The following is a 49,686-nucleotide window of genomic DNA, read 5'->3' as shown; positions in this document are numbered from 1 at the left end:
CACTGAACCAAACCCCGGAATGGGATTTCGTCACCGTGACAGACATACAGCACCTAAATTGGCACTAACAATCCATCGACACACTATCGAGTTCTCAAAGAACACACCCGCAACCAACTTCGACATACGCATTCGATGCCATCCTGGAAGGGATATTTATGTTGTATACCTTAGAAGTTCTGCGACCCGACTCTGTCTGGCGCAGGTCTCCCAACCTACCAGCTTCGAAACTCTCCTGCAACACGCTGGTAACCAGCTTGCGGCGCTCGGGTTTCTCAACCTCGGTCCACCCGCGCTTGAACGCTCCACTCGAAGGTGGATCTGATTCTCACTTGGGCGGTCTGCGTTGTTCCTTCAGGAAAAGAACTTCCTGTCGGTGTTAGGGCCGCTCCGGACTCTCGCTCTCCGGCGCCTCACTCGCTGACTTGAAGAAAGTTACGCGGTTGTCAGCAGCGCGTCAAATCGGCTGGTCAGAGCGTTTTGCGTCCGAGCAATCCATCCCGGCCCCGCAAAAAACTCATCCGATCTTGGCGCCGGCCAGATTCTTCTTGCCCCGTCGGACCACCAGCCATGCGCCGTGGAGCAGATCGTCGGCGCCCGGAGTCCAGTCGTCGGTGGTGATCTTGATGTTGTTCACGTATGCGCCACCCTCGTTGATGGTCCGTCGCGCAGCCTTGTTGCCTTCGGACAGTCCGCTGGCGACAAGCAGCTCGACAATCGTGGGGGTCGAGCCTGCGTCGAACTCCGCGACGGTGGTCTCTGACAGCGCCGCGGCCAAGGTGCCCTCATCGAGGCTGTCGAGCTCGGCCCGACCGAAGAGCGCCTGGCTGGCGGTCTCCACCGCATCGGTGTTGGCCTGACCGTGCACCAAGGTGGTCATCTCCGCGGCCAACCGCCGTTGCGCTGCCCGCAGATGCGGCGAATCGGCCGTGACCTGCTCGAGTTCTGCGATTTCTTCGCGACCCAGGAAGGTGAACCACTTCAGGTAGCGGATGACGTCGGCATCGGCGGTGTTCAGGAAGTACTGGTACCAGGCGTACGGCGTGGTCATCTCCGGGTCGAGCCACAGGCTTCCGCCACCTGTCGACTTTCCGAACTTCTTGCCATCCGAGGAGGTGACCAGAGGCACCGTCATCGCGTGAACCGCATGTCCATCCACCCGCCGGGTGAGGTCGACACCGGCGATGATGTTGCCCCACTGATCCGATCCGCCGACCTGCAGCGCGCAGCCGTACTGCCGGTGCAGCTGCAAATAGTCGTTGGCCTGCAACAACATATAGCTGAACTCGGTGTAACTCATACCGTCGGACTCGAGACGGCGACGGACCGTCTCACGGGCGAGCATCACGTTGACCGAGAAGTGTTTGCCCAGATCACGAAGGAAGTCGACGGCGGTCAGTTTGCCGGTCCAGTCCAGGTTGTTGACGACGATGGCGCCTTGCGGTGATTCATCGAAGTCGACAAAACGCTCGAGCTGGCCCTTGATCCGACGGGCTGACTCGGCGACGGTCTCGGCGGATTGCATGGTCCGCTCCCCCACGTCGCGGGGATCACCGATCAATCCGGTGGCTCCGCCTGCCAGCACGATCGGGCGGTGACCTGCGCGTTGGAACCTCTTCAATGTCAGGAGCGGCACCAGGTGCCCGGCATGCAGGCTCGGCGCGGTGGGATCGAAGCCGGCGTAGAGGGTGGTCAGCTCGGACAGCACTTTCCCCAACTCGTCGAGGTCCGTGCTCTGGGCGATGAGCCCACGCCAAGTCAGTTCTTCCAGGATGTCTGCCGGTGCGAGATTTGCTGCGGTCACGTAGTCGATCCTCCCCCATCGGCGGCCGGTACCGACAGTCGGAGGGGTGTGGCCCGCCGGTACTTGGACACCGCGGGGCTGCGTTCATCCCAGAGTCGCCACGGGTGATCCTGTGCGGTGCTCACCCCGACCCGAGGTCCGTGTCCGACAGCTGATGCCGGGATGCGTGGTCCGCGGAACAAGCGCACCGGCGAGTCGGCGGTGCAGACCGCCGCACCGTTGAAGCTCCGATCGATTGCCATCGCAGACCCGACATTGCCTGGGCCACAGGCCAATTGATTGTCGTTGCGCGCCGTTGGCCGACGAGTGCGGGCGAGCGCAGCACCTGAGACGATCTCCCCCGCGCGCATCAGCACACCACCGCACTGCCCGACGGGGCCATACGAGATGTTGCCGCACCAGTGGATGCCATACGAGCGATAGACGTACAGGTGCCCGGCATCGCCGAACATCACGACGTTGCGATCCGTCCGACCCCGATAACCGTGCGACGCCGGATCCGGGTATCGACTGCCGGGTGGTCCGCCGTAGGCCTCGACCTCGACGATGCGCATCCGGACCGTCCCGCCGGGACCGTCGACCTCCAGGTAGGACCCGAGCAGGCGGCGTGCGGCCTGCACCGGTGTGGCATCGGCCAACCGGCGGGCATCAAACAGGATCGGCGCGGACAACCGATCAGTCGGCGACGGAGCCGGTTGTTGCCGTTGCGCGCGAGAGCAGTTGCTCATGCTCATCCTCATCGACGTCACGGGCATCGTCGATCAGCAATGCGGGTATTCCGTCATCGATCCGATAGGCCCGGCGCAGGCGTGGGTTGTACATCTGCTCGTTGCCGATGACCAGCAACGGACCGTGATCTTGTGGGCAGGCCAGCAAGGTCAACAACAAGGGACTCAATCCGGCTTCGTGTGACACGGCGTCAACGGTACCCGGCACCCGGTTCCCACCCGCGTTCGTGGGCGATCGCCTTGGTGAGTCTGCGGTATCTGCCGCCCTCGTCGCGGTACCAGACCGACGCGCCGGCCGCCGGTATGCCTGCGGCCCGGAGCACCGAAGCCTGCGGTCGATACGAAGAGGTCAGATCGATGTGGTCGAGGATCGAGATGATGTGCGGACGGTGCGCAGGCGTCAGACCGGCTAGAGCCAGTCGTAGGGCCGACCCGGTCGGCGAACCGGTCCCGTCCTGTTTCGACACCGCAGCGATCGCGATCTCGTCACCCGGTTCCCCCACCTTGTAGACGACCGCATGTTTGACCTGGACCAGACGAGACAGTCCGTCAACGATCGGTTGCGGGTAGATGTATCCATCGGTCGAATCGACCACCGCACTGGTGTGACCCATGAACCAGAAGTCTCCGTCGGCGTCGCGGGAGAACATGTGCTCCGAGAGCTGCCACCGGTCGCCAACCGCGAACACATCACGGAACACTGTGGCGCCGAACTCGTACTGCTGCTGGGCTTTTGACAACATCACACCGACCTCGTCGACCCGGGCCTCGCGAACGAAGCCGTTGTCGTCGGTGATCAGGCGCCCCTCGGCCAGATCGAATGCGGCGATCGCGACATCGTTGACACCTGGTACCGGACGGCCGGACGAGCCCACCTTGGTGCCCGTCACATTCGCCAAGATCGCCGACCCGTCGCCGGTCGCGAAGAACTCGAGCACGCGAGCCCGGGGGAACTTCTCGTTCACGTCCTCCCACAGTCCCGCAGACATACCCGAACCCATGAACAACCGGATCGTGTTGTGGTCGGTGATCGCGAAGTCGTCGGCCCCGATGATGTCCTGGAGCATCGACCACGTGTACGAGACCACCGTGATCCCGTACCGAGAGATCTCTGCGGCAAACGTGTCGGGGTCGAGACCGGCGGACAGTGCGATTCTCGCACCGCCGACGACGGTGCCACCAAGAGCCGTCAGCAGTCCGGACGCATGATGCAACGGTGTCAGGCAATACACGGTGTCGTTACCGCTGAGCGCGGCCGCCGAGGCGGCACCAAACGCCGACAACGCCCACCGATGGTTGGTCACCGGCCACTTCTCGAGGTTTTCGCCATTCTTGCTGAACAGCACAAACGCGAGATCGCCTGCCCGCCCGGGATCGGGCCGATACCAGGAGGGCACCTCCACCGATTCCGGATCGATCTGCTCCATGTCGATGATGCGTTCGCCATCGGCCTGCGCGAGTGTCCGTTCATCACCACCACCGAGGACCAGTACCCGATCGGCAACCGCAGCCACCTGCTGGAGGTTGGCCGGATCGGTGATGACCAGGGAGCAATCCCCCAGCTGCAAAGACAATTTCAGTTCCGAACCCGCCGACACCATGACCGCGACCGCACCGAGTCGGGACAATGCGGCAATGGCCACCAGTGCGCTCGGACGGGTCTGCATCCGCACACCGACATGTTCGCCCGGTCGGACCCCACACGAGATGAGACCGCGCACCACATTGTCGATCCGATCGTTGACCTGCCGATGACTCAGAACGCGGTCCTCGAACAGGAACAATTCTTGTTTGCCGTTGCGGCGCGCATTCTCGTTCATCAACTTGCCGAGCGAAATGGTTGTGCGGGACTGGATCTGACCGAGCCTCACCAGTCGGGGCAGCACCCGCAACGATTCGCGGCGCACCGCATCGGCGGTCCGGCCGACCGATCTGGCCGCGCCGACGATGTCGCGACCGGTGTCGGCACCCACCCCGGCGGCCGACCCCAGTCCGTGGGCAACCCGCGACGAGAAGCTGACACCGGTTCCACCGCCCTGGTCGACATCGTCGCGCATCTTCTCGATGGTTTCCGGCTGCTCCCCCGATCCGTCGATCCAGCGGACCCATTCCCCGGTGCCCGGCCATGTCCGCGAGCCCGCGGTCGATCCGACGACCAACCCGAAATGCCCTACCGGTAAGGATGATTCAAAGACCTGTGCCATCGGCGAGGCCCGCAGGATGCCCCGCACCGCCACCGGTTGCCCGATGTCGTCAGCCTCTCCCAGGAACGCCAGCACCGGACAGGTGATCTCGGCGAGCGTGACCACCTGATCGTTGATCACGAATCCACCGCCGACGAGCCGGTTGTGCACCACGAACTGGCGCAGCACGTCTGCCACCGCGGGTCCGGACCACGCCACCCAGCCGTCGACCTCGATGAAGCGTCGCGAATCCTCGCGTGGCAGCAGCGCTTCCCTGTCGTGGAGCTGGCGCAGGAAATCGATCCGGCTGCGCGCCGCCTTCACCGGGTCGACGAGCTGAAAGCCGGTGCGGGCCAGCCATCCCGGGATCGCGATGCGGTTGAACACGTTGTCGGCGAGGAATTGCGCCCCGGGTGTCACCAGTGCCGCGGGCAGCCCCAGGGGAAGTGCACCCAGCACATCCACAGGACTGCCGTAGGTGACGATGCTTGCGATGCCCTTGGAACGGCGGTAGGCCGCAGCCTGGTAGCAGAACATGCCGCCCTGGGAGTACCCGGCGAGGTGCACGTCCTTGCCGGTCACCGCGCGCACCCGGTCGATGATCTCGTCGATGGACACGATGTGGTCGGCGAGGGTGCGGCGCATGCCGCCTGCGACCTTGTCCGGCGAACCGAAGTCGACCACCCAGGGGTCGAGTCCGGCCCGGTGCAGGATGCTCACCGCCCCGTTGTCGGTGGTGACGTCATAGACGTTCGCCGACACCATCATCGGCGGTACGAGCACCACAGGCGGACCCGCGGCCACCTCGTCCGGGAAGTACCGACGCAGCCGGTACATCGGGACCGTCTCCTCCACGCGGAACGGAGCGGGCCGGGTCCCGGTCTCGAGACCGCCGTACCGGATGACCTCGAGCCCGTTCTGCGCCGTGGCCACAACACGATCAAGGGATTCCTTGATATTGGGAACGCCTCGCACAAACCCCCCTCAGAACCACACCGAAAAATAGGTGACTGCTATCACATATTACCCGGCGTCATCGCCTGCCACCCACAGACATACATCCCGGCGCCCAGTCTCCCTGGGTCAGAAGTCGCGGTGCTCCGTAGCCTTGGCCACCAGTCGCTGCAACTGCTCCGCCACCCGGACACCGGCCGTCCCACCGAGTGCATCACGGGAAGCGATCGATCCCGCCACCGTCAGCACCTCGCGGACATCGGGTGTCAGCGCCGGATTGATCGCGGCGAACTGCTCATCGGTCAGATCAGCAAGTCCGACACCACGTTCCTCGGCCGCCCGCACGCAGGCACCGGCCACCTCGTGGGCGACCCGGAACGGCACGCCGGCCCGGACGAGCCACTCCGCGATGTCGGTCGCGAGGGTGAATCCGGCCGGAGCGAGTTCCGCCATGCGCTCTTCGTGGAATGTCAGCGTGCCCACCAGACCTGCGATCGCAGGCAACAACAACTGGAGTTGGGCAACCGAGTCGAAGACCGGTTCCTTGTCCTCTTGCAGGTCGCGGTTGTACGCGAGCGGCTGCGCCTTGAGGGTGGCCAGCAATCCGGTGAGATTGCCGATCATCCGGCCGGACTTGCCGCGCGTGAGCTCAGAGACGTCCGGGTTCTTCTTCTGCGGCATGATCGAGCTACCGGTCGACCATTCGTCAGCGAGCGTGATGTAGCCGAATTCCGGTGTGCTCCACAGGATCACCTCTTCGGCCATCCGCGACAGATCGACACCGATGAGCGCGAACACGAAGGCCGCCTCGGCAGCGAAGTCACGCGAAGACGTGGCATCGATGGAGTTCTCGGCAGCGCTGTCGAATCCGAGGTCCTCGGCGATCGCGGCCGGATCAAGTCCCAGCGACGACCCTGCCAACGCACCCGAACCGTACGGCGAGACCGCAGCACGCTTGTCGAAGTCCTTGAGGCGCTCGACATCTCGCAGGAGCGGATGCGCGTGGGCCAACAGATGATGGGACAACAAGACCGGCTGTGCAGCCTGCAGATGTGTCTTACCCGGCATCACCGCGTCGGGATGCGCCTTCGCCTGGGCGACCAGTGCATCGACCACGTCGAGCACGCCGGTGGCGACCTGACGGACCGCGTCCCGCAACCACATGCGGAACAGCGTTGCCACCTGGTCGTTGCGCGAACGACCGGCACGCAGCCGTCCGCCGACCTCGGGACCGACACGCTCGATCAGGCCGCGCTCGAGGGCTCCATGGACGTCTTCATCGGACTCGGCCGGACCGAACGCGCCGGAACGCACATCATCGGCCAGCCGCGTCAGACCGTCCTGCATGGTGGCCAGGTCGTCGTCCGACAGCAGTCCGGCCTTGTGCAGGATCCGGGCATGCGCCTGCGACGCCCGGACGTCGTACGGAGCCAGTACCCAATCGAAGTGGGTCGACTTGCTCAGGGCCGCCATGGCGTCGGCCGGTCCGGATGCGAACCGGCCGCCCCACAGCGAACCCTCGTTGGTCCCGGAACCTGAAGACGGGGTCATCTACAGGCCCAGGTCCCGCTTCGCGGCGATCTTCGAGGACAGCCCGTGCAGGTGAACGAATCCCTTGGCGGCCGACTGATCGAAGGTGTCGCCCTCGTCGTAGGTGGCGAGGTTGAAGTCATACAGCGACTCACCGCTGCGACGTCCGGTGACCGCGATGTGGCCACCGTGCAGGTTGAGCCGGATGTCACCGGAGACGTGCTCCTGGGTGTGATCGACAAACGCTTCGAGCGAAGCCTTCAGCGGCGAGAACCACAGACCGTCGTAGACCAGCTCGGCCCACTTCTGATCGGTGTGGCGCTTGTAACGACCCAGTTCGCGTTCGAGGGTGACGTGCTCGAGTTCCTCGTGCGCACGGATCAGGACCATCGCGCCGGGTGCCTCGTAGATCTCACGGCTCTTGATGCCGACAAGCCGGTCCTCGACGACGTCGAGGCGGCCGACGCCGTGTGCTCCGGCGCGGCGATTGAGTTCGACGATCGCCTCGAGCACGCTGACCGGCCGTCCGTCGATGGCCACCGGGCGACCCTTGTCGAAGCTGATGATGACCTCGTCGGGAGCCTGCCAATGAGTGGTCGGGTCCTCGGTGTACGAGTACACGTCCTTGGTGGGCGCATTCCACAGATCCTCGAGGAAGCCGGTCTCCACTGCACGACCCCACACGTTCTGGTCGATCGAGAACGGAGACTTCTTCGACACGTTGATCGGGATGCCGTTCTCCTCGGCAAACGCGATCGCCTTCTCGCGGGTCCAGGCGTAGTCGCGGACCGGGGCGATGACGTCGAGTTCAGGCGCCAACGACGCGAATCCGACCTCGAACCGGACCTGGTCGTTGCCCTTGCCGGTGCAGCCGTGGGCGACGATCGTGCCGCCGTGATCACGCGCGGCGGTCACCAGGTGCTTGACGATCAGCGGCCGTGAGATCGCCGAGACCAGCGGGTACCGGTCCATGTACAGCGCATTGCTGGTGATGGTCGGAAGGCAGTACTCGTCCGCGAACTCGTCCCGGGCGTCGACCACCACCGACTCGACAGCGCCACAATCGATGGCTCGCTGACGAACCACCTCCATGTCCTCGCCGCCCTGACCGAGGTCGATGGCAACCGCCACGACCTCCTTACCGGTCTCTTTACCGATCCAGCTGATGGCCACCGAGGTGTCCAGGCCGCCCGAGTACGCGAGGATTACGCGCTCCGCCATGAGGGGATCACTCCTTGTTTGTTCGTGATGATGAAGTCTTGGGTGTTCAAAACGTGTGCGTGGTGGTACGCGGCCGCATGTCAGAATCTCATGCCAACGCCTCCAGCATTTCGGCCAGGTCCGCTCCGGTCAAAGGTTCGCGGGCGAGCACGAACAATGTGTCGTCTCCGGCGATGGTCCCGACGACCTCCGGGAGGGTCGCGCGGTCGAGTGCGCTGGCAAGATAGTGCGCCCCACCCGGCGGGGTGCGCAGCACCGCCATGGTGCCGCTCGAGTCGACCGAGACGAGCAGTTCACCGAGCAGACGGGACAGGCGGTCGGTGCCGCCGATGACGCCGCGCACCGGGGATCCGTCCTCCGGCACGACGTAGATCCCCGATCCACCGTCGGCCCCGCGTAACTTCACCGCACCGAGCTCGTCGAGGTCGCGCGACAACGTCGCCTGGGTCGCCTCGATACCCTCGTCTGCCAGCAGGGTCTGCAACTCGGTCTGGCTGTGCACCTGGGCACCGGACAGCAGGGCCACGATCCGGGCATGACGAGCTGCCCGGGTGGTCACTGCTGTTCCAGAAGCCACAAGAGCACCGCTTTCTGTGCGTGCAAACGGTTTTCGGCCTCGTCGTAGACCACACTGCGCGGGCCGTCGAGGACCTCGTCGGTGATCTCTTCTCCGCGGTGAGCCGGCAGGCAGTGCATGACGATGGCCCCGGGATCCGCGAGCGCAACCAGTTCGGCGTTGATCTGGTACGGCCAGAACGGCGCCATCCGGTCTTTGCCGTCGTCCTCCTGGCCCATCGAGGTCCAGGTGTCGGTGACCAGTACATCGGCCCCGGCCGCGGCCTCGCGCGGATCACCGATGACTGCGACGCTGCCACCGGTCAGTTCGGCGCGTTCGGTGGCGTAGCCGACAAACCGCTCGTCGGGGGTGAATCCCTCGGGTGCGCTGATCCGGATGTGCATGCCGGCGGTCGCGCCACCGAGCATCAGCGAGTGGGCCATGTTGTTGGCGCCGTCACCGAGGTACGTCAGGGTCAGCCCAGCAAGGGATCCCTTCTGCTCGGCGATCGTCTGCAGGTCGGCGAGGACCTGGCAGGGATGGAAGTCGTCGGAGAGCGCATTGACGATCGGGATCGTCGCCGCCGACGCCATCTCCTCGAGCCGGTCCTGACCATAGGTGCGCCAGACCACGGCCTCGACGTACCGGGACAGCACCCGGCCGGTGTCGGCGAGGGTCTCATCTCGGCCGAGCTGGGTGGCCTTGCCATCGACGACGACGGCATGACCGCCGAGTTGCGCGATGCCCACCTCGAACGAGAATCGGGTGCGGGTGGAGTTCTTGTCGAAGATGACACCGACACCTTTGGGCCCGGCAAGCGGCTTGTGGGAGAAGGGATCCCGCTTCAGCTCGGCGGCGAGTTCGAGCACGCGCGCCTGCTCGGCGGGCGACAGGTCATCGTCGCGCAGGAAATGGCGCGTCATGACGCGGCTCCTTTCGCGGCGTCGAGTATCCCCGGGAGATCGTTCACGAATCCTGTGGCCTGTTCTTCGGTGAGGATCAGCGGCGGAGCCAGCCGCAACACGTCGGGACCGGGCGCGTTGATGAGGTAGCCGTGATCGCGCGCCACCGCCTCGACGGCCGGAGCGAGGGGCTCGGTCAGCACGATTCCGATCAGCAGGCCCGACCCACGCGAGTGGTCGATCAGCGGGTGATCGAGTTCTTCGATCGACGACGTGATGTGTTTGCCAAGCCGCGCAGCATGATTGGTCAGATCGAGGGTGTCGACCTGTTCGAGCACGGCCAGTGCCGCCGCGGCGCACACCGGGTTACCTCCGAATGTGGTCCCGTGTTGTCCGGGCTGCAGCAGATCGGCAGCAGCGCCGGTGGCCAGGACCGCACCGATCGGCAGACCCCCGCCGAGCCCCTTGGCCAACGTCATCACGTCCGGGGTGACCCCGGACGCCTGATGCGCATAAAACGTTCCGGTACGGGCGATTCCGGTCTGTACCTCATCGAAGATCAGGAGCGCGCCGTGCTCGGCGGTCAACGCCCGGACCGCGGCCAGATAATCCACCGGCGGCACGATCACACCACTCTCCCCCATGATGGGTTCGAGGATGACCGCTGCAGTTTGCGGGCCGATCGCGGCCTTCATTGCCTCGAGGTCGCCATACGGAACGTGGCGCACCCCGGCAGGCATCGGCTCGAACGGCGCCCGCTTGGCGGGCTGACCGGTCATCGCGAGCGCGCCCATGGTCCGGCCGTGAAAGGCCTTCTCGGCAGCGATGATCTCGGGCCGACCGGTCAGGCGCGCGATCTTGAATGCGGCCTCGTTGGCCTCGGCGCCGGAGTTGCAGAAGAACGCCTTGCCCTCAACACCCCACCGGGACAAGAGGGACTCGGCCAGCTTGATGACCGGTTCGGTGACATAGAGATTCGATGTGTGTCCGAGCGTGGAGAGCTGCTCGGTGACCGCATCGATGATCGCCGGATTGCCGTGCCCGAGGATGTTCACCGCGATGCCGCCGAGGAGGTCGAGGTACTCGCGACCATCGACATCGGTCACAACCGCACCCTTACCCGAGCGCAGCGCCACCTTCGGGGTGCCGTAGTTGTTCATCATCGAAGCCGTCCACCGCTCCTGCAGTGCGACGGTCGGATCGGCCTGCTGACTGACATCGGCTTGCTTGGTCATGATTTTTCCTCGATAAGTGGCTGTTCGCCGTAAGCGGCCGGGACGGCATGGTCGATGTCGGGCACGACCATGGTTCCGTTGCCTTCGGTTGTGAAGAGTTCGAGCAGTGTCGAATGCGGTGTGCGGCCGTCGATCACGTGTGCGCGGGGCACTCCCCCGGCCACCGCGCGCAGGCAGGCCTCCATCTTCGGCACCATCCCGGCATCCAGGGTCGGCAGCAATTCGGCCAATGCGGTCGTGTTGATCTCCGACACCAGCGATCCGCGATCGGGCCAGTTCGTGTACAGGCCCTCGACGTCCGTGAGCACGACGAGCTTCTCGGCTCCGAGCGCCTGGGCCAGCGCTGCCGCCGCGGTATCGGCGTTGATGTTGTGAACCACGCCGTCGGCGTCCGGCGCGATCGTCGAGACAACCGGAATACGTCCGGCCGCAATGAGATCCGTGACTGCGCCCGGGTTCACCGTGGTCACGTCGCCGACGAGACCGATGTCCGTCGCCTCGCCGTCGACCATCACGGAACGCCTGGTCGCGGTGAACAGGTGGGCGTCTTCACCCGAGATCCCGACCGCATACGGTCCGTGCGCGTTGATCAGGCCGACAAGTTCTCGACCGACCTGCCCGAACAGGACCATCCGTGCAACGTCCATCACCTCGGGTGTGGTCACCCGGAAGCCACCTTTGAACTCGCCGGTCATCCCGAGCCGGGCGAGCATCGCCGAGATCTGCGGACCGCCGCCGTGCACCACGACGGGATGAATTCCGCAGGTACGCAGGAAGACCATATCTTCGGCAAATGCAGCCTTGAGATCCTCGTCGACCATCGCGTTGCCGCCGTACTTGATGACGACCACCTTGCCCGCGAACCGTTTGAGCCAGGGCAGCGCCTCACCGAGTACGTGCGCTTTGTCCAGCGCACTCAGTTCACCGGCAACCGCAGGTCCAGATCCGCTCTGCTTCGCTTCGTCTCCCGTCTGATCACGGGTCGAGCTCCGCTCCGCTTCGTCTCCCGTCATGACGAATAGGCCGAGTTCTCTTCGACATAGGCGTGGGAGAGGTCGGTGGTCCGGATGAACGCCGTCCCCGAACCGATTCCGAGGTCGACGGTGAGGTCGATGTCGATGCCCGAGAGGTCGGCGTCGCGCGCGCCTTCCACGCCCATGCCGTTCTCGCAGACCGGATAGTCGTTGAACCGCACCGAGATCCGATCGGGATCCAGTTCCACCGGAGCCATGCCGACCGCGGCCAGCACCCGGCCCCAGTTGGGATCCGAACCGAACAGCGCCGTCTTGACCAGGCTGTCGCGGGCGATCGTGCGAGCGGCGGCCAGCGCATCGGCCTCGCTCGCCGCACCGGTCACGGTCACCACAACCCGCTTGGTGACGCCTTCGGCGTCGGCCTGCATCTGTGTGGCCAGGTCATCGCAGACCAGCCGGACGGCCTCGTTGAGGGCGGACTGATCCGGCGTCTTCTCGCTGGCACCCGAACTCAGCAGCAGCACAGTGTCATTGGTGGAACATGAACCATCGACGTCGAGCCGGTCGAACGTCAGCGCGGTGGCAGCCCGCAGCGCTTCGTCCAACTGCGCGGCCGATACCGCGGCGTCGGTGGTGATCACACAGAGCATTGTGGCCAGCGATGGCGCCATCATTCCCGCACCCTTGGCCATACCGCCGACATTCCAGCCATCACTGTGGTGGAAGGCCGCTTGTTTGGGCACGGTGTCGGTGGTCATGATCGCGTATGCGGCATCGGTGCCGCCGGTCAGGCCGCCGCCCATCTCGTGGACGATCTCGGTGACACCGGCGAGCACCTTGTCCATCGGAAGGCGATCGCCGATCAAACCCGTTGAACAGATCGCAACTTCGATGGCACCGGTCTCGGTGCCCCAGTCGCTGATCGCCGCTGCGGTCGCCTCGGCCGTGGCGTGGGCGTCCTGGAATCCTCCCGGACCCGTGCAGGCATTTGCGCCGCCGGAGTTGAGGACGACCGCGCGCAGCCGTCCGGTGCTCAGGACCTGCTGGCTCCACAACACGGGGGCAGCCTTGACCTTGTTGGAGGTGAACACTCCGGCCGCCGCATAGTCGGGGCCTTCGTTGAACACGAGCGCCAGGTCTTCTCGGCCGCTCGCCTTGATGCCGGCTTTGATGCCCGCGGCCCGGAACCCCAGGGGTGCGGTCACACCCTGCAGGTGGGTCATGCGGTGTCCGCCGTCGACCTCGCGCCAGTTCGCGGTCACATCCACCACCTTGCCACCGGTTCCATCGCCCCCGCTTGCGGCCACATCGCCACTGCCCTTGTTCACGGTGCCACTCCCACGGTGCTCAGTCCTTCGGTTTCGCCCCATCCCAGGGCCAGATTCATCGATTGCACGGCACCGCCACCGGTGCCCTTGGTCAAATTGTCGATCGCGCCGACCGCGATCAAGGTGCCGGAACGCTCATCGACCGTGACACTGAGTTGCACCGCGTTCGAGCCGATCACCGAGCCGGTGGCAGGCTGCCGCCCCTCGGGCAACAGGGTCACAAACGGTTCGTCGGCGTATGCCTTTTCGTATACCGCCCGCGCCTGGGCCGTCGTGACCGATGTCGGTGCGGTGCAGGTCGCCAGGATTCCCCGTGCCATCGGCGCCAGCACCGGCGTGAACGAGACGCTGACCGGCGCGTTTGCCACCGCCGACAGGTTCTGGATGATCTCCGGTGTGTGCCGGTGAACACCACCGACGCCGTACGCCCGAGCCGAGCCGATCACCTCGGAGGCGAGCAGGTCGACCTTCGGCGATCGCCCGGCACCCGAAGCGCCACTGACGGCAACGATGGTCACCTGCGGCGCGATGATGCCCGCTGCGACGGCAGGCAGCAGCGCCAGCGTGCTCACGGTCGGATAGCAACCGGGCACCGCGATCCGGGTGGCACCCGAGAGAACATCCCGATTGCCGGGCAGTTCCGGCAGTCCGTAGGGCCAGCTACCGGCGTGGGTCCCGCCGTAGTACCGCTCCCACTCCGCCGGGTCCTGCAGCCGGAAGTCGGCGCCACAATCGATCACGAGGGTCGCGGGCGGCAACGCATCGGCAACGGGTCCGGAGGTTCCGTGCGGCAGGCCAAGGAAGACGATGTCATGCCCGGACAGGATCTCGGTGGTCGTCTCCGACAATTCACGATCCGCCAAGGGCAGCAGATGAGGATGGTGCTCCCCGAGCAACGATCCGGCATTCGATCCGGCCGTCAGGGCACCGATCTGTAACTCTCCGGATGCATATTTGGGATGACCGAGCAGCAGACGAAGAATCTCCCCACCTGCATACCCGCTTGCGCCGGCTACTGCGACTGTCACACTCATATGATTCATTATGCACCCCACCGCAAGTTAATTCATTCGCGGGTCCCCGCGCTTTGCCGCCGGGCCGGTGCGCAGCACGGTAAGACTGAACGGTGACCAGGCCCGCAGCGATCATCGCGCAATCGCTTGTCGTCAAGCGAGGCGGCAATCTTGTCTTGCATGACTTGGACCTCACGGTACCCGCGGGGTCCATCACCGGGCTTCTCGGTCCGTCGGGCTGCGGCAAGACCACCCTGATGCGTGCCATCGTCGGCACCCAGCAGATCGAATCCGGCTCGGTGACGGTCCTCGACCAACCGGCCGGCACCGCTGCGCTGCGACACCTGGTCGGCTACGTGACACAGGCACCCTCGGTCTACACCGACCTGACCGTCGAGCAGAACGTCACGTATTTCGCCGATCTCTACGACAACCGGGCCGGGGTGAGCAGCGCACTCGACGCGGTGGGTCTGACCGAGTTCCGCGCGCGCAAGACGCTGGACCTGTCCGGTGGCCAACTCAGTCGCGTCTCGATTGCCTGTGCACTTGTCGGTTCTCCGACGCTGCTCATCCTCGACGAACCCACCGTCGGCCTCGATCCGGTGTTACGCAAAGACCTGTGGGATCGATTTCATGCACTGGCCGAAGCAGGTGCAACCTTGCTGGTTTCGAGTCATGTGATGGACGAGGCCGACCGCTGCGACAACCTGATCCTGATGCGCGAAGGACGAATACTCGCCGAACTGACGCCTGCCCAGCTCCGAGAACGCACCGGGCAGACCAATCTCGAAACGGCATTCCTGCAGCTGATCACCAAGGAAGCCGGCTGATGCGCTGGCGTCGGTTCGCGGCCACCACGCGACGCATACTCCGGCAGCTACTCGACGACCGTCGCACCGTCGCACTGATCCTCGTGGTGCCGTGCATCCTGATGGTGTTGCTGTACTTCATGTTCGAGGATCAGCCCGGCCGCATCCCGGGGACCTCACGTTTCGACGAGATCGGAATCATCATGCTCGGCATCCTGCCGTTCGTGCTGATGTTCGTCACGACGTCGATCGCCATGGTCCGGGAGCGAACGTCCGGCACCCTCGAACGCCTACTCACCACACCGCTGGGCAAACTCGACCTCCTCGCCGGATACGGCGCCGCGTTCTCGGTCGCCGCCGCGGCGCAGGCAATTCTCGCGAGTGCGGTGGCCTTCTGGATCCTCGACCTCGACATCGCAGGCCAGGCCGTCTGGGTGGTGGTGATCGCCGTCCTGGTTGCAATACTCGGTGTGGCATTGGGACTGTTCTTCTCCGCATTCGCCCGCACCGAGTTCCAGGCGGTGCAGTTCATCCCGGTCGTGGTGATACCCCAGCTCCTGCTGTGCGGACTGTTCGTGCCACGCAATCAGATGGCCGACTGGCTGGACTGGATCAGCGGGATACTCCCGGTCACCTACGCCGTCGACGCACTGCAACAGGTCGCCGCACACCCCGACCCTACCGGCCAGATGTGGCGTGACCTGGTTGTCGTGCTGGCCTTTTCGGTCGTCGCGCTATGTCTGGGTGCGGCCACCCTGCGTCGCACCACGCCCTGACGCGCACCGCTCACTCCGAAATACTGAGCGCGAGAACGAAATCAACCCTGTCGTGCAGTGTCGCGAGACTTCGATCGGTCAGCTTCTCGACTCGCTGCAACCGATAGCGCAGGGTGTTGACATGGATGTGCAGCCGTTCGGCGCTGCGGCTCCACGAGCCCGATTCCTCGAGAAACACTCCGAGCGTGGGCAGCAGGTCGGTCCGGTGGCGTTCGTCGTGATCGGCGACCACCCCGATCAGACGTTGTCGAAAGACCCGCTTGATCTCGTCCGGGACCGAAGCCACCAGCAGTAGATGCGACGACAACGAATTGTTGTCGGCAAACCTGATCGGCCCGCCACCCTGGGTCGCGTATCGGTGCGTGTATTCGGCCTCGCTCATCGATACGCGCGCACCTTCGGGCAGTTGGCCGGGTGTACCCGTACCGATCGCCACATACCCACGATCCAGGAGCGGGCTCAGCCGCTGCGCAATCGAACGAACTTGCGCGGAAAGGATATTGGCTGCATCCGCCGTCAACTCAGGGGCAACGCCGACAAACATCAGGTATGCCTCTGACGACAGTTTCACCGGAGCGGTGGACAGCGGCATCTCGTCGTGCAGTTCCTCGAGGATGACACCGGCGAGTTCCGTCCCGTAGCGGGTGTCGCGAGAACTCACCACGATGCAGCTCACCGGCACGTCGTCCTCGAAGCCCAGGCTCCGGAATTGGCCGGCGGCGCCCGCGGAATCGTGCCGGTGCAGGCGGGCGAGCGCCTCCCGAACCATGCGTTCCTCGAGCCGCCGCGACTCATACCTGGTCGACCGGTCCATGGCCAGCAATGCGCAGACCTCCTCGACCGCGGTCGACATCCACGGAGCCTGCGTGCGGTGATCACTCGCAATGGCCACATATGCGACCGCCGGACGCCTGGCCACCGGCGACTGCACCGCGAAGAACGAGACGTCGCCCTCGTCGATCCGCTGCGCCGAGGGGAATGCCCATTCGCTCAACGCCTTTCGGAACGCGACGGCCAGGCCTTCGGACCCCGTTCCGGTGAGCCCGCCTGCGACCATCCGGCCCGTCGCGGTCACCACGGCACAATCGACCCCCAAAGCCCGGCGAAGCGAACCGACCAGACCGCTTGCCCCTTCACCGGCGGCGAGGTCGGCGACCAGGTCTCGGTGGAGCGTCAGCTTTCCCGCCGCGCCTGCCAGCGCACGCATCACGGTTTCGGTCAGGAAGCGGAACGACACCGCACCCTCCACCGCGAACAGTGCCAGTCCGGTCTCCCGGCACGCCCGAATCAGCGCAGGCGGAACCTCACCGATTGCCGCCAGACCCACCACCAGTGCGGCTGCATGACCACCGGTCAACGCCCCGACAAAGGTATCCGCATCAACCGGCTCCCGGTACCACAAACCACTGGTCAGCACGAGCTCCCCGCCGTAGAGGAACGCCAATGGATCGCCGAGGTCGGTGGTGTAGACCCCGTGCACCTGAGGATCGCCATCACCGGGCACGACCTCGATGAAGTCGAGACCGGGAATCGTTGCCATATCCGACAAGAGCACCGCGCAACCCCTTTCGTCGCCGACATGTGATCAGCACCTCAGCCGAAGCGAACCAGTTGTTACGCCTAGGAAACCACTTTAAATCAGCTTGGAGGTTCCTACGACTCGAAGCCGGTTTTGGCCTGCCTTCTTCGGCGGATCATCCATGTCGAGGTGCTCGCCAGTGGACTTGACTGTTGACACAGCCCCACAAGTGACACAGCCCCACGAGCCGGAAGTCGTTCCACCCAAGTCCCCATCAGATTCACCAGAGGAGAATTCATGAACGCTCGGAGCCCGGAATCGGGTTTTCGCGCAACCGGTATCGACCTCGCAGGAGTGTCGAAGCGGTTCACGATGAAGCGGCAGCAGGTGACCGCGCTCGACAACGTGAGCCTGCAGACCGACCGCGGCAGTTTCGTCTCCCTGCTCGGACCCTCTGGCTGTGGCAAGTCGACCATCCTGCGCCTGCTCGCCGATCTCGAAGAGCCCACCACCGGATCGATCCTCGTCGACGGCCGGACACCGAATGAGCTTCGTAGCGAACATATTCTGGGCGTGGCGTTCCAGGATTCGGCACTACTGCCCTGGCGCAGCGTCGAAGCCAACATCCGGGTCCCACTCGAAGCCGCGGGAAAGCCCGTGTCCCACAGTGATGTCACCGATCTGATCAAGCTGGTAGGACTGGATGGATTCGAAGGCGCCAAACCCGGCCAGCTCTCCGGCGGTATGCGCCAGCGGGTGTCGATCGCTCGCGCGCTCATCCTCAAACCCATGGTTCTGTTGCTCGACGAACCGTTCGGTGCGCTCGACGACATGACCCGACAACGTCTCAACACCGAGCTCATGCGCATCTGGACCGAACGGCCGTCCACCGCACTGATGGTCACCCACGGCATCTCCGAGGCGATCTACCTCTCTGATCGGGTAGCCGTGATGTCGGCACGCCCGGGCCGGATTCAACAGGTGATCGACGTCGATCTGCCACGCCCCCGGACGCCGGAGATCATGCGGAGTCCGGAGTTCAGGCGCTACGTCGAGCAGGCCTCCGATCTACTGTTCGCCCCACCGACCGAGTCGGTTGTCCGATGACCACAGCAGTGGCCCTCACCGCCGACCTGATGCGTCGCCTGCCCAAAGCCGAAGTCCACGTGCACCTCGAGGGCTGCTTCGACATCGCCGACCTCGTCCAGAGCGCACACACACTCGGCGTCGAGCTGCCCGGCCCGGCCGCAACACTTTTCGACACCTCGACCCATCACGTCGAACGCGATCCACAGGGCGCAGCCGTCAAGGGCATGGGTGTGGGGACCTTTCTCCAGTTCCTGGACTGGGAAGGATCACTCGTCCGTACCCATGACCACCTCGCGAGCGCCGCGTACCGCGCGTGCGCACGTGAAAGCGCTTCGGGTGTCCAATACGCCGACATCATCGTCAACCCGACACATTGGGGCAGTTGGCAAGGACGCCTCACCGACTTCACCAGGGCCATCGCCGAGGGTTTCGACGAAGCCGCCCGAGACGGCCTGTGCGAGGCCAACCTCTGTGTGTCCCTGTTGCGTCAGCAATCCGGCGAGTCCGCGCTCGAGGTGGTCGAAGAGATGATCAGCGCGCGCGTTCCACGAGTTGTCGCACTCTCGATCGACGGCGACGAAACCCATGCCGGCGACACCAATGCGAAATTCGCGCCCGCCTTCACCCTCGCCCGCGATGCCGGATTCCGGCGCACGGTGCACACCGGTGAATCCAGCGGCCCGGAAAGCGTCTGGGGTGCACTGGATCTGCTCCATGCCGAGCGGATCGACCACGGCGTCCGCTCCATCGAGGATCCGCGGCTGGTCGAGGTCCTCGCCGAACGTGAGATCCCGCTGGGGATGTGCCCTCGCTCCAACGTCGAAGGATTGAAGATCTACCCGTCACTGGACGTGCATCCCATCGAGCCACTGCGACTGGCCGGGGTCAAGGTCTCGATCAACACCGACGACCCGGCGCCGATGAGCGTTCGCATCGAGGACGACTACGTCGACTGCGCCCGCACATTCGGGTGGGATCTCGACACAGTGAAATCCATTGCCGCGACGTCGATTCAGGCCTGCTTCGCATCCGATGAGATCAAGTCCCGCATGCTCGCCGACCTCGACGCTTTCGAAGGCTGAGGCCCCCGATGTCAACAACACTGACCGCGCCGTCCCCGCCGCGCCTGAATCTGACCGCCGTCGTGGCCAAAGTGAACATGCTCGCCCTCGGCAGCGTCGTCGGCCTGGTTCTCGTGTGGCAGCTGCTCGCAAAGACTGCCTTCAGCGATGTCTACGCCATCGCCGCACCCCTCGACATCCTGGCCACCGCGATCGACGACTTCGGCTTTGTCTGGCCGAACCTGCTCACCACCGCCGGAGAGGCGGGCTGGGGATGGCTGCTCGGCAACGCCGTGGCAGTGACGCTGGCCGGACTGTCTTTACTCCTGCCGTGGACCCAAGCCGTGGTGATGAGGGTCGGCGTGGTCGCGTATTGCCTTCCCATCGTGGCAATTTCACCGATCCTGGTTGCGGTGACCAGCCGGTACATGTCCGTCGTCCTCATCTCTGCCCAAGGTGTCTTCTTCACCACGCTGGTCGGGGCCGTCCTCGGACTGCACAGCGCCTCGGCCACCCGGGTCGACGTCATCCGGGCCGCGGGCGGTGGGCGCGGAAAAGTCTTGCGGATGGTTCAGATCCGATCGGCAGTGCCCGCCCTGTTCGCCGCGCTCCGCGTTGCCGCACCGCTGGCCGTTCTGGGTGCGATGATCGGCGAATACCTCGGTGCGGACAAGGGTCTCGGCGTCGCCATGGTCTATTCGCAGCAGTCACTCAACGTCGACCGCACCTGGGCCCTCGCCCTGTACGCCGCCCTGCTGGCTGCAGGCGCCTACGGCCTCACCGTGCTCGCAGAGAAGCTCGTCTACACCTGGCGCGATCAGGAGACCGTGTCCGACATCTCGGTGGCCTCCGCACCGCAGGTGACCAAAGCCCGAAACGTGGTGGGTGTCGTATCGCAGTTCGCGGTGACCTTGCTGCTGGTCTTGGGTGGCTGGTATTTGATCGCCCGCTCGGTCGACCCATATTTCGGGAAGACGCCGGTCGATGTCTGGAACTACCTGACCTCCGGACGAGACCTGTCCGACATGTGGGCGGCGTTGCGTCTGACCATCGTCCACACGGTTGTCGGTTTCGCCAGCGGCCTGGGTCTGGCCCTGATCGGAGCCGTTGTGGTCGTCTTGTCCCGCACCGCCGAGTCGATCATCATGCCGATCGCCATGTCGATCCGCACCGTCCCGCTCGTCGCCATGACCCCGCTGATCGCACTGATCTTCGGCCGTGGGTTCATCACCTTGATCGTCGTGTCCGGAGTCGTGACCTTCTTTCCCGCACTGGTGACGATCGTCGGCGGTATCCGGTCCGTCCCGCCCAGCGCCCGTGAGGTGGTGACGGTCTCCGGTGGCGGCCCTGTAAAGGTCCTGTGGATAGTCCAGCTACCCGCCGCCCTACCGTCATTCTTTGCCGCGGCACGGGTCACCGCACCACTGGCCATGACCGGTGCGCTCCTGTGCGAATGGCTTGCCACCGGGGACGGTGCCGGCTTCATGATGCTCAGAGCCGGTGTCACGGGCAATTATTCACTGATGTGGTCGCTGGTCGCCCTCGTCACCCTGTCCGCTGCAGCACTCTATGGCATCGCAGCACTCGCCGAAAGCGCCATCAATCGCGTTCGAAGCTGACCGCTCCCGGCACGTAGCAGCCTGTACCCCAACCCCGCTTTCCCGTGCAATATGCGGTCACCCATTTCGCAACCAGGAGTTCCCCATGCCGATTTCACCCTTGTCCACACCGATCAGCCGCCGGTCACTCTTCCGCGGGGGCTTCGGTATCGGCGCCATCGCCCTCGTCGGCGTCCCGATCCTCAGTGCCTGCGGTTCGGATTCCGCATCGTCGGACGACGGCAGCGTCTCGGCTCAAACCCAGTGGGTACCAACGGTCGAACAGGCCGGCACCTATGTCGCGGCCACCAACGGCTACTACACGTCGCGAGGCATCAACGTCAATGTTCTCGCGGGCGGACCCAACACTGCCGTCGACACGGTGGTGGTCTCGGGTAAAGCGGCACTCGGCAACGGGAATGCGGACGCGGTGGCCGAGATGATCAGCAACGGCGCGGACGTCAAGATCATCGGAACCCGCTTCCAGCGCAGCCCATTCTGTGTGTACTCCCTCCAGGACAAGGCTCTGACCGACCCGAAGCAGATGATCGGAAAGAAGATCGGTGTCGCGGCGCAGAACGAGGCTCCATTCCGAGTCCTGTGCGCCATCAACAACATCGACGTCGACGACCTGAACATCGTGCCCGTGCAGTTCGATCCGGCGCCGGTGGCGAACGGTGAGGTCGACGCACAGGTCGGGTTCCTCATCGACCAACCGGCCACGCTGCGCGCACAGGGTCTGGACGTGAACACGATGTTGTTCTCGGACTTCGGTTACAACGTCTTTTCGAGCGTCTGGTTCGCCACGACGGAGACCATCGAGAACCGGCCCGACATGCTCCTGTCCTTCCTCGGCGGTGAGAGGCAGGGCTGGCAGGAAAACCTCAAGGACCCAGCGCTCGGCGCCCGGCTCGCGGTCGAGGTGTACGGCAAGAATACCGGTCTGGACCTCGCCCAGCAGACCCTCGCTTCGGAGAGCATCGAAGCGCTGATGGTCACCCCGGAGGTTCCCGCGTCCGACCTCCTGACGATGACCGACGCCCAGATCGCCAGCAACATCGCCACACTCAAGTCCGCAGGCATCGACATCTCCGCCGATCAGCTGTTCGACACCAGCATCGTTGCCCGGCTGTGAGTTGCGACCGCCGCCCCGACCGAGTGACCACCGGCTTCGAGCGCATCCAGCACGCACCAGCACACGAGAACATGAGGAGCCCGGCATGATCCAGCAGGCCGACATCGCCATCACCGGAACAACCGTCATCATGCCGGACGGTCTGGATCCACTGCCCAACCACACGGTTCTGGTGGCCGACGGGCTCATCCAGGGTCTGGTGCCGCCATCGACACCCGTGCAGGCGGCGCGGGTGATCGACGGGACACACTCGGTAGTGCTGCCCGGGATGGTCAACGCGCACACCCACATCGCGTCAAATATGTTGTTGCGCGGCCTGCTCGAGGACACCGAACTGTTCGCCTGGCTCGACACCATGTGGCGCCTGAAGCAGAACTTTGACCACGAGACCCTCTACTGGGCGTCGATGTGTGGTCTGGTCGAGATGGCCAAGGCCGGAATCACCTGTTTCAACGAGCATTTCGATGCCTATGCGGTGACCCCGCAGGCACGGGCATTGCGAGAGGTGGGCCTGCGGGCCACGCTCGGATACGGGTTCGCCGACGGCGGCGTCTACCGCGATGTCGGTCCCTGGTCGTGGGCTGCGGTTGAGGACTTCGACGCCGCGACCGCACCGGTGGAGGGTCTCATCGACGATCGTGTCCGGCTGGCGCTCTCCCCCCATGCGCCGTATTCCTGCAGTGGTCCACTCTGGCAAGCGGTTCGGGACCTCGCCGACGAGCGGTCGCTGCCGATCCACACCCACATCGCCGAAGGACTCAACGAGAGTGCCTACATGGCCTCGACGTACGGGCGCACCACAGTCGAATGGCTCGACGACCTCGGGTTCCTCGGACCCGACATCACCGCCGCGCACTGTACACAACTGACCGCAGGCGACATCGCACTGTTCGCCGAACACGGCGTCAAAGTGGCCCACTGTCCTTGCTGCAACGCAAAGCTAGTGTCCGGAACCATGAATCTGAAAGGGCTGTGGTCGGCCGGGATCACAGTCGGTCTCGGCACCGACGGTCCGGCGAGCCACAACACCCTGGACATGTTCCAAGAAATGAAGTTCGCCGCCGTCACCCACAAACAGAGCACCGCCGATCCCACGTTCCTGACCACCCGCGAGGTGCTCGACATGGCCACCGGCCAGTCGGCGATCGCGATGCACCGACCCGAATTGGGGGCAATCCGGATCGGGGCGCCTGCCGATCTGGTTGTTGTCGATCTCGACCGACCGCACGTGGCACCCGTCTACGACGTCGAGGCCGCGCTGGTCTACAGCACGCGCGCCGACGACGTCACCCACACGATCGTCGGGGGCAAGTTCGTCGTCGACAACGGTGAGGTCGTCGGGGTCGATGAAGCACAGGTGGTCGCGAAGTTCCGAGAAAGCGCACTGCGCCTACGTGATCGATCACAACCGACCGGCTGAGACCCGTCGCCATACTGAACTCCAGATCCGTGCTCTCGTCGGTGGTGTAATCCCAATAACCGACGCTTCCAAGAAAACGACCCCGTGGTCTCCAAGGACGCAACCGCATCGTCGCTGTCATGACATCTGACAGAAGCACTCACACGCCCGTGGTGAAACGCGCGACGCTGGCCGTCGTCTGCGTGACCACCGCGATGCTCATGTTGGACATCGCGGTGGTGAACACTGCGCTGCCCTCCATCGCCGTTGATCTCGACGCCGGCCTCGGCGCCCTGCAGTGGGTGGTGGACGCCTACACGCTGGCGCTGGCCACCGTTGTGCTCAGCGCCGGGTCGTGGGGTGATCGCCGTGGTCGACGCCACGTGTTCGTGATCGGCCTGGTGATGTTCACACTCGCCTCGGTGGCGTGCGCGGCCGCTCCGACGATCCTCACCCTCGACATCGCGCGGGCAATCCAGGGCCTCGGCGGCGCAATGCTTTTCGCCTGCTCACTGGCCCTGCTCGCCGACGTGTTCGCGCCGGGCAAGGAACGTGCCGGCGCCTTGGCCGCATACGGCGCGACCATCGGTGGCGCGTTTGCGCTCGGACCACTGGTCGGTGGCATCCTCACAGAATGGCTCGACTGGCGCGCCATCTTCTTCGTGAATCTCCCCATCGGGATCATCACGCTCGTCGCCACCCTCAAATGGGTTCCGGAGTCACGCGATCCCAACTATCGACGCCTCGACATCGGCGGGCAGGTCCTCGCCTCGATCGCGCTGGCCGCACTGGTCCTCGGGCTGCTCCGGGGCAACGAACACGGCTGGACCGAGACCATCACGGCATTGTCCTTTGTGGTCGCCGCAGTCGCCGGAACCGCGTTTGTGGCGGTCGAGATGCGGGTCACCCAACCGATGTTGCCGCTGGGGATGTTCCGCAACCGGGCGTTCACTGGCGCCCAGATCGCGGCGTTCGCGATCTCGGTGTCGTTGTTCTCCGTGTTCCTCTACACGACGATCTACCTGCAGAGCGTGCTCGGCCTCTCCCCGATCGAGGCGGGGCTGGTCTATCTGCCCGCGACTGTGGCCATGTTCATCGTCGCCGGTGCGACCGCGCAGATCGGCGAGCGGGTACCCGACTGGCTCATGTTGTCCGGGTCGCTGATGCTGGTCGGTATCGGCTTGGCGATGGCCACCGTCGTTGACGTCGACAGCTCAGGCCTGGCGATCCTGCCGGGCATGATCGTGGCGATGATCGGTGCGGGCATCTTCAACCCGGTGATGAGCAGACTGGTACTCGATTCAAGTGCCGCAGAGCATTCCGGCCTCGCGGCAGGCATCAACGACGCGTTTCGGCAGACCGGTATCGCAGTCGGTGTGGCCGCGCTCGGCGCACTGCTACCCGCGGAGTCGGTGTTTTCCGCCGATCCCCACGACTTCGTGTCCGGGCTCGACAAAGCTCTCTGGGTATCGGCCGCGATCGCGGCGTCGGGTGCGGTCATCGCAGCGTGGACCCTACGGAGCGAACGTACCTCAGCACCAGCAGACGTGGCGAAAGACCGGTCGGCACAACCAGATCCGGTCTGAACCCGGCCCGGCGATCATCCCCTCCACTGATCGCCGACCGTCGACGTCGCCCTCATCGGGGCGACGTCGACGACGTCGATCGGTAAAGCGTTGTCAGCCCCGCATCATGGCGCCGACAGTCAACGTGGCGTGAGCCAGCGCGGCGTCGCGACCTGCGGTGGCCTCGTCCTCGGTCAGAGTGCGATCGTCCGCGCGGAAACGCAGCGAGAACGTGAGGGACTTCTTGCCCTCACCCACCTGCTCGCCGGTGAAGACATCGAACAGCGCGATGCTCTCGAGCAACTCTCCCGCTCCGGCCTGCAACGCAACACGGACGTCTTCGGCGGCCACATCGGCGTCGACGACCACAGCGAGATCCTGCAGGACCGGCGGGTATGGCGAAATCCGCGGCGAGACAAGGTTATTGTTCACCGGGATGGCGTCGAGGTCGATCTCCAGAGCCAGCGACCGCGGGGGAAGGTGCAGCTTCTCCAGCAACGCCGGATGCAGTTCGCCGGCCCAACCGACCACGGCGCCATCGGCGAGGATCTCGCCGCAACGACCGGGATGCCAAGGGACCTGCGCGGCCGACCGCAGCTTCAGCTCGACACCGGCGGCCTGCCCGATGATCGCCACCGCATCGAATATGTCGGTGGTGTCGGCAACGCGTCCCTTGCCCCACGGCCCGGCCGGCTCACGCAGCCCGGTCAGCACAGCGGCAACGTGCAGCGGCTGCGCCGGAAGTGATTCGATCAGCTCGGCGATCTGCTCGGCAGTGGGCCGCCTGTCCACCGGCAGCGCCTCGATCGGGCGGACGTTCTGTCCGCCCAGGACCACCTGACCGATCGTGTACATCGACAGATCACGTTGTCCCCGCGCAATATTGCGACCGACCATCTCGAGCAGTCCGGGCAGCAACGTGGTGTTCAGTTCGGGGCGGTCGGCCTCGAGCGGATTGAGCACGGTGACCGTGGCCCGACGCGGATCATCGGCGGGCAGATTCCAGAGGTCGAACACACCGGCAGGCATGAACGGATACGGCAAGACCTCCACGTAGCCCGACAACGCCAGGCTGCGCCCGACACTGCGGCGGCGGAGCTGCCGCTGGGTCAAACCTCGTCCGCCGGGGGCTTTGGGGAGCACAACCGGAATGTTCTCGTAGCCCTCGAGACGCAACACCTCTTCGACGAGGTCGGCGCTCAGTCGCAGGTCCGGTCGCCAGCTCGGCGGGGTGACGGTGAGCACGTCGCCCGCAGCTTCCACAGAGCAACCCACCTGGACAAGGCGTCGCTGCGCGGTGCCGACCGGATAGTCGATGCCAGCAGTGTCCGATGGAGCCTGCTCCGACATCAACACGGTCGCCGCAGGGGCCACGAACCCGGCGTCGGTGTAGGCGGAATCGACTGTGCCACCACAGATCTCGGCGAGCAGCGCCGCGGCGCGCAGTAGTGCGATGTCGGTAACCTTCGGGTCGACAACCCGCTCGAAACGCTTGCTGGCCTCACTGGTGAGTCGATGCCGCTTGGCGGTCCGGAACACCGAGACCGGGTTGAACGTCGCCGATTCCAGCAACACATCGGTGCTCTGCGCGTTGATCTCGGTGGCGCCACCGCCCATGACACCGGCAAGCGCGATCGGGCCGGTGTTGTCGGTGATGACAACGTCTTCCGGATCGAGGTCCCGCACCACATCATCCAGCGTGGTCAGCTTCTCCCCCGCGATCGCACGGCGCACCCGGATGTCACCGGAGAGCTTGGCGGCATCGAAAGCGTGCAGCGGCTGGCCGAGTTCGAGCATCACGTAGTTGGTGATGTCCACTGCCGCCGAAATCGGCCGCACTCCGGACAGCATGAGCCGCTTGACCATCCACCACGGGCTCGGGGCCGATGGATCGATACCGCGCACCACCAGTGCGCAATACCGGGTGGCACCGGACTCCGGATCGAGGTGCACGGTCGGGCCCGACTCGCCGACTGTGGTCGGCAGCACCGGTGCCGTCGCCGGATCGGCGAACGGCAGGTCGAAGCTGCAGGCGAGTTCGCGTGAGAGACCGCGCGCCGAGAACGCGTAGCCGCGGTCCGGGGTGACGTTGACGTCGATGATCGTGTCGTCGAGACCGAGCACCTCACGTGCGTCGGCACCGGGCGCCGCGGTCTCCGGCGGCAGCACCAGGATGCCGTTGTGATCGTTGCCGACACCCAATTCGGTGACCGAGCAGATCATGCCGTCCGACACCCTGCCGTACGTCGTGCGGGTAGCGATCGCGAAGCCCCCGGGCAGGACACAGCCGGGCAGCGCCGCAACGATCAGGTCGCCTTCGGCGAAGTTCCTTGCACCGCAGACGATGTCGCGGTCTTTCTCTTCACCCACATCGACCTGGCAGAAGCGGATGGGCTTCTTGAATTCGGTGAGTTCTTCGATCTTGGTGACCCGGCCGACCACCAGCGGACCGGTGATCTCCGGCAATCCGGTGATGTCTTCGATCTCGAATCCGACACGAACAAAGGCCTCATCGATCTCTGCGGACGGCTTGGCCCATCCGGGAGTGCCCTGTTGCAGGATCTCTGTCAGCCACGACTGCGCTAATTGCACTGGAAACTCAGCTCTTTCGTTGGTTCTGCGTACTCAGGCGCCGGGACCGAAGGGCACCGTGAAGCGGATGTCACCCTCGACCATGTCGCGCATGTCGGGCAGGTCGTTGCGGAACTGCAGGGTTCGTTCGAGTCCCATCCCGAAGGCGAATCCCGAGTAGACCTCGGGGTCGATGCCGCTGGCGCGCAGGACATTCGGATGGACCATGCCGCAGCCGCCCCACTCGACCCAGCCGGCGCCACCCTTCTTGCCGGCGAACCAGACGTCCACCTCCGCCGAGGGTTCGGTGAACGGGAAGTAGCTCGGACGCATCCGGGTGACCGTCTCGGGACCGAACAGCGCCTTGGCGAAGTGATCGAGGGTGCCCCGCAGGTGTGCCATCGTCAGGCCCTTGTCCACGGCAAGGCCCTCGACCTGATGGAACACCGGGGTATGGGTCGCGTCGAGTTCATCGGTGCGGAATGTGCGGCCCGGGCAGGCGACGTAGATCGGCAATTCCCGCGACAACATGGCACGCACCTGCACCGGCGAGGTGTGGGTACGCAGCACCTGGCGCGACTCGGTCGGCGCGATGTAGAAGGTGTCCTGCATCGACCGCGCCGGGTGATCCGGCAGGAAGTTCAGCGCATCGAAGTTGAAGTGCTCGGTCTCGACCTCGGGACCTTCGGCGATCTCCCAGCCCATCCCGACGAACACGTCGGCGACCTGATCGCCGATCACGGTGATCGGGTGCCGGGCTCCCGGTGTCCGGCGCGCGGTCGGCAGCGTGACGTCAATGGTCTCGGCAACCAGCACGGCGGCATCGCGCTCGGCGGTCAGGACCGCAAGACGCTCTTCGTACGCCTTCTGCGCCTGTCCCCGAGCAACATTGACGAGCTTCCCGGCCTCGGCCTTCTGCTCCTTCGGCAACGCGCCGAGTTCGCGGCGGGCCAATGCGATCGGCGACTTGTCACCGAGGTGCTCGGTCTTGGCAGTTGCCAGCGCTGGCAGATCAACCGCGGCGGAAAATGCTGCGACGGCAGCGTCCACTGCGGTCGCCAAGCTCTGGCTGTCGACGTCGGCCACGGCTGTGTTGACTCCCTTGAATATGACTTCTTAGAGCTGAAGTACGTCTGATGGAACTGGCTTGGCTCACCTGCGAGGGTAGTCGACCGCTCGAGTGGCATCGGCGCTGGCATAGAGGCAGATCGCGGCCGCGGCAGCCAGGTTGAGGCTCTCCGCTCGACCGTGGATCGGAATCGAGATCCGGTGATCGGCCTGCGCCAGGATGTCGTCCGGCAGTCCATGCGCCTCGTTGCCGAACAACCATGCGGTCGGCCCGGCGAGCACCTCACCGGCGTCGGGCAGGCTCAACTCGGCATCCCCCGCGGTTGCACAGATGGCCACACCGGCCTGGCGTAGCGCGGCGAGGACCTCGTCGACACTCCGCTCCCTGGCGACCGGCACGTGGAACACACTGCCGGCCGTGGACCGTACGCACTTGCCGTTGTGCGGATCGACACTGTCACCGGCGAGGATGACGCCGTCGGCGCCCATCGCATCGGCGGTCCGGATGAGGGTGCCTGCATTGCCCGGATCGGTCATCTCGACCGGCACCGCGAGCAGTCGCGGAGTGGCGCTCAGCACCTCTGACATCGGCACGTCGACCAGGTCGCAGACCACGAACAACCCGGTGCTGGTGATGGTTTCGGCGAGCTTGTCGGCTGCACCCGAGGAGATGGGCACGACCTCGATGCCACCGGCCCGCGCCTTGTGCACGAGATCGGAGTACCGTTCCAGGGCCTCGTCGGTCGCCAACAGAATCTGTGCGCGACGCGATGCGACGGCCGCGTCGACGGCATTGAATCCTTCGGCCAGGAAGCTGCCTGCCTTACGCCGCGCCGCGGAACGGTGCAGCTTTGCATATGAAACAACCCGCGCCGAACGTTCGGTGAGAACGTCCGGCGCGGGGATGTTTGTCTCGCTGCTGATCAGGCTGCGGGGGCGTTGACGTCAGCCGGCAGTGCCTGCTTGGCAACTGCGACCAGACCGGCGAATGCCTCGGGATCGCTCACGGCGATCTCGGCGAGGATCTTGCGGTCGACCTCGACATCAGCGATCTTCAGACCCTGGATGAAGCGGTTGTAGGTGATGTCGTTGGCCCGGGCCGCAGCGTTGATACGCGAGATCCACAGCTTGCGGAACTCACCCTTGCGGGCGCGACGGTCGCGGTAGGCGTAGGTCAGCGAGTGGAGCTGCTGCTCTTTGGCCTTGCGGTACAGCCGCGAACGCTGTCCGCGGTAACCCTTGGAAGCTTCCAGGATCGAACGACGCTTCTTCTGGGCGTTTACCGCCCTTTTCACGCGTGCCATGTGAATTTACCTCTTAGATATGTGGCGGCCGGGAACCGGCAGCGGGTGGTCTGGGGAGCGTTAGATCTTCAGCAGGCGCTTGATGCGGGGAGCATCGTTCGCAGAAACGACAACGGTGCCATCGAGACGACGGGTCTGCTTGGAGGGCTTGTGCTCCATCAGGTGGCGACGGCCCGCACGCTGACGGACGATCTTGCCGCTACCGGTCACCTTGAAACGCTTAGCGGTTCCCTTGTGGGTTTTGGTCTTGGGCATGGGAATGCCTTTCTCTTCGTAACGCCTGTGGAGAGGGTCAGCTCTCAGGGTTGGCGGCCGGAGCCGGCCCTGAATCTGCCGCAGGCTTGGTGGGTGCACTCTGCTGAGGTTGCGCTTGCGCTTTTGGAGCTTGTGCTTGTGCTTGTGCTTGTGCCTTGGTCTTGGCGCCCTTGTGTGGGGCCAGGACCATCGTCATGTTGCGGCCATCCTGCTTGGCGGAGGTCTCGACGAACCCGTACTCGCCTACGTCGGAGCCCAAACGCTGCAGCAATCGGTAACCGAGTTCCGGGCGCGACTGCTCGCGTCCACGGAACATGATCGTCACCTTGACCTTCGACCCGGCTTCGAGGAAGCGGATGACGTGACCTTTTTTGGTCTCGTAATCGTGGTCGTCGATCTTGGGGCGGAGCTTCTGCTCCTTGATGACGGTCATCTGCTGGTTGCGACGCGATTCGCGCTGCTTCTGTGCCGCCTCGTATTTGAACTTGCCGTAGTCCATGATCTTGCAGACCGGCGGACGCGCATTCGGGGCAACCTCGACCAGGTCGAGATCGGCCTCGATAGCCAAGCGCAGGGCATCTTCCACGCGGACAATGCCTACCTGCTCCGAGTTGGGGCCGACAAGACGGACCTCGGGTACTCGGATGCGCTCATTGATACGAGTCTCAGTGCTGATGGGGCCTCCTCATTTGTGTCCGCGTACGTAGGTGGTTCCTCGTGGCAGACGTTTTCGTCTCAGGTTGGACCGCGGTAGCAACTGGTGAAACAGATCCTCAGCGAAAAGGCCCCGGCTCGATGATGATCATCGACGGGGCCCACACCGACCGGTATATGTCACCTATCGCATCCCAGCGATCACAGCCTCCAACGCGAAGACCCCCGGAGAATATTCCGCATTCGCGGCATCTCCGGCGACAAAACCGGACCGTTCAACCGTGCGATTCTTCTTACGAAGATATCGACGTCGAGCGGTGGGAGTGTGAACTCCACTTGCAACCCCGGCGTGAACCAGGGCGGTCGTAGGTGAAAGTCTAACAGCCATGACGGAAAACCTGAATTCCGAGCCCGACGTGCGCGACCTGGCCGATATCCCGGCCATCGAAGTGATCACCCGAGCCGCGGTCATGCTGATGAGCGCCGCGGCCGAAAAACTCGGCTTGTCCGAGCAAGATCCGTCGACGAGCCCGCACCTCGACCTCGACGAAGCCCGCAAACTGATCACCGCCCTGGCCGGCCTCATCGAGGCGTCGGTCGCCGATTTGGGCATCCACGCCTCCGCACTTCGCGATGGCCTCAAGAGCCTGCAACTCGCCTTCCGGGAGGCCAGCTCCCATCCCGACGAACCCGGTAAGGGTCCCGGCGAGAAGCAGACCGGCCCCGTCACCGACTAGCCCGCCACTCCCCGATGATGTGGCCTTTTGGCGGCGCCCACCTGGGGTTTTGTTCGCCAAAAGGGCACATCTTCGGGGTGTGCCAGTGGGTCAGTGGGTGACGGCGCCGACCGAGGCCGAACGCACGAGCTTTGCGTACTTGGAGAGCACGCCCCGCTGATACTTGTGGTCAAGCGGTTGCCAGTCCTGTTTGCGCGACTCGATCTCGGCATCATCGACGAGGAGATCGAGGGTGCGACCCGCGATATCGACTCGGATGCGGTCGCCGTCACGGATGAAGGCAACCGGTCCCCCGTCGGATGCCTCCGGCGCGATGTGCCCGATGCAGAGCCCGGTGGTGCCGCCGGAGAATCGTCCGTCGGTGAGCAACAACACATCTTTACCCAGACCGGCGCCCTTGATCGCGCCGGTGATCGCCAGCATCTCCCGCATCCCGGGTCCACCCTTGGGACCCTCGTACCGGATGACCACCACATCGCCCGCCTGGATCACTCCGTCGGCCAATGCGGCCAGGGCACTCTGTTCACGTTCGAAGACCCGCGCCGGGCCCTCGAAAGTGTCGGCGTCGAAGCCTGCCGACTTGACCACGGCACCCTCCGGCGCCAACGAGCCGTGCAGGATGGTGATGCCGCCGGTCTTGTGGATCGGGTTGTCCAGTGCCCGAATGACTTTCCCGTCGAGCGGGCCGATCTCCATTGCCTCGAGGTTCTCGGCCAAGGTCTTGCCGGTGACGGTGAGGGCGTCGCCGTTGAGCAGGTCGGCGTCCAGGAGCGCCTTCATGATCACCGGGATGCCGCCGTGGCGGTCGAAGTCGTTCATCACATACCGGCCGAACGGCTTGAGGTCGCCCAGGTGCGGTGTGCGGTCGCCGATGCGGTTGAAGTCGTCGAGGTGCAGATCGACCTCCGCCTCGCTCGCGATGGCGAGCAGGTGCAGCACCGCGTTGGTCGAACCGCCAAGGGCCATGGTGACGGTGATCGCGTTCTCGAGTGCGGGTTTGGTGATGATGTCGCGGGTGGTGATCCCGAGCCGCAGCAGGTTGACCACTGCCTCCCCCGAACGATGGGCAAAGGCGTCCCGCCGGCGATCAGCGGCCGGTGGCGCTGCTGAACCCGGCAGGCTCATCCCCAGGGCTTCGGCGATCGACGCCATGGTGTTGGCGGTGTACATGCCACCGCAGGCCCCCTCACCCGGACAGATGGCCCGCTCGATCCGGCCCAGATCCTCCTCGGACATCTTGCCTGCCCGACAGGCCCCGACCGCCTCGAAGGCATCGATCAGGGTGACATCTCGCTCGGTGCCGTCGGCGAGCTTGACCCAGCCCGGCGCGATGGTGCCCGCGTAGAGGAACACCGACGCCAGGTCGAGGCGGGCCGCAGCCATCAACATGCCCGGCAACGACTTGTCGCAACCGGCCAGCAGTACCGACCCGTCGAGGCGTTCGGCCGACATCACGGTCTCGACCGAATCGGCGATCACCTCACGCGAGACCAGGGAGAAATGCATGCCCTCGTGGCCCATCGAGATGCCGTCGGAGACCGAGATGGTGCCGAACTCCAGCGGATATCCGCCACCGGCGTGCACACCCTCCTTGCTGGCCTGAGCCAGCCGGTCGAGCGACAGATTGCAGGGGGTGATCTCGTTCCACGAGCTGCCGATGCCGATCTGGGGCTTATCCCAGTCCTCGTCACCCATCCCGACCGCACGAAGCATTCCGCGACTCGGAGCCGCACTGATCCCGTCGGTGACGGTGCGGCTACGGGGCTTCATGTCGACCATTTGGAACTCCTCGGTGTTGTCGTCGGCCGGCGAGAATCCCGCCTGACCCGATCAGTCGTGCCGCACTCAGCCTGCGGTGACCGCTTTCTTACGTCCAGTCTGCTTGGCCGCAGCCTTCCGCGGGGCCGCTTTACGCGCAGGCGTCGGCGCCGCGGCACTCGTCGGCTTCAGGATCTCGGCGAGGAACTTGCCCGTATGACTCAGCGGCTCGGCTGCGACATCTTCGGGGGTTCCCTCGACAACCACGGTGCCGCCACCCGATCCGCCTTCGGGACCCATGTCGATGACCCAGTCGGCGGTCTTGATGACGTCGAGGTTGTGCTCGATGACAATCACTGAATTGCCCTTGTCGACAAGGCCGTTGATCACGTGGATCAACTTGCGGATGTCTTCGAAGTGCAGACCGGTGGTGGGCTCGTCGAGGACGTAGGCGGTGCGTCCGGTCGACCGTTTCTGTAGTTCGGCCGCCAGCTTCACACGCTGCGCCTCACCGCCGGACAGTGTTGTCGCCGGCTGCCCGAGCCGGACATAACCCAGCCCGACCTCGTTGAGGGTCTTGAGGTACCGATGGATCGAGGTGATCGGTTCGAAGAACTCGGCGGCCACCTCGATGGGCATGTCAAGCACCTCGGAGATGGTTTTGCCCTTGTAGTGGACCTCGAGCGTTTCGCGGTTGTACCGCGCACCGTGACAAACCTCGCACGGCACGTAGACGTCGGGCAGGAAGTTCATCTCGATCTTGATCGTGCCCTCGCCCGAGCATGCCTCGCAGCGGCCACCCTTGACGTTGAACGAGAACCGGCCCGGCTGGTAGCCGCGGACCTTGGCCTCGGTTGTGGCGGCGAACAGGGTCCGGATCTTGTCGAACACACCGGTGTAGGTGGCCGGGTTGGATCGCGGGGTACGGCCGATCGGAGACTGATCGACACGGACCAGCTTGTCGAGGTTGTCCATCCCGTTGATACGGGTGTGCCGGCCGGGGACCTGGCGCGCACCGTTGAGCTTGTTGGCCATCACCGTTGCCAGGATGTCGTTGACCAGAGTCGACTTGCCCGACCCCGAGACACCGGTGACCGCGGTGAGAACACCCAGCGGGAACACGACATCGATGCCCTGGAGGTTGTGCTCCCTGGCCCCGACAACGGTCAACTGTCGTTTGCGGTCGATCGGCCGCCGGGTCTCCGGGACCTCCAGCCTCGAACGCCCCGAAAGGTATGCGCCCGTGATGGATTCCTCGTTCTTCAGCAGGTCTTTGTAGCTGCCACTGTGGACAACCCGACCGCCGTGTTCACCGGCGTGAGGGCCGATGTCGACGATCCAGTCCGCAGAACGGATGGTGTCCTCGTCATGCTCGACCACGATCAGGGTGTTGCCCAGGTCACGCAGTCTGGTGAGGGTGTCGATGAGCCGCCGGTTGTCCCGCTGATGCAGGCCGATCGACGGTTCGTCCAGAACGTAGAGGACACCGGCCAGGCCGGAGCCGATCTGGGTTGCCAACCGGATGCGCTGCGCTTCACCGCCGGACAACGATCCCGCCGCCCGGGAGAGCGACAGATACTCCAGTCCCACGTCCAACAGGAAGCGGATGCGTGACTGCACCTCTTTGAGGACCTGGCCGGCGATGGCTTCCTCACGCTTTCCGAGCTTGAGGTCGGAGAGGTAGTCGGCGCATTCGGCGACCGACAGGGCGCAGACCTCGGCGATCGACTTCTCACCGAACCGCTTGTGGTCGAGGGTGACCGCCAGGATCTCCGGACGCAGACGGGCGCCGTTACAGGTGGGACACGGGATGTCCCGCATGTAGCCCTCGTACCGGTCTTTCATCTGCTCGGACTCGGTCTGCTCCATCCGGCGATGCAGGAACGACATCACACCTTCGAACTCGGTGTAATACGAGCGGGTGCGGCCGTAGCGGTTGCGGAACTGCACGTGGACCTGATGTTCACTGCCGTTCAGGATCGCCCGACGTGCCTTGACCGGCAGCTTTTTCCACGGGGTGTCGGTGTCGAAACCCATGGCGTCGCCGAGTCCGGACAGCAATCGCAGGAAGTAGTCGGCGTTGTGGCCACCCGCCCACGGCGCGATGGCGCCCTCGGCGAGCGTCAGATCGGAATCCGGGACGACCAATTCCTCGTCGACCTCTTTACGGATACCGAGGCCATCGCAATCCGGGCAGGCACCGTAGGGCGAGTTGAACGAGAACGAGCGGGGCTCGAGATCGTCGATCGCGATGGGGTGACCGTTCGGGCAGGCCATCCGCTCGGAGAACCGGCGCTCACGATCCGGATCATCTTCTTCCAGATCGACGAAGTCGAGAACGATCACACCGTCGGCCAGACCGAGCGCGGTCTCCACCGAATCGGTGAGCCGCTGCTTGGCCGAGGCCTTCACCGCGAGCCGGTCGACGACGACCTCGATGTCGTGCTTCTCCTGCTTCTTGAGCTTCGGAGGATCAGCCAGCGGATGGACCACACCGTCGATACGGGCGCGCGAGAAACCCTGCGTCTGCAACGTGCCGAACAGGTCGACGAACTCACCCTTGCGGGTCCGCACCACCGGCGCGAGCACCTGGAATCGGATGCCCTCTTCCATCGCCAGCACCTGATCGACGATCTGCTGCGGGGTCTGCTTCTCGATGGCCGCCCCGCACTCGGGGCAATGTGCCTTGCCTGCGCGCGCATACAACAGACGGAGGTAGTCGTAGACCTCGGTGATGGTGCCGACCGTCGACCGCGGGTTGCGGTTGGTGGACTTCTGGTCGATCGAGACCGCCGGAGACAGACCCTCGATGAAGTCGACGTCGGGCTTGTCCATCTGCCCGAGGAACTGCCGGGCGTATGCGGAGAGCGATTCGACGTATCGGCGCTGGCCCTCGGCGAAGATCGTGTCGAAGGCCAGGCTCGACTTCCCGGAGCCGGAGAGCCCGGTGAAAACGATCAAACTGTCGCGCGGGAGATCCACGTCGACGCCGCGAAGATTGTGTTCGCGGGCTCCGCGCACGATGAGTCGATCAACCACTGTGGTCCTTTTCAAGGTCAAATTAGTACTGTGCCGACCATCACTGATCAGCTGTTGGGCGTGCGCCAGGGCGTACCCGGCAATGCTAGAGGCACCTACTGACAAGATACCGGCGGCAGCAGAGCCTGCCGACCGATCGCGCCCCCTGCCGCAGCTCGTCAAACCTTCTGACCTGCGAAAACCCTCACCACCCAGAGTGTGAGCAAGGCAACGATCACAAACGGTAACCACACCGCCGACATACCTATTCCACGGTAGGCGCCGGCACCGGCGAACGCGCCGACGGCCATCGCCGACCACAACAGGAAATGCCGGACCCACCCCCATCGCGGGCCACCGAACGCCGCATCCACGAGCCGCTGCGCCGCCTTCACCAGGGTGCCGGTCATGTAGGTCAAGCCCACCGAGACCACCCCCGATTTCTCGAACACCGAGTTGAGTGCGCCCATGGCGACTGCCACGACCATCAAGGACGCATATCCGGACCACGCGGCCGCGATCACCGCTGACACCCCGAGAAGTGTTGTCACCGAACACATCACCGCGATTCGACCATGCACCTCGGCATTGAGGCGGCGAACAATCGAACCCACCATGACCCCGATCACGAACAATCCGATGATCAGCAGGCAACGCAGCCCCGCACCCGTCATGTCCTCGACGAACGACGTCGACATCTGCGTTGTGTTGCCGCTCATGAACGAGATGAAATAGCCCCCGAGGTGGATGAACGCGACCGCGTCCAGAAATCCTGCGACCGCGGTCAATGCGGTGGCCAACGCCAGTTCACTGCGATCGATCGTGTTCAAGGCCGCACCGTCACCATCCACAACTCCCGGCCGAGTCCGGCCAATGGGCTCAATTATGCGTCACCGGCCCAGTTCAGCAGGTCTGGTGCAGAGTCGGTGGCGGATGCCCATCTCAGTCGCCGTGGACCCATCGGCGCAGATTCGGGGGCAGGCGACCCCCAAACCCTCATTCGGACGGTTAGGGTTGTTCCCATGAGTGCAGCGGCCCCGATTTCCGACAACTACACCGGCGACTTCAGCAATTCGGATGTGCCACAACGCAAAACCACACCGAATTCGACGATCCTCAAATTGTCCGTCGGCCCGATGGACAACAACGTCTACGTCATCACCTGCCGTGAAACCGGCAAGGGTCTGCTGATCGACGCCGCCAACGACGCCGATGTCCTGATCGACCTGATCAAGGCACACGGCCACATCGAATCGATCTTCACCACCCACTGGCATCCCGACCACTGGATCGCACTCGAAGAGGTGGTCAAGGCAACCGGTCTACCCACCGCTGCGGGCCGGATCGACGCCCCACCGATCCAGGTGGCCACCGATCGGCTCGTCGACGAGGGCGACGTCATCGAGGTCGGCAACCTGAAGCTGGGGACCATTCACGTCAAAGGCCACACCGACGGTTCCATCGCCCTGTTCTTCGACGACGACGTCACCCACCTGTTCACCGGCGACTGTCTATTCCCCGGCGGTGTCGGCAAATCGCAGACACCAGAAGACTTCGAATCGCTGATCAGCGACGTCAAGACAAAGCTGTTCGACCGATTCGACGACAGCACGGTGGTCTATCCCGGCCACGGACTCGACACCACTCTCGGTGCCGAGCGCCCCCATCTCGATGAATGGCGCGAGCGAGGCTGGTAGAAGTTCGCTCCGCGGGGTACACACCCAACGTCTATAGGCTCAAAAGAGCAGTAGCCGAGAAGTTCGACAAGCAGATTCGACTTAGAACAGTGTCTTTGAGGAGGCCCTTCATGCTGATTCGCCGAATTGCCCGTCCCATGCTCGCAGCAGCGTTCATCGCCACCGGGGTCGAGGTGATCCGACGGCCGGAAGCACTTGCCGAGGCCGCGCAACCCTACGTTGACAAGGCAAAGGTCGCGCTGCCACCCGCAGCCGCGGACCTCATCCCTGCCGACACGCAGGTTCTCGTCCGCGTCAACGGCGCCATTCACATCGTCGGCGGCCTGGCCCTGGCGACCGGGAAGTTCCCGAGGCTGGCTGCACTGTCGCTCGCGGGCGTTGTGGTCCCGACCACCTTGGCCGGCCACGATTTCTGGAACGAAACCGACCCACATGAGCGCGCCGAACAGCAGGCGCACTTCATCCAGAACCTCGGTCTGCTCGGCGGACTGCTGCTCGCCACGGTCGACACCGAGGGCAAACCGTCGCTCGCCTGGCGCGGACGCAAGGCTGCCGCCACCGCCGGCGAGAAGGTGGCCGCCGTGCTGCCCTCCGGTTCATCCGGTTCGGCAACAACAGAGGTACTCACCGACAAGGCCTCGCACCTCGCCGGGTTGGTCTCCGAACGCACCGGGGAGCTGGCCGAGGTCGCCGCTGATCGAGGTGGCAAGTTCGCCGATGTGGCTTCGGAGCGCGCAGCGGAACTGGCACACAAGGCATCGGAGAAGGCGGCCACATTCGCCGATGTCGCGGTCGAACGTGGGTCCGAGTTCTCGGATGTGGCGACCAAACGGGGAGCTGTCCTCGCGGGAATCGCTGCCGAGCGGGCCTCCGAGTTCGCCGACGTCGCGTCGAAGAGGGGCGAGCATCTGGCGGACGTGGCTTCTGATCGGGCCGCCACGCTCACCAAGGCTGCCGCAAAGAAGCAGGCCGCGCTCTCCAAGGTGGCCGCCAAAAAGCAGGCGAAGCTGGGCAAGCAGGCCGGTAAGAAGCAAGCGAAGTTCGCAAAGCTCGCCGCACATGAGCAGGCCAAGCTCACGAAGAAGGCTGCCAAGAACGGTTCGACCGCCAAAGATCTGGCGGCCGAGCGAGGCGCGGAGCTCGCGGAGTCGGCAGCAAAGGCCTGGGCGTCGACCAACGGCTACGCCGAGCACTACCTGAACACGGTGCGCGACAAGGCCCCTGAGCTGGTCGAGTACGTGCGAGAGCACGGCACCGAGGTTGCCGAGCGCGCCGCCGACGAAGGCGCCAAGCTCTCGGCCCTTGCCCGTGAGCAGGCCAAGAAGGCACAGAAGAAGGCAGAAAAAGCGGTCTAGTTGAATCCGGTGGGCGCGCGGGCCTCAGCCCAGCACCGCACGGGCCGCTGCCCGCGCACCTACCGGATCCGACGTCTGCGAGACCGCTGCCGCGGCGCGGCGGCAGTCATCGAGGCTGACCGTCCCGAGCTTCGCGCCGACTCCGGCCACCGCCGAGGCCGCCGCCGACAACGATGTGACACCCAGCCCGACAAGGACACAGGCGAGCAGCGGATCGGCCGCCGCCTCACCACAGACACCCACCGGTTTGCCTGCCGCCGCACCTGCCGCCGCCGTCCGCGCAACCAGGGACAGCACCGCCGGCTGCCACGGATCGGTCAGCCCGGCAAGATCAGCCGACATCCGATCAGCGGCCATCGTGTACTGGGCGAGGTCGTTGGTACCGATCGACAGGAAGTCGACGTGCTCGAGAATTCGTTCGGCCAGTAGCGCCGCCGCGGGCACCTCGATCATCACGCCGGGCACCAGCCCGCGTTCGCGCACCTTCTCGGCAAACCACTTGGCCTCGGCCGGGGTGGCGATCATCGGTGCCATCACCCAGGGTGCCCGCAGGCCGTCGGCCGCGGCCGCCACCCCGTCGAGCTGACGCTCGAGTAATCCGTTGTCCAGTAAGGCCATTCGGATGCCACGGACGCCAAGCGCGGGATTCGCCTCATCAGGATGGGCGGCGAAGCGCAGCGGCTTGTCCGAGCCGGCATCAAGGGTTCGCAGGACCACCTTGGAATCGGGAAATGCCTCGATCACCTCGCGGTAGATCGCCGCCTGCTCATCGACCGTCGGTTCCTGCTCCCGATCGAGGAAGCAGAGTTCGGTCCGGAACAGTCCGACTCCCCCGGCCGCGCTCCTGGCAGCCACCCGCGCGCCTGCCCCGTCCTGGACGTTGGCGAGCACATCCACGCGATGCCCATCCGAGGTCACACCCGGACCTGTCCAGGAAGCAGTGCGCTCGGCGATCAACTTATATGCGGCAACGGCCTGTGCCGCGACCTCCTCGTCCGGCGACACCGTCAGTTCACCGGCGCTTCCGTCGATCAGCACCGGCGTTCCGGCCGCGACGGTCTCGAGTCCGGAAACCGCCACCACACAAGGGATCCCGAGCTGACGGGCGATGATCGCGGTGTGACTGGTCGGTCCGCCGAGTGATGTTGCGAGCCCGACGATCAGCGTCGGGTCAAGTCCTGCGGTGTCAGCGGGTGCGAGGTCGTCAGCCAGGAGCACCGAAGGCACCTCCGGCACCGGGATACCGGGTTCCGGCTGCCCAAGCAACTCGGCCAGCACCCGATCGCGAACGTCGTTGAGATCGGTCACCCGCTCGGCCATCAGCCCGCCGAGTTTGGTGAACATGTCGGCGAACTGAGCGGTCGCGGCAACGGCCGCGGCCGCGGCCGAACTGCCGGCGGTGATCAGGTTTTCTGCGGCGCCCAGCCACCCGCGATCGGTTGCCATCGCAGCGTTGGCCGAGAGCACCTCCGATGCCGAACCGCTCGTCATCGACGCACGGTCTTGCAGACGCTTCGCCACAGCGGTGGTCGCCTGACCGAACGCTTGAAGCTCGGCCTCACGACCCGCAGCAGGTACGGGATCTGTGTTGATCACCGGATCCACGCGAGGTCCGGGCACAACAGCAGGCCCGAGGACGACGCCGGGCACCACCGGGGTGCCTCGCAGAACCTGACGCGGACTCTCCACCTGCGCTGACATATTCATCCGACCTCCTCAGACCGATCCGTTCACCTCGCGTGGCTGGACATATCCAACGTAGCGATGTGATCTAGATTACAGAAACCTCTTGACAAGACAAGACGTTCGGGCATAAAACAACATAAAGCAACATTCAAACCACATGCTTGCACATCGCGGCGAGCCACACGGAGGACGGATGTACCCAGAGGAACGGCAGCATGCGATGGCATCGGTCATCGCGCAGAACGGTCGCATGTCAGTCGCAGACCTCGCCGAGCTGTACGCCGTGACGACCGAAACCGTCCGTCGCGATCTGGCCGCACTGGACCGGCTCGGACTGATCCGGCGAGTACACGGCGGCGCGGTCCCGGCCTCGGCCCTGACCGCCATCGAACTCGGCACCACCGAGCGCGAGAACAGCCACGCAGACGAGAAAGAACGAATCGGGAAAGCGGCCCTCGACCATTTGCCACCGGCCGGTGGCAGTGTGCTGATCGACGCCGGGACCACCGCCGCACGGTTGGCCGCGTACCTGCCAACCGACCAGGATCTGGTTGTCATCACCAACTCCCTTCCGGTTGCCATGCGAGTCAGCGGCCTCGGCGGTCTGCGGCTGCATCTGCTCGGCGGACGCGTCCGCGGCATCACCCAGGCAGTCGTCGGTGACGAAGCCCTACGCACACTGTCCACGATGCGAGTCGACGTCGCGGTGATCGGGACCAACGGCATCAGCGTGCGCCACGGTTTGTCCACGCCAGACAGCGACGAAGCGGCCGTCAAGCGGGCCATGGTCGCATCCGCGCACCAGGTTGTGGTTGTCGCGGACTCCTCGAAGGTCGGCCGCGAAGACCTGATCAGCTTCGCCCCGATCGATCGTGTCGATGTACTCATCACCGACACCGAGATCTCGGACGCCGCCCGTGCCGAGTTCGTCGATGCCGGCGTCGACCTGGTGACGGCATGATCATCACGCTGACCGCCAATCCCAGCATCGACCGCACCGTGACGCTGGCCGAACCACTGCGTCGCGGCGCCGTACACCGTGCCACCACCGCGACCTCACATCCGGGCGGCAAGGGCGTCAACGTCGCCCGCGTGATCACCTCTGCCGGAAGACGCGCCGTGGCAGTCCTTCCCGGCAACCGGAACGAACCACTCCTCGTGGCATTGACCGAAGCCGGCATCGAGCACCGCGCGATCGAATATCCCGGTGCGGCGCGCGTGAATCTCACCGTGACCGAACCGGACGGCACCACGACCAAGATCAACGAGCCCGGCGCCGCACTGCTTCCCGAACACCTCGACGCCCTCGCAACCTGTCTGCGCGACCTGTCGGCGTCTGCCAACTGGGTGGTCCTGTCGGGTTCGCTGCCACCGGGAGTCCCCGATCGCTGGTACGCCGATCTGGTTGCGACGCTCCGCACCGCCTCGACCGGGAGCACCCCGGTCCGGATCGCGGTCGACACCTCGGACGGCCCCTTGCGTGCACTCGCGGCCGAATTCTCCACTGCCGCACCCGATCTGATCAAGCCCAACGCTGAAGAACTGGGGCAGATCGTCGGGATGGACGGACTCGAACTCGAACGTGCCGCCGAAGATGGCGACCCGTACCCCACCGCCCGCGCGGCCCGATCGCTGATCGAGCGCGGCGGCCCACAGACCGTGCTCGCCACGTTGGGTGCCGCGGGCGCGGTATTGGTCATGCCGACAGGCGCCTGGCACGCCACCACACCTCCGATCGTGCCGCTCAGCACGGTCGGTGCCGGCGATTCGTCGCTGGCCGGATATCTACTCGCTGATCTGGAAAACGCCGGACCAGCTGACCGCCTCGTCATGGCGGTCGCGTACGGCAGTGCCGCTGCCGCCCTACCGGGCACGGCACTTCCGAGTCCCAGTCACATCAATCCGGACGCGGTGACCGTCACCGCGCTGACCTCGATCCTCGGCAGCCCCTGATGGCTGCACCCGATCTGAACACCAGCGCTGCGCACCCTCACGATCGCGCATCTCGAACCTAGGAATCCGTCATGTCGAACCCGACAGTCCACACCGGCCCCACGCCGGCGATCATCACTCCAGAACTGATCACGCTCGATGCCGGACTCGGCACCGCCAAAGAGGCCGTCATCGGGGCCCTGGCCGGCAAGCTCGCCGCCGCCGGGCGCACCACCGACGTCGACAGCCTGCGCGACGCCGCGCTGGCCCGTGAATCACAATCGGCCACCGGACTTCCCGGTGGGATCGCGATCCCGCATTGCCGGGACGAATCCGTCGTCACGGCGTCCCTCGGATTTGCCAGACTCGACCCGAAGGTCGATTTCGGCGCCCCCGATGGCCCGGCCGATCTGGTGTTCCTCATCGCGGCACCGGCCGGCGCCGGTTCCGAGCACATGAAACTGCTGACCGCGCTGGCCCGCGCGCTGGTCAGGCCGGAGTTCGTGTCATCACTCCGGTCAGCCGCCGGTCCCGACGACGTTGTCGCACTCGTCGAGGATGTCCTGCATCCGGCACCCGCGGCCGCACCCGCTGCCACGCCGCCTGCCACGGCCGCCACCCCCGACAAGGCCGGTGCTGAGAAGCCAAGTACCGAGAAGTCGCCTGCCCCGCCCGCCGGCGACACCGGTCCGGCCCGGTCCGAGCAGACCATCGTCGCGGTCACCGCCTGCCCCACCGGAATCGCGCACACCTACATGGCCGCCGATTCGCTGGTGGCGGCAGGCAAACGCGCAGGCGTCGAGGTGCTCGTCGAGACCCAGGGGTCGAGCGGCAGCACTCCGCTGTCACCCGAGGCGATCGCCTCGGCAAACGCGGTGATCTTCGCAACCGATGTCGGAGTGAAGGGCAAGGAGCGATTCGCAGGCAAGCCGGTGGTCGCCTCAGGTGTCAAGCGTGCGATCAACGAACCGGACACGATGATCACCGAGGCGTTGCGCGCGGGCGAAGATCCCAACGCGGCCAGAGTCGCAGGCTCCACGACCGGCGACACCGAACAATCCGGCTCCGGCGGCGGCGACGTCGGTTGGGGTACGCGAACGCGTCAGATCCTGCTGACCGGCGTGAGCTACATGATCCCGTTCGTGGCCGCCGGTGGACTGCTCATCGCACTCGGATTCTTGTTCGCAGGCTATGAGATCTCGGACAACGCAGCAGAGATCACCCTCGACAACTCACTGACGTCACTGCCCGACGGCGGTCTGATGACCTACATCGGCGCCGTCCTGTACCAGCTCGGCTCCCTGGCCTTCAGCTTCCTCGTGCCCGCGCTGGCCGGCTACATAGCGTTTGCCATCGCCGACCGGCCGGGCCTGGCCCCCGGTTTCACCGCGGGCGCGGTGGCCGTATTCGTCGGAGCCGGGTTCATCGGCGGCCTCGTCGGCGGATTGATCGCCGGTTTTGCCGCCCTCTACATCGGCCGGATACCCGTTCCACAATGGGCGCGCGGTCTGATGCCAGTGGTGGTCATCCCGCTGTTCGCCTCGCTGGTTGTCGGCTTGTTGATGTTCATCGTGCTCGGCAAACCGCTGGCCTCGATCACCGAGGGATTGACCGACTGGCTCAACAGCCTGTCCGGCTCGTCTGCCATCCTGCTCGGTGTCATCCTCGGATTGATGATGTGCTTCGACCTCGGTGGACCCGTCAACAAAGCGGCCTATGCGTTCGCGGTGGCCGGACTCTCGGTCACCGACGACGCCTCACTACGGATCATGGCCGCGGTCATGGCGGCAGGCATGGTGCCGCCGCTGGCGATGGCACTTGCCTCGACCGTCCGTCCCGGGCTCTTCACCGAGGCCGAACGGGAGAACGGGAAGGCCGCCTGGTTGCTGGGCGCCTCGTTCATCTCCGAGGGCGCCATCCCATTTGCGGCGGCCGACCCACTGCGGGTGATTCCGTCGATGATGGCCGGTGGCGCCGTGACCGGAGGTCTGATCATGGCCTTCGACGTCACCCTGAGCGCTCCCCACGGTGGCATCTTCGTCTCGTTCGCCATCGGTGGGATCGCCTGGTTCTTTGTCGCACTTGCCGCGGGAACCATCGTCTCGGCGCTGTGCGTTGTCGCTGCCAAACAATTCATCCGTCCCCGCAAGGCAGCACCCGACGAGACAAAGGTTCTCAGCGCGGCCTGACCGATATCGCCCCTGATCAGCATCAACCGAATAACAACAAGGAGAAATCATGCCAAGTACCACCGTTGCAGTCGGATCGTCCATCGGTCTGCATGCCCGCCCCGCAGCCACGATCGCCGAGGCCGTTGCCGCCGCCGGAGTCCCGGTGACACTTTCGGTGGCCGGTGGTGAGCCGGTGGACGCCGGTTCGGCATTGCTGATCATGACTCTCGGCGCCACCGTGGGCACCGAGGTCACCGTCACCTGCGAAGACCAGGCAACCCTCGACAAGGTCGCCCAGCTCGTCGCGTCGGATCTCGACGCCTGAACGACGATGAGTATTGCCTGCTAGCAGGCCGCATCCCCAACGTGACGCGGTGGGCCGGGAACGTTTACCCGACCCACCGCGTTATTCTTTAGCACTATTTTGTGCGCGTACGGCGCGGTCGAATTCGCAATTCGACAAGGTGCTGAAGCAAACCGAGGAGGACCGTGTTCGAGGCCGAGCAACACCATCTGGATCGCGTATATGGTCGTCTGGACCGGATGCGCCGCAATACCCAGACGCGGTTGGCATCTGCTCTGCGCGACACCGGCGGCACTCCGCAGGCACGTTCCGAACGCGAATCCTATGAGCGTCTGTACAACGACGATCTGACGAAGTTCGATGCTGCCGAACACAATCTCTATTTCGGTCGCCTCGACCTCGAGAACGGTGAGGTTCGCCGGATCGGCCGTATCGGCATCCTCGATGACGACGAGCAGGACAGCACTCTCCTGCTCGATTGGCGTGCACCGCTCAGTCGCCCGTTCTATCTCGCGACGCCGGCCTCACCGGAAGACGTCCAGGTCCGCAGTCACGTCCGGACCCGCAATCGCAAGATCACCGCGATCAACAAAGAACGCCTCGACGTCACCGAGATCGCCGATGCCGACAACACCGGCCACGGCGATGTGGTGAACGAGACGGCTCTGATCACCGCGCTCAATGCCGCCCGCACCGGGCACATGAACGACATCGTCGAAACCATCCAGCGCGAGCAGGACGTCATCATCCGGTCACCGCACCGGGGAGTGCTGGTGGTCCAGGGCGGTCCGGGTACCGGCAAGACCGCGGTCGCGCTCCACCGCGCCGCGTACCTGCTGTACACCTATCGCGAAACCCTCGCGCGCAGTGGCGTTCTCATCATCGGGCCCAACACCACCTTCCTGAAGTACATCGGACAGGTGCTCCCCTCGCTCGGTGAGAGCGGCGTGCTCCTCTCGACCATCGGCGACCTCTATCCGGGCGTACGGGCCACCCTCACAGACAATCCGGTGGCATCGACCCGCAAGGGCGACCTGGCCATCGTCGAGGTCCTGAAACAAGCGGTCCGGGACCGGCAAGAGCTGCCCACATCGCCGATCATCCGCAAGTTCGAGGGCTATGAGGTCGCGATCACCAGCAAGGTGATCCAGCGCGCCCGCGGTCGGGCCCGGTCATCGAGGCGGCCGCACAACCATGCCCGATCGGTGTTCCTGCGCTCGGCATTCGACGCTCTGGCCCAGCAACATGCCGAACGCATCGGATCGAGCGTTGTCGACGGTTCACAGTTGTTGAGCGGCACCGACATCGCGGACATTCGTGACGAGATGCGCGAAGACCCGGATATCACCGCCGCACTGGCGCACTTCTGGCCACAGCTTTCTCCGCAAGTGGTGCTTGCCGATCTGCTGACGTCGCCCGAGCGGATCAAGTCCGCGACGCCAGGCTGGTCGCAATCCGACCGCGACGCACTTCTCCGTACCGAGCGGGGTGGTTTCAGCGCCGCCGACGCCCCGTTGCTCGACGAACTGGCCGAGATCATCGGCATCGACGACAACGACGATGAAGAACGCGAACGCGCCCAGTGGCGCCAAAAGCTCTCGGACGCACAGGATGCACTCGACATCCTGACCGGTTCGGCACCACAGGATCTCGAGGACGAACTTGATCCGGAGATCCTGATGGCGTACGACCTGATCGACGCCGAACAACTCGCCGCACGCCAGACCAACCGGGTGGCTTTGACCACGGCCGAACGCGCCTACAACGACCGCACGTGGACGTTCGGGCACGTGATCGTCGACGAGGCCCAGGAACTGTCGGCGATGGCTTGGCGAATGATCATGCGCCGCATCCCGAATCGCTGGATGACCGTCATCGGGGATACCGCGCAGACCGGCGATCCGGCCGGGACGAATTCCTGGGGCGAAGTCCTCACGCCGTATGTCGCACAGCGGTGGCGCAAGTTCGACCTGACGGTCAACTACCGCACGCCCAGCGAGATCATGGCGGTCGCGGCACCGATTCTCGAACAGATCGACAAGGAGATGTCGGCGCCCACCTCGATCAGGTCGAGCGGGCGGCCCCCGGTGTTCGAACACACATCGGCCGACAAGCTCGGTGCGGTAGCCGGTCGGCTCGCCACCGAACCTCTCGACGGTATCGCCGCGATCATCGCACCCGACGATCTGGTCGACGAGATCCGCAGTGCCACTGAGAATCTCGAGGGCACAGGAGAGCTGTCCGTTCTCACGGTGGCGCAGTGCAAGGGTCTGGAATTCGACCGCACGATCGTGATCGAGCCGACGATGATCGTGCATCAATCATCGCGCGGATGGGGCGACCTATATGTCGCGCTCACCCGGGCAACCCAGCAGCTGGCAATTGTGCACAGCGCCGAGTTGCCCGAGCCTCTGAGGCAGTCCGCTCAGACCGTGTGAACGATCAGGACGTCGCACCGCGACTTGCGGGCGACGTCCGCCGGAACTGATCCCAACAACCTGCCTGCGATCGAGTTGAGACCCTTGTTGCCGACCACGAGCAGGTCGGCCTTGGAGTCCTGCACCAGGTTCAGGAGCGCGTCCACCGGCGAGCCGACGACTGGGCGGGTGACGATGTTGACGCCACCTGCCGCGGCCGCCCGCTCTTTGGCACTCCGAAGAATCTCTTCGGTCGGCGCAGACCCGTGCACCTGGTAAGCCTCGTCCTTGAGCACATCTGATGCCGCAGAGAAGTCCTTGTCGTCAGTCGGGAAGTACGCACAGGCAATGATCAACTTTGCCGAGTCCCCACTGATCGCCCCCGCTCGTTCCACAGCCTTCATCGACGATTCAGATCCATCGGTTCCCACTACGACGGTCTGGTATGCGCTCATTCATTCCTCCAATAAACGTGCTTGCATGTGGATACGCTCCGCGGCAATGCCTTCCGAGAAGCGGGCGTTGCCTTCCGAGAGGGTATATCGATACCCGCGGCCAACAATTGGGTATCCACCGAAGCGCACGCCACCATGCCCGCTGACCTGCGACAACACTTACTGTCACTCACGTCACATGTATCTGCGGGAGATCGGCTAGGAGATGCCTGCGGCGTCCATACCGCGCAATTCTTTCTTGAGATCGGATATTTCGTCGCGCAGGCGACCCGCAAGTTCGAACTGCAGGTCGCGGGCAGCATTCATCATCTGATCGGTGAGCGCACCGATGAGGTCGGCCAGTTCGGCGCGTGGCATCGCAGACACGTCCCGGCCTTCGAGAACACCCGACGAGGTCGAGGCTCGACCCGGTTCGCCCTGCGCGCGCCGTCCACGACTGGCATTGCGGCCGGAACCGCCGACGGCGACAGAGTCCTCGGCTTCTTCGTAGACCTGGTCGAGGATGTCGGCGATTTTCTTACGCAACGGTTTTGGATCGACACCCATCTTCTTGTTGTAGGCCACCTGCTTCTCGCGTCGACGATCTGTCTCATCGATGGCGTTGCGCATCGAGTCGGTGATCTTGTCGGCGTACATGTGCACTTCACCGGAGACGTTTCGGGCCGCACGGCCGATGGTCTGGATGAGGCTGGTGGTACTCCGCAGGAACCCTTCCTTGTCGGCATCGAGAATCGCGACCAACGACACCTCGGGCAGGTCCAAACCTTCACGGAGAAGGTTGATTCCGACGAGGACGTCGTAGTCACCGAGCCGCAGCTGTCGCAAGAGTTCGACACGGCGCAACGTGTCGACCTCCGAGTGCAGGTAACGTACCCGGATACCCATCTCCAGCAGATAGTCGGTGAGGTCTTCCGACATCTTCTTG

At 64.8% G+C, this 49,686-nt stretch carries 41 protein-coding genes (1 of these 41 only partly in view); 16 read left to right on the top strand and 25 right to left on the bottom strand.

Annotated features, from left to right (window positions below; all coding sequences use genetic code 11):
• Positions 1–517: 517 nt before the first annotated feature.
• The 12 genes from tyrS to argC form a co-directional block, all read right to left on the bottom strand.
• Complete coding sequence (gene tyrS, locus AC1TQG_RS26710) at positions 518–1,804, bottom strand: tyrosine--tRNA ligase (protein WP_482141928.1); 1,287 nt, start codon at positions 1,802–1,804, stop codon at positions 518–520.
• Complete coding sequence (locus AC1TQG_RS26705; RefSeq protein ID WP_482141927.1) at positions 1,801–2,532, bottom strand: DNA-3-methyladenine glycosylase; 732 nt, start codon at positions 2,530–2,532, stop codon at positions 1,801–1,803. The genes tyrS and AC1TQG_RS26705 overlap by 4 nt, the downstream gene beginning before the upstream one ends.
• Positions 2,480–2,719, bottom strand: a complete 240-nt coding sequence (locus tag AC1TQG_RS26700) for a Trm112 family protein (protein ID WP_482141926.1) — start codon at positions 2,717–2,719, stop codon at positions 2,480–2,482. Before AC1TQG_RS26700 ends, AC1TQG_RS26705 begins: the two co-directional genes overlap by 53 nt.
• Positions 2,720–2,723: 4 nt before the next feature.
• The gene (locus AC1TQG_RS26695) at positions 2,724–5,690 is read right to left on the bottom strand and encodes an AMP-binding protein (protein ID WP_482141925.1); all 2,967 of its coding nucleotides are present in this window, start codon (positions 5,688–5,690) and stop codon (positions 2,724–2,726) included.
• Between the two features lie 108 nt (positions 5,691–5,798).
• On the bottom strand, positions 5,799–7,220 hold the full coding sequence (gene argH / locus AC1TQG_RS26690) for an argininosuccinate lyase (RefSeq protein ID WP_482141924.1): 1,422 nt from the start codon (positions 7,218–7,220) through the stop codon (positions 5,799–5,801).
• On the bottom strand, positions 7,221–8,420 hold the full coding sequence (locus tag AC1TQG_RS26685; RefSeq protein WP_482141923.1) for an argininosuccinate synthase: 1,200 nt from the start codon (positions 8,418–8,420) through the stop codon (positions 7,221–7,223).
• An 88-nt stretch (positions 8,421–8,508) separates the two neighbouring features.
• The gene (locus AC1TQG_RS26680) at positions 8,509–8,997 is read right to left on the bottom strand and encodes an arginine repressor (RefSeq protein WP_482141922.1); all 489 of its coding nucleotides are present in this window, start codon (positions 8,995–8,997) and stop codon (positions 8,509–8,511) included.
• Complete coding sequence (argF, locus tag AC1TQG_RS26675) at positions 8,976–9,899, bottom strand: ornithine carbamoyltransferase (RefSeq protein WP_482141921.1); 924 nt, start codon at positions 9,897–9,899, stop codon at positions 8,976–8,978. The genes AC1TQG_RS26680 and argF overlap by 22 nt, the downstream gene beginning before the upstream one ends.
• On the bottom strand, positions 9,896–11,113 hold the full coding sequence (locus AC1TQG_RS26670) for an acetylornithine transaminase (protein ID WP_482141920.1): 1,218 nt from the start codon (positions 11,111–11,113) through the stop codon (positions 9,896–9,898). Before AC1TQG_RS26670 ends, argF begins: the two co-directional genes overlap by 4 nt.
• Complete coding sequence (gene argB / locus AC1TQG_RS26665) at positions 11,110–12,126, bottom strand: acetylglutamate kinase (RefSeq protein WP_482141919.1); 1,017 nt, start codon at positions 12,124–12,126, stop codon at positions 11,110–11,112. Before argB ends, AC1TQG_RS26670 begins: the two co-directional genes overlap by 4 nt.
• Positions 12,123–13,310: a bifunctional glutamate N-acetyltransferase/amino-acid acetyltransferase ArgJ gene (gene argJ / locus AC1TQG_RS26660; protein WP_482141950.1), complete on the bottom strand. Its 1,188-nt coding sequence runs from the start codon at positions 13,308–13,310 to the stop codon at positions 12,123–12,125. Before argJ ends, argB begins: the two co-directional genes overlap by 4 nt.
• 101 nt (positions 13,311–13,411) lie before the next feature.
• Positions 13,412–14,449, bottom strand: a complete 1,038-nt coding sequence (argC, locus tag AC1TQG_RS26655; protein ID WP_482141918.1) for an N-acetyl-gamma-glutamyl-phosphate reductase — start codon at positions 14,447–14,449, stop codon at positions 13,412–13,414.
• A 92-nt stretch (positions 14,450–14,541) separates the two neighbouring features.
• On the opposite strand from argC, the gene AC1TQG_RS26650 reads away from it, so the two are divergent.
• The gene (locus tag AC1TQG_RS26650) at positions 14,542–15,258 is read left to right on the top strand and encodes an ABC transporter ATP-binding protein (RefSeq protein WP_482141917.1); all 717 of its coding nucleotides are present in this window, start codon (positions 14,542–14,544) and stop codon (positions 15,256–15,258) included.
• Positions 15,258–16,013: an ABC transporter permease gene (locus tag AC1TQG_RS26645; RefSeq protein ID WP_482141916.1), complete on the top strand. Its 756-nt coding sequence runs from the start codon at positions 15,258–15,260 to the stop codon at positions 16,011–16,013. Before AC1TQG_RS26650 ends, AC1TQG_RS26645 begins: the two co-directional genes overlap by 1 nt.
• Positions 16,014–16,023: 10 nt before the next feature.
• Here AC1TQG_RS26645 and AC1TQG_RS26640 read toward each other — a convergent pair whose 3' ends face one another.
• Positions 16,024–17,553, bottom strand: a complete 1,530-nt coding sequence (locus AC1TQG_RS26640) for a helix-turn-helix domain-containing protein (protein ID WP_482141915.1) — start codon at positions 17,551–17,553, stop codon at positions 16,024–16,026.
• A 276-nt stretch (positions 17,554–17,829) separates the two neighbouring features.
• Between AC1TQG_RS26640 and AC1TQG_RS26635 the strand changes: the two genes are divergently transcribed.
• The 6 genes from AC1TQG_RS26635 (at position 17,830) to AC1TQG_RS26610 (ending at position 25,400) form a co-directional block, all read left to right on the top strand.
• Positions 17,830–18,639, top strand: coding sequence for an ABC transporter ATP-binding protein (locus tag AC1TQG_RS26635; protein ID WP_482141914.1), 810 nt, complete (start codon positions 17,830–17,832; stop codon positions 18,637–18,639).
• Positions 18,636–19,703, top strand: a complete 1,068-nt coding sequence (gene add / locus AC1TQG_RS26630; RefSeq protein ID WP_482141913.1) for an adenosine deaminase — start codon at positions 18,636–18,638, stop codon at positions 19,701–19,703. Before AC1TQG_RS26635 ends, add begins: the two co-directional genes overlap by 4 nt.
• Positions 19,704–19,711: 8 nt before the next feature.
• On the top strand, positions 19,712–21,301 hold the full coding sequence (locus AC1TQG_RS26625; protein ID WP_482141912.1) for an ABC transporter permease: 1,590 nt from the start codon (positions 19,712–19,714) through the stop codon (positions 21,299–21,301).
• Between the two features lie 85 nt (positions 21,302–21,386).
• Complete coding sequence (locus AC1TQG_RS26620) at positions 21,387–22,415, top strand: ABC transporter substrate-binding protein (RefSeq protein WP_482141911.1); 1,029 nt, start codon at positions 21,387–21,389, stop codon at positions 22,413–22,415.
• Between the two features lie 85 nt (positions 22,416–22,500).
• On the top strand, positions 22,501–23,835 hold the full coding sequence (locus AC1TQG_RS26615) for an amidohydrolase family protein (RefSeq protein WP_482141910.1): 1,335 nt from the start codon (positions 22,501–22,503) through the stop codon (positions 23,833–23,835).
• Positions 23,836–23,954: 119 nt separating this feature from the next.
• Positions 23,955–25,400 carry an MFS transporter gene (locus tag AC1TQG_RS26610; RefSeq protein WP_482141909.1) on the top strand — a complete coding sequence of 482 codons (1,446 nt, stop codon included), beginning with the start codon at positions 23,955–23,957 and terminating at the stop codon, positions 25,398–25,400.
• 93 nt (positions 25,401–25,493) lie between these two features.
• On the opposite strand, the gene pheT is transcribed toward AC1TQG_RS26610, so the two are convergent.
• The 6 genes from pheT to infC all read right to left on the bottom strand — a co-directional run bounded on the left by pheT (position 25,494) and on the right by infC (position 31,253).
• Entirely contained in the window at positions 25,494–27,971 is a 2,478-nt protein-coding gene (pheT, locus tag AC1TQG_RS26605; protein WP_482141908.1) for a phenylalanine--tRNA ligase subunit beta, read from the bottom strand.
• Positions 27,972–28,004: 33 nt separating this feature from the next.
• Positions 28,005–29,036 (bottom strand): phenylalanine--tRNA ligase subunit alpha, encoded by a 1,032-nt coding sequence (gene pheS / locus AC1TQG_RS26600; protein WP_482141907.1) that lies wholly within the window; start codon positions 29,034–29,036, stop codon positions 28,005–28,007.
• 66 nt (positions 29,037–29,102) lie between these two features.
• Positions 29,103–29,924, bottom strand: coding sequence for a TrmH family RNA methyltransferase (locus tag AC1TQG_RS26595; protein ID WP_482141949.1), 822 nt, complete (start codon positions 29,922–29,924; stop codon positions 29,103–29,105).
• Between the two features lie 17 nt (positions 29,925–29,941).
• Positions 29,942–30,322, bottom strand: coding sequence for a 50S ribosomal protein L20 (gene rplT, locus AC1TQG_RS26590; protein WP_482141906.1), 381 nt, complete (start codon positions 30,320–30,322; stop codon positions 29,942–29,944).
• A 60-nt stretch (positions 30,323–30,382) separates the two neighbouring features.
• The gene (rpmI, locus tag AC1TQG_RS26585; RefSeq protein ID WP_482141905.1) at positions 30,383–30,577 is read right to left on the bottom strand and encodes a 50S ribosomal protein L35; all 195 of its coding nucleotides are present in this window, start codon (positions 30,575–30,577) and stop codon (positions 30,383–30,385) included.
• Positions 30,578–30,614: 37 nt separating this feature from the next.
• Complete coding sequence (infC, locus tag AC1TQG_RS26580) at positions 30,615–31,253, bottom strand: translation initiation factor IF-3 (protein ID WP_482141948.1); 639 nt, start codon at positions 31,251–31,253, stop codon at positions 30,615–30,617.
• A gap of 364 nt (positions 31,254–31,617) precedes the next feature.
• On the opposite strand from infC, the gene AC1TQG_RS26575 reads away from it, so the two are divergent.
• On the top strand, positions 31,618–31,968 hold the full coding sequence (locus tag AC1TQG_RS26575) for a DUF1844 domain-containing protein (RefSeq protein WP_482141904.1): 351 nt from the start codon (positions 31,618–31,620) through the stop codon (positions 31,966–31,968).
• 90 nt (positions 31,969–32,058) lie between these two features.
• Here the strand turns inward: AC1TQG_RS26575 and ilvD are convergent, their stop codons facing one another.
• From ilvD to AC1TQG_RS26560, 3 genes are all read right to left on the bottom strand, one after another.
• On the bottom strand, positions 32,059–33,747 hold the full coding sequence (ilvD, locus tag AC1TQG_RS26570; RefSeq protein ID WP_482141903.1) for a dihydroxy-acid dehydratase: 1,689 nt from the start codon (positions 33,745–33,747) through the stop codon (positions 32,059–32,061).
• A 66-nt stretch (positions 33,748–33,813) separates the two neighbouring features.
• Positions 33,814–36,765, bottom strand: a complete 2,952-nt coding sequence (gene uvrA / locus AC1TQG_RS26565; protein ID WP_482141947.1) for an excinuclease ABC subunit UvrA — start codon at positions 36,763–36,765, stop codon at positions 33,814–33,816.
• 158 nt (positions 36,766–36,923) lie between these two features.
• Positions 36,924–37,550 carry a YoaK family protein gene (locus AC1TQG_RS26560; RefSeq protein ID WP_482141946.1) on the bottom strand — a complete coding sequence of 209 codons (627 nt, stop codon included), beginning with the start codon at positions 37,548–37,550 and terminating at the stop codon, positions 36,924–36,926.
• 216 nt (positions 37,551–37,766) lie between these two features.
• Between AC1TQG_RS26560 and AC1TQG_RS26555 the strand changes: the two genes are divergently transcribed.
• Both AC1TQG_RS26555 and AC1TQG_RS26550 read left to right on the top strand, forming a co-directional pair.
• Positions 37,767–38,441 carry an MBL fold metallo-hydrolase gene (locus tag AC1TQG_RS26555; protein ID WP_482141902.1) on the top strand — a complete coding sequence of 225 codons (675 nt, stop codon included), beginning with the start codon at positions 37,767–37,769 and terminating at the stop codon, positions 38,439–38,441.
• A 110-nt stretch (positions 38,442–38,551) separates the two neighbouring features.
• A complete protein-coding gene (locus tag AC1TQG_RS26550; protein ID WP_482141901.1) occupies positions 38,552–39,796 on the top strand; it encodes a DoxX family protein in 1,245 nt (414 codons plus the stop codon).
• A 24-nt stretch (positions 39,797–39,820) separates the two neighbouring features.
• Here the strand turns inward: AC1TQG_RS26550 and AC1TQG_RS26545 are convergent, their stop codons facing one another.
• The gene (locus AC1TQG_RS26545) at positions 39,821–41,497 is read right to left on the bottom strand and encodes a phosphoenolpyruvate--protein phosphotransferase (RefSeq protein ID WP_482141945.1); all 1,677 of its coding nucleotides are present in this window, start codon (positions 41,495–41,497) and stop codon (positions 39,821–39,823) included.
• Between the two features lie 178 nt (positions 41,498–41,675).
• On the opposite strand from AC1TQG_RS26545, the gene AC1TQG_RS26540 reads away from it, so the two are divergent.
• The 5 genes from AC1TQG_RS26540 (at position 41,676) to AC1TQG_RS26520 (ending at position 48,327) form a co-directional block, all read left to right on the top strand.
• Positions 41,676–42,443 carry a DeoR/GlpR family DNA-binding transcription regulator gene (locus tag AC1TQG_RS26540; protein WP_482141900.1) on the top strand — a complete coding sequence of 256 codons (768 nt, stop codon included), beginning with the start codon at positions 41,676–41,678 and terminating at the stop codon, positions 42,441–42,443.
• Complete coding sequence (locus tag AC1TQG_RS26535) at positions 42,440–43,435, top strand: 1-phosphofructokinase family hexose kinase (RefSeq protein WP_482141899.1); 996 nt, start codon at positions 42,440–42,442, stop codon at positions 43,433–43,435. The genes AC1TQG_RS26540 and AC1TQG_RS26535 overlap by 4 nt, the downstream gene beginning before the upstream one ends.
• Before the next feature lie 71 nt (positions 43,436–43,506).
• Entirely contained in the window at positions 43,507–45,603 is a 2,097-nt protein-coding gene (locus AC1TQG_RS26530; protein ID WP_482141898.1) for a PTS fructose transporter subunit IIABC, read from the top strand.
• Between the two features lie 49 nt (positions 45,604–45,652).
• Positions 45,653–45,910: an HPr family phosphocarrier protein gene (locus AC1TQG_RS26525; RefSeq protein ID WP_482141897.1), complete on the top strand. Its 258-nt coding sequence runs from the start codon at positions 45,653–45,655 to the stop codon at positions 45,908–45,910.
• Positions 45,911–46,128: 218 nt separating this feature from the next.
• The gene (locus AC1TQG_RS26520) at positions 46,129–48,327 is read left to right on the top strand and encodes a HelD family protein (protein ID WP_482141944.1); all 2,199 of its coding nucleotides are present in this window, start codon (positions 46,129–46,131) and stop codon (positions 48,325–48,327) included.
• Here the strand turns inward: AC1TQG_RS26520 and AC1TQG_RS26515 are convergent.
• Entirely contained in the window at positions 48,315–48,761 is a 447-nt protein-coding gene (locus AC1TQG_RS26515; protein WP_482141896.1) for a universal stress protein, read from the bottom strand. The genes AC1TQG_RS26520 and AC1TQG_RS26515 overlap by 13 nt on opposite strands.
• 198 nt (positions 48,762–48,959) lie before the next feature.
• Positions 48,960–49,686, bottom strand: partial view of an excinuclease ABC subunit UvrB gene (uvrB, locus tag AC1TQG_RS26510; protein WP_482141895.1) — the 3' end only. The gene runs 1,430 nt beyond the window's last position; the window shows 727 of its 2,157 coding nt (coding positions 1,431–2,157); the start codon falls outside the window, past its right edge; the stop codon is at positions 48,960–48,962.

It is taken from the genome of Williamsia sp. Y844 (assembly GCF_056786475.1).
The sequence above is the reverse complement of the archived record's forward strand: the minus strand, read 5'-3'. Positions and strand labels throughout refer to the sequence as shown.

Bases quoted from the DNA above. Each gene is read 5' to 3' on its own strand.
- AC1TQG_RS26575 (WP_482141904.1), top strand. From the start codon at position 31,618: ATGACGGAAAACCTGAATTCCGAGCCCGACGTGCGCGACCTGGCCGAT.
- AC1TQG_RS26545 (WP_482141945.1), bottom strand. From the start codon at position 41,497: ATGTCAGCGCAGGTGGAGAGTCCGCGTCAGGTTCTGCGAGGCACCCCG.
- AC1TQG_RS26540 (WP_482141900.1), top strand. From the start codon at position 41,676: ATGTACCCAGAGGAACGGCAGCATGCGATGGCATCGGTCATCGCGCAG.
- rplT (WP_482141906.1), bottom strand. From the start codon at position 30,322: ATGGCACGCGTGAAAAGGGCGGTAAACGCCCAGAAGAAGCGTCGTTCG.
- AC1TQG_RS26515 (WP_482141896.1), bottom strand. From the start codon at position 48,761: ATGAGCGCATACCAGACCGTCGTAGTGGGAACCGATGGATCTGAATCG.
- argB (WP_482141919.1), bottom strand. From the start codon at position 12,126: ATGACGGGAGACGAAGCGGAGCGGAGCTCGACCCGTGATCAGACGGGA.
- AC1TQG_RS26535 (WP_482141899.1), top strand. From the start codon at position 42,440: ATGATCATCACGCTGACCGCCAATCCCAGCATCGACCGCACCGTGACG.
- AC1TQG_RS26640 (WP_482141915.1), bottom strand. From the start codon at position 17,553: ATGGCAACGATTCCCGGTCTCGACTTCATCGAGGTCGTGCCCGGTGAT.
- AC1TQG_RS26615 (WP_482141910.1), top strand. From the start codon at position 22,501: ATGATCCAGCAGGCCGACATCGCCATCACCGGAACAACCGTCATCATG.
- AC1TQG_RS26620 (WP_482141911.1), top strand. From the start codon at position 21,387: ATGCCGATTTCACCCTTGTCCACACCGATCAGCCGCCGGTCACTCTTC.
- AC1TQG_RS26635 (WP_482141914.1), top strand. From the start codon at position 17,830: ATGAACGCTCGGAGCCCGGAATCGGGTTTTCGCGCAACCGGTATCGAC.
- AC1TQG_RS26550 (WP_482141901.1), top strand. From the start codon at position 38,552: ATGCTGATTCGCCGAATTGCCCGTCCCATGCTCGCAGCAGCGTTCATC.
- argF (WP_482141921.1), bottom strand. From the start codon at position 9,899: ATGACGCGCCATTTCCTGCGCGACGATGACCTGTCGCCCGCCGAGCAG.
- AC1TQG_RS26610 (WP_482141909.1), top strand. From the start codon at position 23,955: ATGACATCTGACAGAAGCACTCACACGCCCGTGGTGAAACGCGCGACG.
- AC1TQG_RS26555 (WP_482141902.1), top strand. From the start codon at position 37,767: ATGAGTGCAGCGGCCCCGATTTCCGACAACTACACCGGCGACTTCAGC.
- AC1TQG_RS26670 (WP_482141920.1), bottom strand. From the start codon at position 11,113: ATGACCAAGCAAGCCGATGTCAGTCAGCAGGCCGATCCGACCGTCGCA.
- argC (WP_482141918.1), bottom strand. From the start codon at position 14,449: ATGAGTGTGACAGTCGCAGTAGCCGGCGCAAGCGGGTATGCAGGTGGG.
- rpmI (WP_482141905.1), bottom strand. From the start codon at position 30,577: ATGCCCAAGACCAAAACCCACAAGGGAACCGCTAAGCGTTTCAAGGTG.
- add (WP_482141913.1), top strand. From the start codon at position 18,636: ATGACCACAGCAGTGGCCCTCACCGCCGACCTGATGCGTCGCCTGCCC.
- AC1TQG_RS26520 (WP_482141944.1), top strand. From the start codon at position 46,129: ATGCGCCGCAATACCCAGACGCGGTTGGCATCTGCTCTGCGCGACACC.
- AC1TQG_RS26525 (WP_482141897.1), top strand. From the start codon at position 45,653: ATGCCAAGTACCACCGTTGCAGTCGGATCGTCCATCGGTCTGCATGCC.
- AC1TQG_RS26530 (WP_482141898.1), top strand. From the start codon at position 43,507: ATGTCGAACCCGACAGTCCACACCGGCCCCACGCCGGCGATCATCACT.
- AC1TQG_RS26685 (WP_482141923.1), bottom strand. From the start codon at position 8,420: ATGGCGGAGCGCGTAATCCTCGCGTACTCGGGCGGCCTGGACACCTCG.
- AC1TQG_RS26625 (WP_482141912.1), top strand. From the start codon at position 19,712: ATGTCAACAACACTGACCGCGCCGTCCCCGCCGCGCCTGAATCTGACC.
- AC1TQG_RS26645 (WP_482141916.1), top strand. From the start codon at position 15,258: ATGCGCTGGCGTCGGTTCGCGGCCACCACGCGACGCATACTCCGGCAG.
- argH (WP_482141924.1), bottom strand. From the start codon at position 7,220: ATGACCCCGTCTTCAGGTTCCGGGACCAACGAGGGTTCGCTGTGGGGC.
- AC1TQG_RS26705 (WP_482141927.1), bottom strand. From the start codon at position 2,532: ATGAGCAACTGCTCTCGCGCGCAACGGCAACAACCGGCTCCGTCGCCG.
- argJ (WP_482141950.1), bottom strand. From the start codon at position 13,310: ATGACCCACCTGCAGGGTGTGACCGCACCCCTGGGGTTCCGGGCCGCG.
- ilvD (WP_482141903.1), bottom strand. From the start codon at position 33,747: ATGGTCGACATGAAGCCCCGTAGCCGCACCGTCACCGACGGGATCAGT.